The organism is Achromobacter sp. 18P8.1.1 (genome assembly GCF_057799415.1).
Genome location: NZ_JBYOKH010000007.1, coordinates 57,672 through 115,342 on the forward strand (window position 1 = coordinate 57,672; position 57,671 = coordinate 115,342).

General features: G+C 66.4%; 49 protein-coding genes (2 of these 49 cut by a window edge). 28 read left to right on the top strand and 21 right to left on the bottom strand.

Translation table 11 applies throughout. The features are described from left to right. The 3 genes in view from AC27VE_RS07260 to dkgB are tightly spaced (at most 12 nt apart) and all read right to left on the bottom strand, a layout consistent with a single transcriptional unit that may run on beyond the window. Positions 1-983, bottom strand: the 5' portion of a protein-coding gene (locus tag AC27VE_RS07260; RefSeq protein ID WP_488703436.1) for an alkene reductase. The gene continues 142 nt to the left of window position 1, outside the view; only the first 983 of its 1,125 coding nucleotides appear in the window; its start codon is at positions 981-983; the stop codon falls past the left edge of the window. Continuing rightward, positions 958-1,926, bottom strand: a complete 969-nt coding sequence (locus tag AC27VE_RS07265) for a TIGR03571 family LLM class oxidoreductase (protein ID WP_488703437.1) — start codon at positions 1,924-1,926, stop codon at positions 958-960. Before AC27VE_RS07265 ends, AC27VE_RS07260 begins: the two co-directional genes overlap by 26 nt. A gap of 12 nt (positions 1,927-1,938) precedes the next feature. Next, positions 1,939-2,742: a 2,5-didehydrogluconate reductase DkgB gene (gene dkgB / locus AC27VE_RS07270; RefSeq protein ID WP_488703438.1), complete on the bottom strand. Its 804-nt coding sequence runs from the start codon at positions 2,740-2,742 to the stop codon at positions 1,939-1,941. A gap of 123 nt (positions 2,743-2,865) precedes the next feature. On the opposite strand from dkgB, the gene AC27VE_RS07275 reads away from it, so the two are divergent. Together AC27VE_RS07275 and AC27VE_RS07280 are read left to right on the top strand one after the other, a co-directional pair. Continuing rightward, positions 2,866-3,780 (top strand): LysR substrate-binding domain-containing protein, encoded by a 915-nt coding sequence (locus AC27VE_RS07275; protein WP_035213910.1) that lies wholly within the window; start codon positions 2,866-2,868, stop codon positions 3,778-3,780. Positions 3,781-3,864: 84 nt separating this feature from the next. Further along, positions 3,865-4,758, top strand: a complete 894-nt coding sequence (locus AC27VE_RS07280; RefSeq protein ID WP_424625659.1) for a DUF4261 domain-containing protein — start codon at positions 3,865-3,867, stop codon at positions 4,756-4,758. Between the two features lie 30 nt (positions 4,759-4,788). Here AC27VE_RS07280 and AC27VE_RS07285 read toward each other — a convergent pair whose 3' ends face one another. Further along, positions 4,789-6,009 (bottom strand): MFS transporter, encoded by a 1,221-nt coding sequence (locus AC27VE_RS07285; protein ID WP_488703439.1) that lies wholly within the window; start codon positions 6,007-6,009, stop codon positions 4,789-4,791. A 97-nt stretch (positions 6,010-6,106) separates the two neighbouring features. Here AC27VE_RS07285 and AC27VE_RS07290 point away from each other — a divergent pair, with 97 nt between their 5' ends. Both AC27VE_RS07290 and AC27VE_RS07295 read left to right on the top strand, forming a co-directional pair. After that, positions 6,107-7,042, top strand: coding sequence for a LysR family transcriptional regulator (locus tag AC27VE_RS07290; protein WP_424625657.1), 936 nt, complete (start codon positions 6,107-6,109; stop codon positions 7,040-7,042). A gap of 21 nt (positions 7,043-7,063) precedes the next feature. Then, positions 7,064-7,738 carry a hypothetical protein gene (locus AC27VE_RS07295; protein WP_488703440.1) on the top strand — a complete coding sequence of 225 codons (675 nt, stop codon included), beginning with the start codon at positions 7,064-7,066 and terminating at the stop codon, positions 7,736-7,738. A 208-nt stretch (positions 7,739-7,946) separates the two neighbouring features. On the opposite strand, the gene lhpI is transcribed toward AC27VE_RS07295, so the two are convergent. Further along, positions 7,947-8,903 (bottom strand): bifunctional Delta(1)-pyrroline-2-carboxylate/Delta(1)-piperideine-2-carboxylate reductase, encoded by a 957-nt coding sequence (gene lhpI / locus AC27VE_RS07300; protein WP_488703441.1) that lies wholly within the window; start codon positions 8,901-8,903, stop codon positions 7,947-7,949. Between the two features lie 402 nt (positions 8,904-9,305). Between lhpI and AC27VE_RS07305 the strand changes: the two genes are divergently transcribed. The 5 genes from AC27VE_RS07305 (at position 9,306) to AC27VE_RS07325 (ending at position 16,069) form a co-directional block, all read left to right on the top strand. Then, a complete protein-coding gene (locus AC27VE_RS07305; RefSeq protein ID WP_006226754.1) occupies positions 9,306-10,244 on the top strand; it encodes an ABC transporter permease in 939 nt (312 codons plus the stop codon). Then, entirely contained in the window at positions 10,241-11,146 is a 906-nt protein-coding gene (locus AC27VE_RS07310; protein WP_488703442.1) for an ABC transporter permease, read from the top strand. Before AC27VE_RS07305 ends, AC27VE_RS07310 begins: the two co-directional genes overlap by 4 nt. Positions 11,147-11,192: 46 nt before the next feature. After that, the gene (locus AC27VE_RS07315) at positions 11,193-12,770 is read left to right on the top strand and encodes an ABC transporter substrate-binding protein (RefSeq protein WP_280027313.1); all 1,578 of its coding nucleotides are present in this window, start codon (positions 11,193-11,195) and stop codon (positions 12,768-12,770) included. Positions 12,771-12,841: 71 nt separating this feature from the next. Then, a complete protein-coding gene (locus AC27VE_RS07320; RefSeq protein WP_488703443.1) occupies positions 12,842-14,296 on the top strand; it encodes an amidohydrolase family protein in 1,455 nt (484 codons plus the stop codon). Positions 14,297-14,308: 12 nt separating this feature from the next. Continuing rightward, the gene (locus AC27VE_RS07325) at positions 14,309-16,069 is read left to right on the top strand and encodes an ABC transporter ATP-binding protein (protein ID WP_088589679.1); all 1,761 of its coding nucleotides are present in this window, start codon (positions 14,309-14,311) and stop codon (positions 16,067-16,069) included. 81 nt (positions 16,070-16,150) lie between these two features. Here AC27VE_RS07325 and AC27VE_RS07330 read toward each other — a convergent pair whose 3' ends face one another. Then, a complete protein-coding gene (locus AC27VE_RS07330) occupies positions 16,151-16,807 on the bottom strand; it encodes an aspartate/glutamate racemase family protein (RefSeq protein ID WP_488703444.1) in 657 nt (218 codons plus the stop codon). Between the two features lie 78 nt (positions 16,808-16,885). On the opposite strand from AC27VE_RS07330, the gene AC27VE_RS07335 reads away from it, so the two are divergent. Further along, positions 16,886-17,842, top strand: a complete 957-nt coding sequence (locus tag AC27VE_RS07335) for a LysR family transcriptional regulator (protein WP_006226760.1) — start codon at positions 16,886-16,888, stop codon at positions 17,840-17,842. On the opposite strand, the gene AC27VE_RS07340 is transcribed toward AC27VE_RS07335, so the two are convergent. From AC27VE_RS07340 to AC27VE_RS07350, 3 genes are all read right to left on the bottom strand, one after another. Then, a complete protein-coding gene (locus AC27VE_RS07340) occupies positions 17,839-18,771 on the bottom strand; it encodes an N-carbamoyl-D-amino-acid hydrolase (RefSeq protein ID WP_006226762.1) in 933 nt (310 codons plus the stop codon). The genes AC27VE_RS07335 and AC27VE_RS07340 overlap by 4 nt on opposite strands. Positions 18,772-18,855: 84 nt before the next feature. Further along, positions 18,856-20,325, bottom strand: coding sequence for a dihydropyrimidinase (gene hydA / locus AC27VE_RS07345; RefSeq protein ID WP_488703445.1), 1,470 nt, complete (start codon positions 20,323-20,325; stop codon positions 18,856-18,858). 289 nt (positions 20,326-20,614) lie between these two features. Beyond that, positions 20,615-21,040 (bottom strand): Lrp/AsnC family transcriptional regulator, encoded by a 426-nt coding sequence (locus AC27VE_RS07350; RefSeq protein ID WP_006226764.1) that lies wholly within the window; start codon positions 21,038-21,040, stop codon positions 20,615-20,617. Between the two features lie 124 nt (positions 21,041-21,164). On the opposite strand from AC27VE_RS07350, the gene ocd reads away from it, so the two are divergent. From ocd to AC27VE_RS07365, 3 genes are all read left to right on the top strand, one after another. Further along, a complete protein-coding gene (gene ocd / locus AC27VE_RS07355) occupies positions 21,165-22,217 on the top strand; it encodes an ornithine cyclodeaminase (RefSeq protein ID WP_088589675.1) in 1,053 nt (350 codons plus the stop codon). A 175-nt stretch (positions 22,218-22,392) separates the two neighbouring features. Next, positions 22,393-23,883, top strand: coding sequence for an EAL domain-containing protein (locus AC27VE_RS07360; RefSeq protein WP_488703446.1), 1,491 nt, complete (start codon positions 22,393-22,395; stop codon positions 23,881-23,883). A 36-nt stretch (positions 23,884-23,919) separates the two neighbouring features. Further along, entirely contained in the window at positions 23,920-25,800 is a 1,881-nt protein-coding gene (locus AC27VE_RS07365; RefSeq protein ID WP_488703447.1) for a hypothetical protein, read from the top strand. Positions 25,801-25,811: 11 nt separating this feature from the next. Here the strand turns inward: AC27VE_RS07365 and AC27VE_RS07370 are convergent, their stop codons facing one another. From AC27VE_RS07370 to AC27VE_RS07400, 7 genes are all read right to left on the bottom strand, one after another. Then, positions 25,812-26,024: a DUF1059 domain-containing protein gene (locus AC27VE_RS07370; RefSeq protein ID WP_006226768.1), complete on the bottom strand. Its 213-nt coding sequence runs from the start codon at positions 26,022-26,024 to the stop codon at positions 25,812-25,814. Positions 26,025-26,229: 205 nt separating this feature from the next. Beyond that, entirely contained in the window at positions 26,230-28,314 is a 2,085-nt protein-coding gene (locus tag AC27VE_RS07375) for a putative bifunctional diguanylate cyclase/phosphodiesterase (RefSeq protein WP_488703448.1), read from the bottom strand. A gap of 210 nt (positions 28,315-28,524) precedes the next feature. Next, positions 28,525-29,421, bottom strand: coding sequence for a LysR substrate-binding domain-containing protein (locus tag AC27VE_RS07380; RefSeq protein WP_315134764.1), 897 nt, complete (start codon positions 29,419-29,421; stop codon positions 28,525-28,527). Between the two features lie 73 nt (positions 29,422-29,494). Beyond that, complete coding sequence (locus tag AC27VE_RS07385) at positions 29,495-30,391, bottom strand: ABC transporter permease (RefSeq protein ID WP_427957399.1); 897 nt, start codon at positions 30,389-30,391, stop codon at positions 29,495-29,497. A gap of 2 nt (positions 30,392-30,393) precedes the next feature. Further along, the gene (locus AC27VE_RS07390) at positions 30,394-31,344 is read right to left on the bottom strand and encodes an ABC transporter permease (RefSeq protein WP_088589915.1); all 951 of its coding nucleotides are present in this window, start codon (positions 31,342-31,344) and stop codon (positions 30,394-30,396) included. Between the two features lie 17 nt (positions 31,345-31,361). Further along, positions 31,362-33,005: a peptide ABC transporter substrate-binding protein gene (locus AC27VE_RS07395; RefSeq protein WP_427957397.1), complete on the bottom strand. Its 1,644-nt coding sequence runs from the start codon at positions 33,003-33,005 to the stop codon at positions 31,362-31,364. 47 nt (positions 33,006-33,052) lie between these two features. After that, positions 33,053-34,180, bottom strand: a complete 1,128-nt coding sequence (locus AC27VE_RS07400; protein WP_488703449.1) for an NAD(P)/FAD-dependent oxidoreductase — start codon at positions 34,178-34,180, stop codon at positions 33,053-33,055. Between the two features lie 347 nt (positions 34,181-34,527). On the opposite strand from AC27VE_RS07400, the gene AC27VE_RS07405 reads away from it, so the two are divergent. The 5 genes from AC27VE_RS07405 to AC27VE_RS07425 are packed head-to-tail and all read left to right on the top strand — an operon-like array spanning position 34,528 to position 40,824. Continuing rightward, entirely contained in the window at positions 34,528-34,941 is a 414-nt protein-coding gene (locus AC27VE_RS07405) for a Rid family hydrolase (RefSeq protein WP_488703450.1), read from the top strand. Then, the gene (locus AC27VE_RS07410; protein ID WP_488703451.1) at positions 34,928-36,283 is read left to right on the top strand and encodes an NAD(P)/FAD-dependent oxidoreductase; all 1,356 of its coding nucleotides are present in this window, start codon (positions 34,928-34,930) and stop codon (positions 36,281-36,283) included. The genes AC27VE_RS07405 and AC27VE_RS07410 overlap by 14 nt, the downstream gene beginning before the upstream one ends. Positions 36,284-36,297: 14 nt before the next feature. After that, positions 36,298-37,827, top strand: coding sequence for an aldehyde dehydrogenase family protein (locus tag AC27VE_RS07415; protein ID WP_315134782.1), 1,530 nt, complete (start codon positions 36,298-36,300; stop codon positions 37,825-37,827). After that, on the top strand, positions 37,824-39,635 hold the full coding sequence (locus tag AC27VE_RS07420) for an ABC transporter ATP-binding protein (RefSeq protein WP_488703452.1): 1,812 nt from the start codon (positions 37,824-37,826) through the stop codon (positions 39,633-39,635). The genes AC27VE_RS07415 and AC27VE_RS07420 overlap by 4 nt, the downstream gene beginning before the upstream one ends. A 55-nt stretch (positions 39,636-39,690) precedes the next feature. Continuing rightward, positions 39,691-40,824, top strand: a complete 1,134-nt coding sequence (locus AC27VE_RS07425) for a serine hydrolase domain-containing protein (protein WP_158218676.1) — start codon at positions 39,691-39,693, stop codon at positions 40,822-40,824. Between the two features lie 13 nt (positions 40,825-40,837). Here AC27VE_RS07425 and AC27VE_RS07430 read toward each other — a convergent pair whose 3' ends face one another. After that, positions 40,838-41,947, bottom strand: coding sequence for a YcjF family protein (locus tag AC27VE_RS07430; protein ID WP_006226770.1), 1,110 nt, complete (start codon positions 41,945-41,947; stop codon positions 40,838-40,840). A gap of 153 nt (positions 41,948-42,100) precedes the next feature. Between AC27VE_RS07430 and AC27VE_RS07435 the strand changes: the two genes are divergently transcribed. The 4 genes from AC27VE_RS07435 to AC27VE_RS07450 all read left to right on the top strand — a co-directional run bounded on the left by AC27VE_RS07435 (position 42,101) and on the right by AC27VE_RS07450 (position 46,827). After that, positions 42,101-43,504, top strand: coding sequence for an amino acid permease (locus AC27VE_RS07435; protein ID WP_488703453.1), 1,404 nt, complete (start codon positions 42,101-42,103; stop codon positions 43,502-43,504). Positions 43,505-43,521: 17 nt separating this feature from the next. Continuing rightward, positions 43,522-44,355 carry a phytanoyl-CoA dioxygenase family protein gene (locus AC27VE_RS07440; protein ID WP_088589663.1) on the top strand — a complete coding sequence of 278 codons (834 nt, stop codon included), beginning with the start codon at positions 43,522-43,524 and terminating at the stop codon, positions 44,353-44,355. Between the two features lie 316 nt (positions 44,356-44,671). Beyond that, positions 44,672-45,685: a hypothetical protein gene (locus AC27VE_RS07445; protein ID WP_488703454.1), complete on the top strand. Its 1,014-nt coding sequence runs from the start codon at positions 44,672-44,674 to the stop codon at positions 45,683-45,685. After that, complete coding sequence (locus tag AC27VE_RS07450; RefSeq protein WP_488703455.1) at positions 45,682-46,827, top strand: glycosyltransferase family 4 protein; 1,146 nt, start codon at positions 45,682-45,684, stop codon at positions 46,825-46,827. The genes AC27VE_RS07445 and AC27VE_RS07450 overlap by 4 nt, the downstream gene beginning before the upstream one ends. A gap of 31 nt (positions 46,828-46,858) precedes the next feature. Here the strand turns inward: AC27VE_RS07450 and AC27VE_RS07455 are convergent, their stop codons facing one another. From AC27VE_RS07455 to AC27VE_RS07470, 4 genes are all read right to left on the bottom strand, one after another. Beyond that, positions 46,859-47,341 carry a DUF2165 family protein gene (locus tag AC27VE_RS07455; RefSeq protein ID WP_315134800.1) on the bottom strand — a complete coding sequence of 161 codons (483 nt, stop codon included), beginning with the start codon at positions 47,339-47,341 and terminating at the stop codon, positions 46,859-46,861. A gap of 98 nt (positions 47,342-47,439) precedes the next feature. Then, positions 47,440-49,377 carry a bifunctional metallophosphatase/5'-nucleotidase gene (locus AC27VE_RS07460; RefSeq protein WP_488703456.1) on the bottom strand — a complete coding sequence of 646 codons (1,938 nt, stop codon included), beginning with the start codon at positions 49,375-49,377 and terminating at the stop codon, positions 47,440-47,442. Between the two features lie 169 nt (positions 49,378-49,546). Beyond that, positions 49,547-50,656 (bottom strand): S-(hydroxymethyl)glutathione dehydrogenase/class III alcohol dehydrogenase, encoded by a 1,110-nt coding sequence (locus tag AC27VE_RS07465; protein ID WP_006226777.1) that lies wholly within the window; start codon positions 50,654-50,656, stop codon positions 49,547-49,549. Between the two features lie 28 nt (positions 50,657-50,684). After that, positions 50,685-50,975, bottom strand: a complete 291-nt coding sequence (locus AC27VE_RS07470; RefSeq protein WP_006226778.1) for a metal/formaldehyde-sensitive transcriptional repressor — start codon at positions 50,973-50,975, stop codon at positions 50,685-50,687. Positions 50,976-51,138: 163 nt separating this feature from the next. Between AC27VE_RS07470 and hutC the strand changes: the two genes are divergently transcribed. The 6 genes from hutC to AC27VE_RS07500 form a co-directional block, all read left to right on the top strand. Further along, positions 51,139-51,882 carry a histidine utilization transcriptional repressor HutC gene (hutC, locus tag AC27VE_RS07475; RefSeq protein WP_175216767.1) on the top strand — a complete coding sequence of 248 codons (744 nt, stop codon included), beginning with the start codon at positions 51,139-51,141 and terminating at the stop codon, positions 51,880-51,882. Then, positions 51,879-52,481 carry a HutD/Ves family protein gene (locus AC27VE_RS07480; protein ID WP_488703457.1) on the top strand — a complete coding sequence of 201 codons (603 nt, stop codon included), beginning with the start codon at positions 51,879-51,881 and terminating at the stop codon, positions 52,479-52,481. The genes hutC and AC27VE_RS07480 overlap by 4 nt, the downstream gene beginning before the upstream one ends. 212 nt (positions 52,482-52,693) lie before the next feature. Then, positions 52,694-54,373 carry a urocanate hydratase gene (gene hutU, locus AC27VE_RS07485; RefSeq protein WP_488703458.1) on the top strand — a complete coding sequence of 560 codons (1,680 nt, stop codon included), beginning with the start codon at positions 52,694-52,696 and terminating at the stop codon, positions 54,371-54,373. A 118-nt stretch (positions 54,374-54,491) separates the two neighbouring features. Beyond that, positions 54,492-55,904: a purine-cytosine permease family protein gene (locus tag AC27VE_RS07490; protein ID WP_488703459.1), complete on the top strand. Its 1,413-nt coding sequence runs from the start codon at positions 54,492-54,494 to the stop codon at positions 55,902-55,904. Between the two features lie 44 nt (positions 55,905-55,948). Beyond that, on the top strand, positions 55,949-57,478 hold the full coding sequence (gene hutH / locus AC27VE_RS07495) for a histidine ammonia-lyase (RefSeq protein WP_488703460.1): 1,530 nt from the start codon (positions 55,949-55,951) through the stop codon (positions 57,476-57,478). 121 nt (positions 57,479-57,599) lie between these two features. Further along, on the top strand, positions 57,600-57,671 hold the beginning of the coding sequence (locus tag AC27VE_RS07500) for an amino acid permease (RefSeq protein ID WP_454676021.1). It continues 1,359 nt past the right edge of the window; 72 of the gene's 1,431 nt are visible here — the first part of the coding sequence; the start codon lies at positions 57,600-57,602; its stop codon lies beyond the right edge, outside the window.

The following is a 57,671-nucleotide window of genomic DNA, read 5'->3' on the forward strand; positions in this document are numbered from 1 at the left end:
AACGGTCGGCCAAACGCGATCAGATCGGCCCAGCCGGCTTGCAGCGCATCGCGGGCACGCAGGGCGGTGTACTTGCCGGCGTAAATCAGCACGCCGGGGTAAGCGCGGCGCAGCGCCTGCTTGAAGGCCGCCGGCATGTCCGGCGCATCGTCCCAGTCGGCCTCGGCGATGTGGATGTAGCCCACGCCGATCTCGCCCAGGCGCTCTGCCGCGGCCGTATAGGTGGCCACCGGGTCCGCATCCACGCAGCCGTTCAGGGTGGTCAGCGGCGCCAGCCGGATGCCGACGCGGGACGGATCGCCCATGGCGTCGATCAGGGCGCGCGCCACCTCGTCCAGGAACCGGATGCGGTTCTCCAGCGAACCGCCGTACTCGTCGGTGCGCGCATTGGCATGCGAATCCAGGAACTGGTTGACCAGGTAGCCGTTGGCGGCATGCAGTTCCACGCCGTCGAAACCGGCAACGATGGCGTTGCGCGCGGCTTGGGCGTATTCCTCGACGATGGCGCGGATTTCGGCCTTGGACAGCGCGCGCGGCACGGAGGCCTGCACAAAGTTCGGGCTGCCATCGGCGTTCTCGACGAAGACGTTGACGCCGTCGGCCTGGATTGCGGACGAGGACACGGGCGCGCGGCCGCCCAGCAGGCTGGTGTGGCTCAGGCGCCCCACGTGCCACAGCTGGGCGAAGATGCGGCCGCCGGCGGCATGCACAGCGTCGGTCACGCAGCGCCAGCCGGCCACCTGCGCCGGGGTGCAAAGACCCGGCGTGCCCGCATAACCCTTGCCCATGGGCGAGATATAGGTGCCTTCGCTGACGATCAGCCCGGCGCCGGCGCGCTGGGCGTAGTAGTGCGCCATCAGCGCGTTGGCTTCGTCGCCCGGCTGGGTGGCGCGCGAGCGCGTCATGGGCGGCATCACGACGCGGTTGGGTAGCGTCAGGCCACCCAGCGTCAGCGGCTCAAACAAGGGATCGCGTGTCTTCATGGAGGCTCTCTTCGGGGGATTCGGTATGGAAATGGGGCAGGACTTCTTCTGCGATTTCGCGCAGCGTTTCGGCGAGCGGCCGGGTGTTGCGGCGCAGGTGCAGGCCAATGTGGTGCACGCCCGAGGCATGCAGCGCGCGTAGTTCTTCGATCAATGCGCGGCGGCCGGCCTGTGCGCCGAAACGGAACCGGCGCAGCGGCGCGTCGGCGTCCTCAACGAGGTCCAGATGGATGAAGCTGATGTAGGGCTTGTCGCCGGCCACGCGGCGCCAGGCCGCGGCTCGGTGCAGATGGTCGTCCGGCGCGCCGGGGTACGCCAGGCAGCCGTCCAGGTGGGCGCCGATCCAGTCCGGCGTCTGTTGCGCCAGCCCGGCCACCAGCAGCGGCAGCGGGGACGGCGGGCGGGGCAGCATGGCCAGGCCAGGCGGCAATTGTGCGCGCGCGTTGTCGCGCAGCAAGGCGATCTGCTCGCGGAACGCCGCGCCGCGCGACGCGAAGTCGCGGCCGAACAGCGGGTACTCCACCGGACGGTCGCCGCTGGCTACCCCCAGCAGCAGGCGGTTGCCGCTCAGGTGCTGGAGGGTGGAGGCTGACTTGAGCGTCAGCAACGGTTCGCGCAGCGGCAGCACCACGGCCGCCGTGCCCAGCAGGATGTCGCGCGTGATGCCTGCCAAATACCCCAGGTAGCTGAAGATTTCGAAGACCTGGGCGGCATCGCCGAAGTTGGGGTCGTACACGGGCACATCGCGCACCCACAGCGCGCGAAAGCCCAGATGGTCGGCCAGGCGCGCCAGATCTGCATGCTGCTGCAGATCCGGCTCGCCGGGCAGGCGGCCAGACTGCCGCCGGGACGCCTCGCCGGCGGGGGTCCAGTCATGGTCCAGCGGGGCTTCAAGGCCGATGCTGAAGCCGCCCGCCGTCAAGGTGTCCAATGCGGTCGTCATGGCGATTTCCTCTTAGTCCCAGGCGGCGGCCAGGCCTTCCGGGCTGACTTCGCGGCCGTTGCGTTCCAGCGCGGCGATCGCGGCCATGTCATCCGCCGTCAGCCGCAGTTGCTGGGCAAGCAGGTTGCTGGCCAGGTTCTCGCGTTTGGTCGACGACGGGATCACGGAATAGCCCAGTTGCAGCGCCCAGGCCAGCGCGACTTGCGCAGGCGTGGCGTCATGGCGTTCGGCGATCTGGCTGATCACGGGGTCTTTCAGCACCTTGCCGTAGGCCAGCGTCATGTAGGACGTGACGTGGATGCCCTGCTCTTTCAGGAAGGCGGTCAGCGCGGCGTTCTGCAGGTAAGGGCTGAGTTCGATCTGGTTGGTGGCGATCGCGTCGCGGCCCACGGCGGCGATGGCGGCGCGGGTTTCGGCGATGGGGAAATTGGAAATGCCGATCTGCCGGGTCAGGCCCTGGGCCTTGGCTTCAGCCAGCGCGGTCATGAATTCCGCAACGGTCACGCCATTGCCCGGTGCCGGCCAGTGAATCAGGGTCAGGTCGACGTAGTCGGTACGCAGCTTGGCCAGGCTGTCTTGCAGGCTGGGCACGAGCTTGCCCTGGGCATAGTTGGGCACCCAGATCTTGGTGGTGACGAACAGGTCTTCGCGGGCCACGCCGGACTCGGCGATGGCTTGGCCGACCTCGGCTTCGTTCTCGTAGATCTGCGCGGTGTCGATGGCGCGGTAGCCGATGTCCAGCGCGTTGCGCACCGAATCGATGACGACCTGGCCTTGCAGGCGGAACGTGCCGACGCCAAATGCGGGAATGCTCATGTGAAACTCCATGGTGGGTATGCGGGGCCGGACGATGTTGCCCGGGAATGCAGCTAGTGTGCCCGCGCGATACTTGCGGAAAAAGCCCTGTATTGGCGAAAGACTTTTGATATAAAGTCAATTATGAAAACCACACTCGACGAAATGCAGGTCTTTATCGCCGTGGTCGACAGCGGGTCCATCACCGCCGCCGCCGACGTGCTGGGGCAGACCATTTCCGCCACCAGCCGCACGATGAGCCGGCTGGAAGAGAAGCTGCAGACCACGCTGATGCGCCGCACGACGCGCCGGCTGGAGCTGACCGAAGAGGGCAAGACGTACCTGGAGCAGGTGCGGCGGATCGTGGCGTCGGTGGAGGAAACCGAAGAACTGATGAACGTGCGCCGCAACCAGCCCGCCGGGCTGCTGCGGGTGGACGCGGCGTCGCCTTTCATGCTGCATGTGATTGCGCCGCTGGTGCCCGGCTACCGCAAGCGCTATCCGCAAGTGGAGCTGGAGCTCAACAGCAACGAAGGCAACATCGACCTGCTGGAACGCCGCACGGACCTGGCCATCCGCATCGGGCGGCTGAAGGATTCGTCGCTGCATGCGGTGCCGCTGGGCGCAAGCCGGGTGCGCGTCCTGGCCAGCCCGGCGTATCTGGCCGCGCGCGGCACGCCCAAGCGCGTGGCGGACCTGGCTTCGCATACGCTGCTGGGTTTCTCGCAACTGGAATCGCTGAACGAATGGCCGTTGCTGGATATCGATGGCCAGCCTTTGCACGTGAAACCGGGCGTGCGCGCCTTCAGCGGCGAGACGCTGCGGCAGTTGGCGCTGAACGATGGCGGCGTGGTGTGCCTGTCGGATTTCATGACGCGTGGCGACCGCGCCAGCGGCGCGCTGCAGCAGGTGCTGGTCAAGCAGACGCAGGACGTCAGGCAGCCGATCAATGCGGTGTACTACCGCAATACGGCGATCTCGTCGCGCATCAAATCCTTCATCGACTACGTGGTGGAGACGATCGGCAAGGATGGCTTCCTGGAGCCGGCCGCGCGGTGAGAGATGTGTCCATTGGCGACAGTGGCGTAGCGGACCGAAGGGGCAACCGTATACTGCCCCCGTTTATTTTCCAGGTCCCGAACCATGAGCATCTTCTCCCGTTTCTTTGGCCGCAAGGAAGAAAGCGCTGACGCCCGCGCGCTGTCCGCCAACCCCGCCATCGAGAATCCCCTGAGCTTGCAGGTGCTGTTCGCCGCGCCGCTGGCAATCGCCGAAGACACGTTGACGGCGGCGCTGCGCGCCTATCACCCGTCGATGGGCCAGGCGCGCGCCGAGATCGCGCCCGACATGCCGGAGTTCCTGGGCCTGGTCGGTTGGGACAAGCATGTCGTGCGGATGGTGGGCTTTAACGCACCCTATCCCAACGACTCGCTGGAAGCCTGCGTGGCGCCCTCGCATTACCCGGGCACGGTGAAAGACGAGATCCGCGGCCACGCCAGCCACATCATCCTGTACTACGCCGGCTTTGAAGAAGACCCGCTGGAGCAATATGTGGCGCTGGCCGCCGTGGCGGGTGCGTTGACGGGCTTCGGGGCGATGGCGGTGCTGAACGAGCATGCACACACCTCGCTGCCCGCCGGCGTGTTCGACGCCGAATCGCTGGGCGAAGAAAGCCTTGACCTGTTGCGCACGCTGCCGCTGAACATGCTGTATTGCGGCTTCGTGAAATACGAGGTCGAAGGCGTGGACGGCGTGTGGATGCGCACGTACGGCGGCGACGCGTTCGGCCTGCCCGACTTCGCGGCATTGGCCCGCGGCCACCACGAAGGCGAGACCTACTCGAACATGTTCAACAACATCATGGGATACCTGCGCGAGAGCGGCGCCGAGCTGGGCGCCGGCCACACCATGCAGATCGGCGAAAACGCCTTCATGAAGCTGCGCGATCCGGCCAAGGAAGAGTATTACCTGGATGGCCCCGGGCAGGTGTTGGTGGCCGAGATCATCACGGCCGACGAGATCAACAAGCCGGAATAACGGCGAACGCTCCCCGGGCTGGCCTAGGCCCTACGCCGCGTAGTGGCTGGGGTGGCCGTTGCGGGTGACGCCGGGCCGCAACCGCAGGGCCAGCGCCACGGCCGCCGCGCTGGCTGCGACCAGCGTGACGCCGGTCCAGCCCCAGTGCGCCAGCGCCAGGCTGCCCAGCGCGCCGCCGGCGGCCATGCCGATGAACACGCCTGTCATCAGGATGGCGTTGAGCCGGCTGCGGGCAGCGGGGTCGATGCCGTAGACGATGCTCTGGTGCGCGATCAGCGAGGTCTGGATGCCCAGGTCGAAGCCGACGGCGCTGCCCGCGATCAACCACAGTGCGGCATGCGGCGACAGCAGCGGCAAAAACAGCATGGCGGCAAACGACACCATCGTCAGCCCCGCGCCCAGGCTGGCGACGGCCATCGGACCACGGGTGTCAGCGACGCGTCCCGCCAGCGGCGCGGCCAGGGCGCCGGCTGCACCGGCCAGGCCAAACGCGCCAGCCGCGCCCGCACCCAGATGGAAGGGCGCGCCGTGCAGCATCACCGCCAGGGTCGACCAGAATGCACTGAAGCCCAGGGACAGCAGGCCTTGCGCCATGGCGGCGCGCCGCAGCCCGGGATGCTGGCGCCACAAGGTCGCCAGCGATCCCAGCAGGGCGCGGTACGCCAGTTGCGTCGAGGGCACGAAACGCGGCAGTCCCCGCGAGAGCGCGACGCCCAGCGCCACGATGGTCACGGCAGCCGCCACGAACATCGCGCGCCAGCCGAACTGTTCGGCCACGAAACCGCTGACCACGCGCGACAGCAGGATGCCCAGCAGCAGGCCGGTCATGACCGTGCCGACGATCTTGCCACGGGCTTCAGCAGGCGCCAGATGGGCGGCCGCCGGCACGATGTCTTGCGCCAGCGTGGCCGACAGGCCCACCACGAAGCTGGCCGCCAGCAGCACGCCGATGGACGGCGACACGGCGGCCGACAGCAGGGCCAGGCTCAGCACGGCGGCCTTGATCAGGATGATGCGCTTTCTGTCGTGGCGGTCGCCCAGCGGCGCCAGCATCAGGATGCCGAAGGCATAGCCCAGCTGCGTCAGGGTGGGGATCCAGCCCAGCGTTTCGGCGCTGGCGTGGATGTCGGCGCCCAGCACGCCCAGCATGGGCTGGCTGTAATACAGGGACGCAACCGACAGGCCTGCGCCGACGGCAAGCAGCAGGATCAGGCCGCGCGACAGGGTGGTGGAGGAAGTTCGAGATGACATGATGGCTATCCGGTGGATCAGGTACGGGGCAGATTCTGGGCGCCGCACCGCGGTTTTGGTAGCCGATCCCGAGGTACATCCGTTATACGATAGGCGTATGAGCACCCCCGCCCTGAACGCCGCGGCCGGCACGGACCGCCTCCTTTTGATCGAAACGTTCGTACGCATCGTCGAGGCCGGCAGCTTGTCGGCCGCCGCCGCGCAGATGGGCGGCACGCAGCCCACCGTCAGCCGCCGCCTGCAATTGCTGGAACGCACGATGGGCGTGCGGCTGCTGCAGCGGTCCACCCACGCGATCCGGCTCACGGAAGACGGCCAGCGCTGCTATGAACGCGCGAAGGAACTGATCGCTACGTGGCAATCGTTCGAAAGCGAGGTGCGCGGCGCGGGCGACGAGCCCATCGGCACCTTGCGCGTGGTGGCGCCGCATGCGTTCGGGCAGGACCAGTTCGTCGAGCCGTTGGCGAAGTACCTGCAGCAGTATCCGAACATGCGGGTGGAATGGCTGCTGCATGACCGCATGCCCGACCTGATCGCCGAGAACGTCGATTGCGCGATCCGCGTGGGGCCGGTGACGGATCCCTCGGTGATCGCCGTGAAACTGGGCCACGTCCCGCGCATCGTGATTGCGTCACCTGACTTGCTGCAAGGCGCGCCGGTGCCGCAGCAGCCCGCCGAACTGGCGCGCCTGCCCTGGCTGGCGCTGCGGACCTTCTACCGAACTGAAGTGAGCCTGACGCATTGCGGTTCAGGCGAGTCCGAACGATTCGGCATCCAGCCCCGCCTGTCCACCGACGGTTTGCATGCGCTGCGCAAGGCCGCGGTGCTGGGGCTGGGCGTGGCGCTGGGGTCGGCCTGGGCGATGCAGGACGACCTGGCCGCGGGCCGGCTGGTGCATCTGGCGCCGCAGTGGCAGGCGGATCCGCTGCCGGTGTCCCTGGTCTATGCGCCGTCGCGTTTCCAGCCGGCGCGGCTGCGCCGATTCATCGAAATCATGCGCGAACACCTGCCGGCGGGATTGGCCGGCGGTTGACGCAACCCGGGAGCCCATCGCATGCGTAATCTGGATTTCAGTTCCTGGCAGGGCCTGCTGTCGACATTGCTGGGCTTGGCGCTGATCACGCTGATCGGCGTGGGCATCCGCTTGCTGGTGATGCAGACCATCCAGCAACGCCGCGCGCGCGAGAACCGACAGATCAACGAAAGGCTGCGCACCTTGATCGCGGCCTACAAGACGCTGGGCGGGTCTTTCACCGGCAACCTGGCGGTAGACCCCCGGCATCTGCGCGATGTGAAACGGCAGGCGGCGGGAGAGCCACAGACGGGGGGCGACGCCGAGCCCGACCGGCCCAGCGGCGAACGCGCGCGCCGCATGCGCGACGCAGCCGAAGCGGCGCTGTCCGACATCATCCTGCTGGGCACGGAAGAGCAGGTGCGGCTGGCGGCCAAGGCGGCAGCCGACCTGGTAGCGGGGCGCCCCGTGCACACGGCCGAGCTGGTGGTGTCGCTGCGCGATTTCATCCGCCAGGTCCTGGACCTGGATCCGGTATCCGCAACGCTTGAGATCCCCAAGCAGGGCCCCGCGCGGCCATCTTCGACCGCGCGCGGCAAAGGCGACGGCGGCGGCGGCGCGAAATCAGGCGGGGGCGGCGAAGGGGGTGGTCAGGGGGGTGGGGGCGGCATGATGATGGGCGTGAACCTGGATCAACACCCGGACCGCCAGCCCTGATTCCGGACGTGAGCCGCGTCCGCAGAGCCGGTCGTAGGATGGGTGGAGCGCGAGAGACTCAACGCAAAGACAAGACGCCAAGCGCGCGCAACCCATCAAGCAGCGGCGATACCATGATTGAAGCCCTTTAGAACGGCAGCGCTGCCTGATGGGTTGCGCGCGTTGCACGTCAGCGTTCCTGCGCCTGGACTGTCGCGCTTCACCCATCCTACGATGCTTCGGTACTGTCCGAATCGTGCACCGCTTCATAGACCAGCGTGGCCAGCGTCAGGTCTTCCAGCGCGCTGCCTACCGCCTTGAACACGGTGATCTCCTGCGCATTGCGGCGGCCCGGGCGTTGGCCCGTCGTCAGCTGGTGCAAATCACCCTGGATGGCTTCGCGCGTCAGCACGCCGGCCTCGAAGGCGGCCAGCAGGTCGCCGGACTTGGTGGGCGCTTCGTCGGTGTCCACATAGACCGTCGTGCCGTCGAAACAGGCGGCATCCGTCTCGCGCATTTCCGGCTTGAAGCTGCCGATCAGGTCCAGGTGGGTGCCGGGGCGTAGCCAGGCGCCGTGGATCAGGGGCACGGTGGACAAGGTGGCGCAGCTGATGATGTCCGCCTGGCGTGTGGCCGCTTCCAGGTCGGTCGTGGCTTGGGCGTCAAAGCCTTGTTCGCGCAAGCTTGCCGCCAGCGATTCGGCGCCCGCCGCCCGCACGTTCCACACCAGCACGCGCTGGATCGGGCGTACGGTGCGCATGGCCTGCGCGACCAGGCCGGCGATGCGGCCCGAGCCCACGATCAAGAGCGTGCTGGCGTCCTGGCGGGCCAGGTAGTCCGCACCCAGCGCCGCGGCGCCGGCGGTGCGGTAGACGGTGACGATGTCGCCGTCCACCTGGGCGATCGGCACGCCGGTCTTGGCGCTGTACAGGTTGTAGGTGGCGTGCAGACCGGGCAGGCCCAGGTGGGTGTTCTCGGGAAAGATGTTGATGATCTTCACGCCGAAATAGCCGCGGTCGCTCCAGGCCGGCATGATCAGCGAGGTGCCGTGGGCGTTGCCGGACTGGATGGCGTGGACGTGCCGCCCGGGCACCGTGGCGCCCTCGCGGAAGGCGTCGCGCAGGGCGGGGATGACGGCGTCGAAGGACAGGGCGTCCCGGGTCTGTTCCGTGTCGATGAAGCGCATGGGATCACTGCCTGAAAGGGGTCAATCAATCGTAGGGCCGCAGGCAGTCTAGCAGCGCACTCGCGGGGCCGTCCCGGGCGGCCGCTCCCCGGCTATCAATCTTTGCGCAGGCGTCATAACACCCCGTTATCGGATGCGCTTTCCGGTGGCGCCGGAAATTCCGGAAATCCATTAGAAATCAACCGCTTGCGGGGCTTCGGTCGCGCTTCGTCCAAATGGCTTCATAGTGGATTTCCCTGGGTCCACGCGGCACGGGCGCACTGGCATTCTTCGACCACCGTAAGCCCCCGGGCGCACCAAGAGAGGTTGTTTTATGCCGAGATCCGTTCCCCCTGCCCACGCACAGCCCGCACCGGGCAGCTGCGCCGGCAGGCCGAATCCCGCGACCGGAGCCCGCGTCGCATGATCCGGCAACTGCTCAACCGCCTCACCATTTCCTTGCCGGTCCTGTTGGGCGTGATCGTGGTGTGCTTTGTGCTGCTGCAAGTGGCCCCCGCCGATCCCGCTGCCGTCATCGCCGGTCCGACCGCCACCGCCGACGAGCTGGCACAGGTGCGCCAGGAGCTGGGCCTGGACAAGCCGCTGCTGGTGCAGCTGACCGGCTACATGTGGCGCCTGGCGCATCTGGACCTGGGCCGCTCGATGATCTCGAACGTGCCCGTGATCGACGAGATCGGCGGCACCATCGGGGCCACGGTCGAATTGATGCTGGCCAGCGTGATCTGGTCGATTCCGCTGGCGATCCTGCTGGGCACGCTGGCCGCCTACCGCCGCGGCAAGTTGATCGACCGCTTCGTCATGACCCTGTCCGTCGTCGGCGTGTCGCTACCCGTGTTCTGGGTGGGCCTGCTGCTGGTTCAGCACGTGGGCGGCGCCGGCATCCTGCCCTACATCGGCCGCAACGGCCCCTTGTGGACGCTGGCCGGGCTGGAGTCCATCGCCCTGCCCGCGCTGACGCTGGGGTCGGTGCTGATCGGGCCGGTGGCGCGCATCACGCGCACCGCGGTCATCGAAACGCTTAGCGGCGACTACGTGCGCACTGCACGCGCCAAGGGGGCGGGCGAACCCCGCGTGGTGCTGCGCCATGCGCTGCGCAACGCCCTGCTGCCGATCGTGACGCTGGTGGGCCTGCAAGTGGGCAACCTGCTGGGCGGCGCAGTGGTGACCGAACAGATCTATTCGTGGCCCGGCGTGGGCCGCATGGCGGTGGGCGCCATCTTCGCCGGCGACTTCCCGCTGGCCCAGGGCGCGATCCTGGTGACGGCGCTGGGCTTCATCTTCATCAACCTGATCGTGGATCTGCTCTACGGCTACCTGGATCCGCGGGGACAAAAATCATGAGCGCAGGCTCGACCTCCTCCATGGGCGCATTGCCGCCCCAGGCCATGGCCACGCCGCTGGCGCGCATCGCCGATCGGCTGCGCCGCGATCCCATCCTGCTGCTGTCGCTGCTGGCGGTGATCGCCATCGTGCTGACCGCGCTGTTCGCGCCCTGGCTGGCGCCGCACGACCCGTACGCCACCAACATGGCCATCGCACGCAAGCTGCCGGGCTGGATGTCGTCCGACGGCATCACCTATCTGCTGGGCACCGACGTGCAAGGCCGCGACATCCTGTCGCGCATCATCTACGGCATCCGCGCGACCCTGATGCTGAGCGTGCTGGCGGTGATCGGCGGCTCGGGCATCGGCGCCGTCCTGGGCATCCTGGCGGCGTATTACCGGCCGCTGGAAGGCGTGATCATGCGCGTCGTGGACGTGCTGCTGTCGTTTCCGGCCATCCTGTTCGGCCTGAGCCTGTCGGCGCTGCTGGGGCCCGGCACCTTGTCGATGGTGCTGGCGCTGGGCGTGTCGGCCATCCCGGGCATGGCGCGCATCGCGCGCGGTTCCGCCATGGTGGTGATGAAGCAGGAATACATGGAAGCCGGCCATGCCATGGGCTTCGGCAACTTCTACCTGATCACGCGCTACCTGCTGCCGAACTGCTCGTCCATGCTGATGATCTACGCGACCCTGCAGCTGGGCCACACGATCCTGCTGGGTTCGGTGCTGTCGTTCCTGGGCCTGGGCCCGCAGCCGCCGTTCGCCGAGCTGGGCAGCATGGCCGCCGACGGCCGCAAGTTCCTGCAGATCTTCCCGCACATTTCCACCATACCCACGATGACGATCTTCTTCATCGTGCTGGCCTTCAATCTGCTGGGCGACAGCCTGCGCGATGCGCTGGATCCCAAGCTGCGTTTCTGAATCGCGCCTGACCACCACAACACACCACAACGGGGAAACCACCACCATGACGCTCATCAAAGGCCTGGCCCTCGCGCCCCTGGCGCTGACCTGCCTGCTGGCCGCGCCCACGCACGCCGTCGCCCAATCCGACAAGACGGTGCTGATCCTGCGCGAGCTGGATACCGACAAGTACGATCCGCACCGCACCACCGCGCGCGGCGCGGCGGAAGTGCTGTTCATGGCCGCCGACACCATGGTGGGCCTGGACTACGACATGAAAACGCCGGTGCCGGCGCTGGCCAAGAGCTGGACGGTGTCGCCCGACGGCCTGACCTACACCTTCGCGCTGCGCGACAACGTCTCGTTCTGCAGCGGCAAGAAGATGACGGCCAAGGATGTGGTGGCCAGCTACGAGCGTTGGCTGAATCCGGAAACCAAGGGCCTGGAGCGCTGGCGCGCGGGGCCGGTGGACAGCATCACTGCGCCCGACGACGTCACCGTGGTCTACAAGCTGAAAAAGCCCTACAACGAGCTGCTGCAGCAGATGGCGCACTACATGCACTCGGTCATCAACATCGACCAGGTCAAGGAGCTGGGCCCGGACTACGGCGTGAAGGCCTTTGACGGCACGGGCCCGTACTGCTTCCAGAGCTGGTCGCCGCGCAATGAAGTGGTCTTGACCCGCCACGCCGGCTACAACTGGGGCCCGTCCATCTACAAGGACCCCACGCCCAAGGTCGACAAGATCGTCTGGAAGATCGTGCCCGAGGAAAGCACGCGCCTGACCGCGCTGCAAAGCGGCCAGGCGGACCTGTCGCGCTACCTGCCGCAATGGGCCATCAAGGACCTGAAGGGCGACAAGCGCCTGTTCGTCAGCCGCGCCGATCCTTTCTACTGGACGTTCTTCCTGGGCTTCAAGATCGACAAGCCCATGCTGACCGACGTGAACGTGCGTCGCGCCATCAACCTGGCCATCAACCGCAAGGCGTTGACCGAAGCCATCACCTTCGGCGAAGCGCAGCCCGCCACCAGCATGCTGGCCACAGCCACGCCCGCCGGCAGCAATGACGCCTTCCGCTACGACCCAGCCGCCGCCAACAAGCTGCTGGACGAAGCCGGCTGGAAGAAGCAATCCGACGGCTACCGCTACAAGGACGGCCAGAAGCTGTCGCTGCTGCACTACGGCATCACCGGCTACTGGAAAGACATCATGGAAGCCGTGCAGGGCGACATGAAGAAGGTCGGCGTCGACCTGCGCGTGCAGCTGTTCGATTCGACGTCCGCCTGGGGCAAGCTGGCCACGCAGGAATTCGATGAGTTCAGCATGAGCTTCGGCTACATGAGCACGGGCGAAGCGCTCAACAGCTACTTCCTGTCCAACAGCGTGCCCACGCCCAACCGCATGAACTGGAAGGACGCCGAAACCGACCAATGGCTGGCCGAAGGCAGCGAGGCGCTGGACGCCGCGGCGGGCGACGCCATCCTGTCCAAGGCCCTGACCAAGATTTCGGACGGCGCCGCGTGGATTCCGCTGTACCACGACTCGCTCTACCTGGTGGGCGGTCCGCGCATGAAGCCGTTCCGCGCGCACGGCATCTTCGGCGCGGCGGCCTACAAGGGCCTGGACATCGCCTTCAAGTAAGCCACGACAAGGTGGTGCGGCCCCTGCCGCGCCACCGTTACACCCCTTTCACGCCGTACAGAGAGCCTTCCGTGAGCGACACCAATCAAGCCCGCATCACCCATTTCAAGAACCTGTCCACGCTGGTGGCATGGGACGCCGAACTGGGTTCGCACGTCTACATCGAAAACGCCGACCTGGTGATGCGCGGCAACACCGTCATCCACGCAGGCACCGGTTATGCGGGGCCCGCCGACAGCGTCGTGCCGGGCAACGGCCTGATGGCGATGCCGGGGCTGGTCAACGTGCACACCCATCCGTCGTCAGAACCCGGCAATCGCGGCTTGCTGGAAGAGCTGGGCAGCGACAAGCTGGGCCAGAGCTCGCTGTACGAATACATGCCCGTCTTTCGCATGGGCATCGAAACCGCGCAGTACGCCAACCAGGTCGCCGTATCCGAGATGCTGTTGTCCGGCGTGACGACCTTCGTGGACATGTCCTTGCCGCGGCCGGGCTGGGCCGATGTGGTGGCCGGCACCGGCATCCGCGGCGTGCTGGGCCCCATGTTCCGTTCTGCCGCCTGGCGCACGACCGACGGCCATTCGGTGGAATACACCTGGGACGAAGCCGGCGCCGTCAAATCGTTCGAAGCCGCGCTGGACGTGGTGGACAGCGCCATCCACCATCCCAGCGGCCGCCTGAGCGCCATGCTGTGCCCGTCGCAGGTGGACACGTGCTCGCCCGAACTGCTGAAGGAAGCGCAGGCGGTTGCGCGCCGGCTGGGCATCCCGATGCAGATCCATGCCGCGCAAAGCGTGGTGGAATTCTCCGAGATGACGCGCCGCCACGGCCGCACGCCCATCGAATGGCTGGATGACCAAGGGCTGCTGGACCAGGACCTGATCATCGGCCACGGCATCTTCCTGAACGACCACCGCGCGCTGTATTGGCCGCATGCCGACGACTTCGGCCTGTTGCAGCGGTCGGGCTCGCACGTGGCGCACTGTCCCACGGTGTTCGTGCGTCGCGGCATCGCGCTGAGCTTCCTGGGCCGCTATTTGCGCGCCGGCATCAATGTGGGCATTGGCACAGACACCTTCCCGCACAACATGCTCGATGAGATGCGCCTGGCCTGCTACGTGGCCCGGTTGCAGGCCGGCCACTTCCGCGCCGCCTCCACCGAGGAAGTGTTCAACGCCGCCACGGTGAACGGCGCCAAGATGCTGGGCCGCGAAGACATCGGCCGCATCGCGGTCGGCGGCAAGGCCGACTTCTCGCTGGTCGACCTGTCGCATCCCTACATGCGCCCCGGCCGCGAGCCGCTGCGCAGCCTGATCTATTCGGCCGGCGATCGCGCCATCCGCGACGTATACGTGGACGGTGAACAGGTCGTCAGGAATGGACAACTGCTGACCATCGATATCGAACGCTGCATGCAGGAAGTCGAACGCGCCCAGGCGCAGACGATCGCGACGGTGTCGCAGCGCGACTACGCGGGCCGCAGCATCGACGCGATGTCGCCGCGCGTGTTCCCCAGCCGCGCGTAACGGAGAGCCTTGATGAACGAGACACTACTGGCGGTTGAAGGCCTGAGCGTGGAGTTCGGCGCCCGCGCCAAACCGTACCGCGCGGTGAAGTCGCTGGACTTCACCATTGGCCGCGGTGAAACGGTGGCGCTGGTGGGCGAATCGGGCTCGGGCAAATCGGTGACGGCGCTGTCCATCCTGCGCCTGATCGAACGTGCCGGCGGCCGCATCGCCACGGGTGCCGCCCGCTTCGTGCCGCGCGACGGCCGGGAAGTGGATCTCTTCAAGCTGCCCGAGTCAGATCTGCGCCGCATCCGCGGCAACGAGATCTCGATGATCTTCCAGGAGCCCATGACGTCGCTGAACCCGGTGATGACAGTGGGCGAGCAATTGGCCGAAGTCTATCTGCTGCACCAGGACATCTCGCGCGAGGAGGCCTGGACGAAGGCCGAGGCCATGCTGGTGGCCGTGAAGATGTCGGAACCCCACCGCCGCATGACGCAATACCCTGGCGATTTGTCCGGCGGCATGCGCCAGCGCGTGATGATCGCCATGGCCCTGGCGTGCCGCCCGCAACTGCTGATCGCCGATGAGCCCACGACCGCGCTGGACGTCACCGTCCAGGCCGAGATCATCGATCTGATCCGGGACCTGCAGCGCGAAGTCGGCATGGCCGTGCTGTTCATCACGCACGACATGGGCGTGGTGGCCGAGATTGCCGACCGCGTGGTGGTGATGCGCCATGGCGACAAGGTCGAAGAGAACGCCACCGTGGCGCTCTTTGACGCCCCGCAGCAACCCTACACGCGCGACCTGCTGGCGGCAGTGCCCAAACTGGGCGATGGTTCGCCCGACGAGGCCGTGGTGCAGGATCGGCCCAATGTGCTGGAAGTGACGGGCCTGGCCAAGCGTTTCCCCGTGAAGGCGGGCGCGTTCGGCAAGGTGGTGGCCAATGTGCATGCGGTCGAAGGCGTGTCCTTCACCCTGCGCGCCGGCGAAACGCTGGCGCTGGTGGGGGAATCCGGCTCGGGCAAGTCGACGACGGGCCGTCTCCTGATGAAACTCGTGCAGCCCACGGAGGGCGCGATCCGGCTGGTGGGCCAGGACGTCACGCACATGTCGCCCGACAAGATGCGCGACATGCGGCGGCACATCCAGATGATCTTCCAGGATCCGTACGCGTCACTGAACCCGCGCCTGCACGCGTGGGACCTGGTCAGCGAACCGCTCAAGGTTCACGGCGGGTTCACGCGCGAACAGCGCCGTGAACGCGCCGCGCAACTGCTCGAGCGCGTCAACCTGCCGCGCGAATTCCTGGACCGCTATGCGCACCAGTTCTCGGGCGGGCAGCGCCAGCGCCTGTGCATCGCGCGCGCGCTGTCGGTGAACCCCAAGATCATCGTGGCGGACGAGCCCGTGTCCGCGCTGGACGTGTCGGTGCAGGCGCGCGTGATCGAACTGATGAAGGAACTGCAGGCCGAGATGGGCTTGTCGTACCTCTTCATTTCGCACGACATGGCGGTGGTGGAGAAGGTCAGCCATCGCGTGGCCGTGATGGTGATGGGGCAGATCGTCGAGATCGGGCCCACGCAGGAAGTGCTGCATCGGCCGCGCCATCCGTACACGCAGCGCCTGTTGTCTGCGGTGCCGATCCCCGACCCGGCACGCCGTCATCAGCGCACCGTGCGCGCCGCGCGCGACATCCCCAGCCCCATCCGCAAGGTGGGCGACAACCCGCAGGTGCCGCAATTGGTGCAGGTTGGCGCGGGGCATTTCGTGCAACAGGCGGCATGATGGGTCACGCGCGTTGGGCGGCGGGGTTTTTGCCCGACGCCCTGCGCGCTGCACCCCTCCTACGGAAGATCCGTCCGTCTTCTACCGACTGAACAGCCGCCCCGCCGCCATCGCCACGGCGGCCTGCGTCGGTTCCACTACCGGCAGCCCGCAAGCGTCTTCCAGCCGGTCGCGCAGGTCGGCCATGCCGGCGCATCCCATGATCAGCACCTCGGCGCCGTGGGCGTCGCGCAAGGTCTTGCCGACGGTCGCCATGCGCGCAAACGCCAGGTCGGCGTCGGCCAGGTCGCTGACTTTCATATCCAGCGCCAGTTCCGCGCAAATGCGGTCGGCCACGCCCATCTGGCGGAAGTAGCGCAGGTGGCGCGGGACGGATGCGCCCGCGATGGCGATCACGCCAATGCGGGTCGCCATGCTCATGGCCGTCAGCACCGAGCACTCACCGATGCCCAGCACGGGCGCCGCCACCAGGTCGCGCAGGCCATGCAGCCCGGGGTCGCTGAAGCACGCCACGATGAAGGCGTCGGTCTCGGCCGCTTCCTGCAGGAACAGCTGCGCCATCGGCGCGATGCTGGCGTCGGCTTCGGCCTGGGTCTGGATGCCGGCCGGCCCGCCGGTGGAGGTGAGGCAGCGGAACGTCAGCGGCAGGCGCTCGAACGGCGCGACCGCGCGGGCGATGGCGTCCGTGACCTTGGTCAGCGAGTTCGGGTTTACGAGGGTGATGCGGGCGTTGGGCACGATTGAGTAGAATCCCTGCAAAAGAGGCGGACACGCGCAGTGCGCGCAGCGCCCAGGTCAAGAGGAAAGAAAAGCAGCATGTCGGAATTACCCGGGAAGGTCCGGTCTGGCCCGTTGAACCTGCGGCAGATCGAGGTGTTTCACGCCATCATGATCACGGGTTCGCTCAGCGCCGCCGGGCGGCTGCTGCATGTGACGCAGCCCGCCATCAGCCGGGTGCTGGCGTCCATAGAACTGCGCTTGGGCTATGCGCTGTTTGAACGGTTCAAGGGCCGCCTGCATCCCACCAAGGAAGCGCGCAAACTTTTCCAGGAAGTGGAATCCATTCAGGCGGGCGTCAACCGGCTGAACGATATGGCGGCTGGCCTGGCGGGCCATGGTGGCGGCCTGGTCAGCGTGGTGTCCAGTCCCAGCTTCGGCGAATGGCTGATCCCGGCGGCCACGGCGAAGTTCTGCGCCCGCAACCCCGGCGTGCGCATCCGCTACCGGCCGCTGGGCATGGATGCGCTGCTGCCGCAGTTGCTGCTGGGACACGCGGACATCGCGATTTCCACGTTCAAGCCCGAACACCCCAACCTGATCACCAGCGAGCTCGCGCAAGGCGAGATCGTTTGCGTGCTGCCCGCCGGCCACCGACTGGCGCGCGAGAGGGTCATCGAACCGGCGATGCTGGCCGGCGAGATGCTGGTGGGCTATGGGCGCGACACGCCGCTGGGCGAAACCCTGTTCAACTACCTGGAGCCTCTGGGGCAGGCGGTCGCCCCGGCCATCGAGGTGCGTTCGTCCCAGACGGCCTGCTCGTTCGTGCGCCAGGGCGTCGGTGTGGCCCTGGTGGACTCGTACGGCCTGACGGATGCGCTGATGCACGGCATCGTGGTGCGTCGTATCGAGCCAGCGATTTCGTTGTCGGTGCACGTGTCCCATTCCCGGATCGAACCTCCGCCATCCATCGCCAAGGCGTTCCTGACCCAGTTTTCCCAGATCGTGAAGAAAGAATTGCCTGCGATGACGCAGGCAATCATCAGCCGGGCTTAGACCACTTCCGGCACGGGCAGCGGTTCGCCGGCGCCGGTGCGTTCGGTGATCAGCTTGTAGTGGTGCGGGCTGCGGTGCTTGGCGAAGTTGAAGACGTGGTCGCGGAAGGTCTGGCCCATGCCCAGGTCGATCTTCGCGGTGATCACTTCGTCTTCTTCGCCGCTGGAACGCGCCACGATCTCGCCGGACGGCGCCACGATCATCGAGCTGCCGATCATGTGGTGGCCGTCTTCATGGCCGCACTTGGCGGCGGCGCCGACCCACACCGCGTTCTGGTAGGCGCTGGCTTGCAGCACGATCTCGTGCGTGGTCGTGCGCCAGTGCGCGGGCTCGTCCCAGTGGATGTTCAGGGACGGCGTGTTGTAGCCCAGCACGATCAGTTCGGCGCTTTGCAGCGACATCACGCGATACGTCTCGGGCCAGCGGCGGTCGTTGCACAGGCACATGCCGATCTTGACGTCGTTGGTGTCCCACACGCCGAAGCCCAGGTCGCCCACTTCGAAGAACTTCTTCTCCAGATGCTGGAACGGCGCGTCGACCTTGTGGTCCGAGTGGCCGGGCAGGTGGATCTTGCGGTATTTGCCGATGATCTTGGCGCTGCGGTCCACCAGGATGGCCGTGTTGAACTGGCGGCCTTCCGGCGTCAGTTCGGCGTATCCCAGGTAGAAGCCGATGCCCAGTTCGCGCGCCGTGTCGAACAGCGGCTGCACGTCGGCGTTCGGCATGGTCTTTTCGAAGTAGCGGTCGACGGCTTCCGCGTCTTCCATCCAGTAGCGCGGGAAGAACGTCGTCAGCGCCAGTTCCGGGAACACGACGAATTCCGCCTTGCGGGCGGCGGCCTCGCGCATCATCTCGACCAGGCGGCGCACGACTACCGCGCGGGTGTCGGCCAGGTTTACGGCGCCCATCTGGGCGACCGCCAGGCCCATTTTGCGGGAGGGGGTTGCGTTGCTCACGATATCAATCTCCAGGTGTTCTTATCGAACGGGGTTCAAGTGCAAGGCGCCGCGGGGTCACGGCTCGATCACGTTCGGGAAAATCTTGCGCAGCAAGGCGGCGCGCGGCGAGATCTCGCGCGTCTTCTGCAGCGGGGCGGGCAGGCCGCGGGCGATGAAACGGCCGCGGCCGCGAGCAGCTTGCAGCGTGCCCTCGTCGACGATGACCTCGCCGCGGCTCACTACCGTGGTGGGCCAACCCGTGACCTGGCGGCCTTCGTAGGGCGTGTAGCCGACGTTGTCGTGCAGCGTGGCGGCCGACAGCGTCACGACGCGTTCGGGGTCCCAGATGGCGATGTCGGCGTCCGCGCCCACGGAAATCGTGCCCTTCTTCGGGTACAGGCCGTACATGCGGGCGTGGTTGGTGGACGTCAGCGCCACGAATTGCTGCAGCGTCAGGCGGCCGCTGCGCACGCCTTCCGAGAACAGCAGCGGCATGCGCACTTCCAGGCCGGGCAGGCCATTGGCGATCTGCTTGAACGTGGTGGCGTCGCCCGCGGGCAGCTTGCCGGATTCGTCGTAGCGGTACGGTGCGTGGTCGGACGACAGCAGCGCCAGCGTGCCGCTGTCCAGGCTCTGCCACAGGGCCTGTTGCGACACCGGGTCGCGCGGCGGCGGGCTGCAGCAGAACTTGGCGCCTTCAACGCCGGGAATGTCGATGTCTTCGGCCGTGAGCAACAGGTAGTGCGGGCAGGTCTCGCCATAGACGGGCGCGCCCAGCGTCTGCGCGGCGTGGATGGCCTGTGCGCCGCCCTGCGTGGACACGTGCACGATCAGCACCGGCACCTCCAGCACGGACGCCAGGCTGATGGCGCGCTGCGTGGCTTCGTTTTCGGCGATGGGGTCGTGGCTGACGGCGTGGTATTTCGGCGCGGTGTGGCCGGCGGCCAGCAGATGGCGCGCGATCCAGCTGATCACGTCGTTGTTTTCGGCGTGCACCATGGGCAATGCGCCCTCGCGCGCGGCGATCGCAAACACGTCCAGCAGCTGCTTGTCGTCCAGCTTGAGCTTGTCGTAGGTCATGAAGACCTTGAACGACGTGATGCCGGCGCGGATCAGCTCGGGCAAGTCGTGGTTCAGCGTCTGCGGCGTGGGGTCCGAGATGATCAGGTGATAGCTGAAGTCGATGACCGATTTCGCCGCGGCGGAGGCAGCGTACTCGTCCGCCACCTGGCGCAGCGATTGCCCGCGGTGCTGCGCGGCGAACGGCACGATGGTGGTGTTGCCGCCATGGGCCGCAGATACGGACGCGCTGTACCAGTCGTCGGCGCACAGCACGCCCATGCTGGAGAGTTGTTCGACGTGGCAATGGCTGTCGATGCCGCCGGGCATCACCAGCCGGCCGGTCGCATCGATGGCGCGCTTGCCAGCGGGAAGCCGGGTCGAGATGGCGGCGATGACGCCGTCGACGATGCCGATGTCGCCAATGAAATCGGCATCCGCGGTGACGATGCGGCCGTTGTGCAGAGTCAGGTCGAAGTCGGTCATGGGGTGTCTGGACGCAAGGGTTGCTTGCCGCAAGGCGCCTGACGGCGGGCGCGGCTGAAGGTGCAAGCATGCATGCGCCGGCGGAAATCCGATACCGCGCGACGGCGCGCCGCGGCAGGCGGCGGTACGCACGGGAATTTCCGCTAAGACACTGATTGGATTGAGGATTCAGGGGGCGTCGGCATCGGCGCTGGGCCCCACGCATAACGCTGGATCATGGACGCTATGCAAACTTTTATATCGGGTTTCCCCGCGCTTTGCGGCGCGGGCGCCCCAGACGGCAAGCGCCTCAGAACGCTTTGAACGTCTTCAAGTGGATGCTGGTTTCGGTGGCCGAGATGCCCTTGAGCGTGCGCAGCCGGTCCAGCACTTCGGACAGCTGTTCGATGGTGGGCACGCGCAATTCGGCCAGCAGGTCCCAGCGGCCGTTGGTGTCGTGCAGGCCGGCCACGCTGGGTTCGCCCATCAGCAGGTTCACGATCTTGCGGGTTTCATGGCCTTCGACGGCGATGCTCATCCAGGCCACGATGTCTTCGGTTTCGACTTCGGGGCGCAGCCGCACGGTGTAGCCGACGATGATGCCCCGCTCTTCCAGCTTGCGGATGCGGTTGTCGATGGTGCCGCGCGAGACATCCAGCTTCTTCGCCAGCGTGGCGACAGACAAGCGGGCATTGGCGCGCAACAGGCCCAGCAAGCTCTGATCTAGCGTATCCATTGTGAAAAATGCTAATTGTGACTGTCGTAATGCCAGAATCTTAGCGTTTCGTGTTGAATGTTGTCACTATGAATTGGTTTGGCCGTCCGCCAGAATTTCTGTTCCATAACTCGGGGAGAAAATTTTGACGACACTGCTGACGACTTCGGACGTAGCCAATATCGTGGCCTTGGAAGGCCCGCGCAAGGTCTTTACCGACCTGCTGGACTATGTGCTGGCCGACTTTCTGCGATGGCAGGAATTCGACAAGTGCGCACGCGTAGCCAGCCATTCCGCCACCGGCGTCATCGAACTGATGCCCACCGCCGACAACGAGCTCTACAGCTTCAAGTTCGTGAACGGCCACCCCGACAACCCGCAGGCCGGCCTGTCTACCGTGATGGCTTTCGGCGCCCTGGCGCAAGTCAGCACGGGCGAACCGCTGCTGATCAGCGAACTGACCCTGACCACCGCCCTGCGCACCGCCGTGACCTCTGCCCTGGCCGCGCGCGCCCTGGCCCGGCCGGATTCGCGCACCATGGCGCTGATCGGCAACGGCGCCCAAGCCGAATTCCAGGCGCTGGCCTTCCACTACGTGCTGGGCATCGACACGCTGCACGTCTATGACGTGGACCCCGACGCCACCCGCAAGCTGGAAAGCAATTTGGCCACCGTGGCCCCGTCCTTGCGGATCGTGCGTTTCGAAAGCACGGCCCAGGCCGTCAAGGGCGTGGACATCGTCACCACGGTCACGGCCGACAAGGCCTACGCCACCATCCTGACCGCCGACATGGTCGAGCCGGGTATGCACATCAATGCGCTGGGCGGCGACTGTCCGGGCAAGACGGAATTGCATGCTGACGTGTTGCGCATGGGCCCGGTCTTCGTGGAATACGAGCCGCAGACGCGGATCGAAGGCGACCTGCAGCAGATGCCGGCCGATTTCGCCGTAACGGAACTGTGGCGCGTCCTGACGGGCCAGAACGGCGGCCGCCAAAGCGCCGCGGAAGTGACCATCTTCGACTCGGTCGGTTTCGCGCTGGAAGATTTCTCGGCCCTGCGTTGGTTGCGCGACAGCGCGGCCCGGCACGGCGTCGGCACCCGCATCGAAGTGGCGCCGCAATTGCAGGACCCCAAGAACCTGTTCAACGTGGTGCGCACGGCCCGTAGCGGCCAGTCCGCCCTGGTGCAGGGATAGGCTCGCGCGGTTTTCGCCAAAAAAAGACGCCCATTCTGAAGGATGGGCGTTTTTTCTTTTGGGCGGAAGGCAGGGTTGCGGTTACATTGCCTTACGCGCCGACCCCTCCTCGGCAGGCGCAGCCAGCCTCTTGCCCCCGATGTCACGTTTCCGAATTGCGGCTGTAGTCCTGTCGATGTCGACGCTGGGTCTCCTGGCGGGACTGGCGGCGGGTCGGCTGATCGAAGTCAACCAGGTCGACGACAGGCTTTCCCGGCACAACAGCCGCTTGCTGGCGCAAGCCGTGCGCGTGTCGCAGGAAAGCCAGCGTTTGATCCAGGCCGCCACGCACAGCACCGACCTGTGCTCGGAATCCGACGTCGCCACGTTGCGGGTGCTGTTGTTCAACGCCACGTTCCTGCGGGACATCGGCCGCCTGCGCGACGGCATGCTGGTGTGTTCCGCGGCCTGGGGCGTGCTGGCGTTTCCGCACCCCCTGCCGCCGGCCTCCTTCACGACGCGCCATGGCACCACCTTGTGGGTGGGGGCGGCCAACATCATCGATCGCCGGATTATCGGCGACATGGCGGCGCGCAACGACGTGGTGGTGTTCACCGCGCCGGGGGCCTTCGACGGGTTTCCCGAACCTGGTTCAGGCATCGATTCCCAACTGGTAACCCGCGATGGCGCGCACGTCTTCCGCCGTTTCGGCCGCACGGACGGCCTGGTGTTTTACGAGGGCGCCAGCCCTTCCGAGAACAATCTGCGGGCCGAACGCCTGGTGGCGGAATGCGCCCCGGCCACGGCGCCCGACATCTGCGCAGTGTCGCGCGTCAGCTCGCATGACTGGTTCACGCTGCCGGCGCTGATCCTGGCAGGCACGGGCGCGCTCGTGGGAGGCCTGCTGGCGGGCCTGTGCGTGCTGTGGCACCAGCAATCCAAGAGCGAGCGGGCCGCGTTGCGCAAAGCCATCCGCCGCGGCGGCGTGCAGGTCCGCTACCAGCCGCTGCGGGAGCTGTCCACGCGCCGCCTGGTCGGTGTCGAGGCCCTGGCGCGCTGGCGCGGGCGCGACGGGTCGGCGGTGCCGCCGGCGCTGTTCGTGCCGCTGGCCGAAGAGATGGGGCTGGGCCGCGAATTGTCCCGCGTGGTGACGCAGATCGCCCTGCACGATCTGGCGGGCCGGCTACGCGACGCCACCGGCTTCTACGTCAGCATCAACGTGTCGGCGGAAGATCTTCAGGACGATGCCTACCCCGACTTCCTGCTGCGCACGGTGAACGAGCAGGGCATTGCGCCGCCGCGCGTGGCGCTGGAGATCACCGAAGGCTCGCCGCTGTCGGACGGCCACGTGCGCGGCATCATCCGCACGTTGCGCACCCAGGGGTTCCGGATCCTGATCGACGATTTCGGCACGGGTAATTCCAACCTGAACTACCTGGCTGAAATGCAGGCCGACACCATCAAGCTGGACCGCCGCTTCACGCAGGCCATCGGCGCGGAACCGGCGGGCACGCTCATCATCGACCACGTCATCGATATCTCGCGCGCGCTGGGCGTGGGGCTGATCGTCGAAGGCATCGAAACCGAAGACCAGGCGCAATACCTGACGTCGCGCCAACCCGCGGCCGTGGGCCAGGGATGGCTGCTGGGGCGGGCGGTGCGGGCGGAAGACATCCCCCTGGCGTGACAGCGGGGTGCTAATCCGGCCCCGTATACTGGCGCAATGAAGCCACTGACCCGTACCTTGCTGGCTGTTTCGTTGCTGTCTGCCACGGCCGCCTTATGGCCCGCCACGGGCGTCGCGGCCACGCCCGCCGCCGCAGCCGAAGCCCCTGCCGAAACCTCCCCCGAAACCCCCTCGCCGTTTCTGCACCACATGCAGGAAGCGCACCGCCTGATGGCGGAAAAGGACTGGCCCGCCGCCGATGTCGCGGCAGGCCACGCACTGGAGGCCGCCCGGGCGAACGCGAACAGCTACGAAGAATTCGACGCGGTCGCCACCGTGGTCAGCCTGCTGCACCGGCAGCAGCGCTATGCCGAGGCGCGCCGCGCCGCCGAAGCGCAGATTGCCCTCTTCGACAAACGCGACGCCAGCCAGGATGCGATCTCGCAGTTGCTGGTCATGGCCATCCGCGAGGGCGCGGCAGCGGGCGAAGCCACCGATGTGGCGCGCTTGCAGGAAAGGGTCTATGCGCAAGGCAACGCCTACCCCGGGCAGTGGACGCGCGAGGCCGACGCGCACCGGCTGGACTATGCGCTGGCCGGCATGAGACTGCCCCTGACCGTAGGCCGCTGGGCGCTGGTCAGTTTCAAGCCGGCGGACCAGCGCGGCGAGCGCGCGCAACTGGACTACGTGCAGACGCTGGATGACGGGCGCGCGGTAACCGCCCGCGTGTGGATCGCCTATCGCGAAGACCTGCGCGCCAAGGACGCGCCAGCGCGGCGCGAGGCCCTGGCCAAACGGATGGAGACGCCGGACGGCGACCAGACGCCCGCGCCGGACGTGGAACCCGCGTTGCCGAATCTGCCATTCAAGGACGCGATCGCCGCCAAGCGCGCGCAGCAGGCAGAGTATCCGCGCGGCGTCGGCGTCGAAGCGCAGTGGATCGCGGTGCGTGGCGACTGGCAAGTGGAGGTGCGGGCGTCGTTCGCGAAGGACAAGCAGGCTGAGGCCGTCGCGCAGTTGCGCGCGTTGTTCGACGCCATGGCGTGGGATCGCGATGTGCGCCTGTTCCGCGACAAGCCCATGGCCGAACAAAGCCGCGAGATCGAGTCCTATTGGTCGATGGCGCGCGACTGGCCCCAAGCGGCCAAGCTTGCACAGGCCGCGCTGCCGGATGCGGCGTTCCCGCTGGAGATCGCCCGGTTGAACACCGTGACTGGCCGCGCGGCCTACGGGCGCGATGACCTGGCGACCGCGCGCCGCGATCTGGATGTGGCGTTGGCCGCCTGGGCGCACGCCGGCAAGGCGTATCACGACGAAACGCTGTACCAGACCGCGCTGGATGTCGCGGCCGACATCGCCTACCGCCAGGGCCGCACGCAGGACGCGGTGGCGTTGAGCCGGCAGTTCGTGGATTGGGTGGGCAGCCTCGGGCCGGCCTGGTCGATGCCGGCGGACGGCGCGGCGCTGCGTAATGCCGAATCCGGCATGTCGTTGCCGCTGCGCTTGGGCGATTTCCGCCTGGAGCCCATCGACCCGAATCGCTTCTACTACCGCAATCTGAAGACCGGCGAACAGCTGGGTCTGGCGGTGGACCAGAACGCCGCGCTGCCGGACGAAACGCTCGAGGCATCCATGCGGTCATTCATCGCAGACAAGCTGGGGCTGCGCGTTCTGGACCTGGAGACGGCGGCGTTTTCTCCCGTTGCGCAGGCGGGCATGAACGGCGAACCGCAAGGGCGCAAGTGGACATTCCGGGTCGAGGCCAAGCCGGACGACGGCCGCACGATCGACCTGGGTGGCCCGGCCGCCGCGCCGCCCGCCCAGATGGTGTTCTGGGTGGTGGACCGCGGCAACAGCCGGACCATCCTGCGCGCCCCGTTGCCGGCCAATGGGGCGGCTTCGGGCGCAGCGCAATTCGCGCAGACGCTGGCCTGGTAGCGGCTGCGTCCTCACGCCCGAGGCGGCGCCTCCGCCGGCGGCGAGCCGTCATGGAACATGCCCTTGAGCTGCGTGCGCAGCTCCGGCGAGTCCGTGTGCTTGTGCACCGTGGTGGCGTGCTGCACGGCGGCTTCCAGCAGTTCGTCGTCAGTGTCCGCCGCCAACGCCACCGAGCAATTCATCTCGCTCGGGTATTCGCGGCAATCGATGTATTTACGGGTCATGGCGTTCTCCCTGCGCCGCGCGCTTCGGGGGCGGCTGGCGTGATGGAACCTTCGACGCGCGGGGCGGAAGGCATCGGGTCCGGTGGCGCGTCGCAGCGCACCCGATGATGCAGAAAGTATAGGTCTGCGCGGGCAGGAACGGGGCCTGGAATGCGGGGTCGGCCCCTGTTTGAAAGCGTCTGTGGAAGGCGGCTATTGATGGTGGCTATTCGGCGCCGTCTGCAGGCGTCTCGTGCGACACCGGCCGCCCCAGCAGATAGCCTTGGAAGTGCGAGCACCCTTCTTCGGTCAGGCGGTCCAGCTGCGCCGCGGTCTCCACCCCTTCGGCGGTGGTGGGAATGTCCAGGCTGCGCCCGATGCCGTTGATGGCGCGGATGATGGCAAGCGCTTCCTTGCTGGATTCGACGTCTTGCGTGAATGACTTGTCGATCTTGATCTTGTCGAATTCGAACGAGCGCAGATAGCCCAGCGAGGAATAGCCGGTGCCGAAATCGTCCAGCGCCACTTTCACGCCCAGCGCTTTCAACTGGTTCAGCGTATTCAGGTTGGCGGCCGAGTTTGCCAGCAGCACCGATTCCGTGATCTCCAGCTCCAGCCGGCGCGCCGGCAGCCCCGACTTGGACAAGGCGGATTCCACCAGCGACACCAGCGCGCTGTTGGTGAACTGGCTGGCCGACAGGTTGACGGCTACGGTCTCGTGGTCGTCCCAGCGCTTGGCCTCCGCGCATGCTTCGTGCAAGGTGAAGGCGCCCAGTTCATGGATCAGCCCGGTCTCTTCGGCAATGGGGATGAAGTCGTTGGGCATGATCAGGCCCTTGACCGGATGCTGCCAGCGCATCAGGGCCTCGCGGCCCACCACGCGCACGTGGCTGACATCCATGATGGGCTGGTAGTGCAGTTGCAGCTGCTGCCCCATGATGGCCTGGCGCAGGTCCATCTCGACTTCATGGCGCTTGAGCGCCGCAGTCTCCATTTCCGGCTTGAAGAAGGCCAGGCAATTGCGGCCGTTGCGCTTGGCCTCGTACAGGGCCATGTCGGCGTAGCGCAGCAGATGGTCGGCCGAGCAGTCAGGCGTATCCGCCAGCGCGATGCCGATGCTGACGCTGATGGGCACGGTATGGCCGTCGATCTCGAAGGGTTGGCGCACGGTTTCGAGCAGGCGTTCCGCCATCCTGCGTACGTCTTCCTGTTGGCCGATATTGGGCAGCACGATGGCGAATTCATCGCCGCCCAGCCGGGCCAGCGTGTCCTGCTCGCGCAGGCTTTTGGGCAGGCGCTTGGCCAGCAGGCGCAGCAGTTCGTCGCCGTACGGGTGGCCCAGCGTGTCGTTCACGCTCTTGAAGTTATCCAGGTCCAGGCACAGCACCGCCGCCGTTCGGTCGGCGCTGCGGCTGTTCAGCGCCTTGAGCAACTGTTCGCGGAACAGCCGCCGGTTGGGCATGCCGGTCAGGGTGTCGTGATGCGCCATGTAGCGCACCTGCGCATGGGCAGCGTTTTCGTCCGTGACGTCATCCGAGATCAGCAGCACGTAGCGCGACCGCGGATCGTTGCTGTGGAAAACCAGGGTCTTGGTGCGCAAGGTGCGCGTGCCGCGCGCCGTGGCCAGTTCCTCTTCCGCTTCGCGCAGGGCGCCGTCCGAGCGCAGCGCCTCGTTGGTCAGGCGGTCGAAGAATTCGCAGACGGCCGCCGGCAGGCATTGCTGCGCGGTCTTGCCGATCATGGCGGCGCGGTCGGCGCCGAAGGTCGCTTCGGCCTGCCGGTTGGCCAGCAGGATGGTGCGCGACACGGCGTCCTGCACCAGCACGCAAGACGGGATGTGCGACACCACGGCGTCCAGGAAGCTCGATAGCGAGGTCAGTTCGGTGTTGTAGTGTTCGGCCAGTTCCTTGGCGCGCAGCACCTGCTGTTCGCGTTCGCGCCGCTCGGTGTTGTCGCGCGTGACTTTCGCGAAGCCGATCAGGGCGCCCTGGTCGTCATGGATCGCGTCGATCACCACGTGCGCCCAGAACAGCGTGCCGTCCTTGCGCACGCGCCATCCCTCGGCTTCGAAGCGACCCTGTTCGCGGGCGCGGGCCAGCCCCTGTTGCGGCAGCCCTGCTTCCTGGTCGCCGGGCGTGTAGAAGCACGAGAAGTGCCGGCCTACGATTTCTTCCTGCGAGTAGCCCTTGGCGCGCTGCGCGCCGGCATTCCAGTTGGCGACCGTGCCATCCGGATGAAGCATATAAATGGCATAGTCGACGACACCCTGCACAAGGTGCCGGTACATGACGTCGGAGTTGTCGATGATCATTGGATGTGGCGGGCAGGCGTGTCCGTCGCATGCTTGTAAGCGCGCGAGGGCGGTCCCGCGAAAAGACTGGGGATATACGGCTTTACGTCGGATGGACCGCAATATTTAACGCGTTAGCGCAAAAAACGCGAATCTTGCGAATGTTGTCGCAGAAACTCATTTCGTTGCACTGCGGAGCCCGCCGCCGCCCCGATTTGCACCGCCTTCAGGCTAGGCGTAGGACGCGATGATCGCCTTGGATTCCACCAGTTCGCTGACGATCCAGTCTTCCACCAGCTTGACCTGCCGGCGGTGGCGCAGAGCAGGACGGCGCACCAGGTAATACGACACGCCGGTAGGCACTGCCCGGCGCAGCGGGACGACGACCCGGCCATCCTGGATGGCCTGATCGGCCAGCACGACGTCCGCGATGGCCACGCCCAGGCCGGCCTCGGCGGCGCTCAAGGCCATGTCCAGCGCGTCGAAATCCAGGCCGCCCCGGGTGAAGAGTTCGATGCCGGTCTTCTCTGACCACGTGATCCAGTCCTGATGGTCCGGCAAGGGGTGCAGCAGCGTGGACTCGCGCAGGCCGCGTTCGGGGTCGGCTGCATCGATATGGCCCGGTGCGCACACCGGGACGATCCACTCGGCGTAGAGCTCGGTGGCGTCTTCGTGCGAAAAATTGCCCAGCGCGTAGCGGATGCCCAGGTCGGAGTCGGTCTCGTCGGCCGTCATGTCGTTGAGCCGCGTGCGGACCACGACCTTGATCATGGGATATTGCTCATGGAAGCGCCGCAGCCGGGGGAAAAGCCAACGCAGCGCGAAGGTGGGAATCACCCGCAGCGTGACGATGTCCTGGTCGGTGTGCGTGGGGTCGAGAGCATTGGCGATATGGTCGAACGCTTCCTTGACGGTCGTGGCCAGCTTGCGCCCGGCCTCGGTGATCTCCAGGCCGCTGTGGGTGCGCAGGAACAGCGTCTGCCCCAGTTGCTCCTCCAGGATGCGGACCTGGCGGCTGACCGCGCTTTCGCTGACGTTCAGGATCTGCGCGGCCTTCTTGACGCTGGTGTGGGCCGCTACGACTTCAAAGCAGCGTAGCGCGTTCAGCGAGGGCAGGCGTCGTTGCATCCCGTTCTCCAGGGCGTTGGGGTTAGGCTCGGCTCGGATCAAGGGGCACCGGCGGGCGCGCCGGCGGGATCATTCACTGGCTGCGCGGCTCGAGTATATTGCGCAGCCCTTCGCCGATGAAATTCACGCTGGTCACGGTCAGCGCAATGGCGACGCCGGGCACGATGGCCAGCCACGGCGCAGACGTCAGGTAGATCTGCGCGTTGTTCAGCATATTGCCCAGGCTGGCCACCGGCGGCTGGATGCCGTAGCCCAGGTAGCTGACATAGGATTCAAGCAGGATGGCGCGGGCCACGTTCAGCGTGGCGACGATGATGATGGGCCCCATGGCGTTGGGCAGCAGTTCGACGACCATGATGCGCAGCCCGGAGGCGCCGGCCGTCCGCGCCGCTGCGACATATTCGGTGTTGCGCAGCGACCGGTACTGGCCTTCGACCAGGCGCGCGACTTCCATCCAGCAGGTGGCCGAGATCAGGATGGTGGTCGACACGATGCCCGGCTTGACCAGCATGGCCAGGGCCAGGATCAGGAAGATGGTCGGGAACGCCAGCATGGCGTCGACGAAGCGCATCAGCAGGGCGCCCACGAAGCCGCGCCGGTAGCCGGCGATCATGCCCACGATGGTGCCGATCACTACCGATATCAGCATCGCTGCGAAACCGATCGTCAGCGATATCCGCCCGCCGGCCATCAGACGGGCCAGCACGTCGCGGCCCAGTTCGTCCGTGCCCAGCAGGTGGCCGCCGGTCAGCGGGGGCGCAAAACGGTTCAGTACGTCGATATAGCTGGCGTCCAGGCGCAAGACCAGCGGCCCCGCAAAGCACAGAAGCACCATCAGCGCGATGGTCACGACACCGGCGGTCGCCAGCTTGTTGCGGGTCAGGCGGCGCCAGCCGGCACGCAGCGGGCCGGGCGGACAGTACGGACCGGCGGCCGTGGACGGATCGGAGATTCCAGGGGCTTTCATCATGCTCAGTCCATCCGAATACGAGGATCGGCGATGGCGTACAGCACATCGGCCAACAGCGAGCCCAGCATCACCATGATGGCGGACAGCATCAGAATGCCCATGACTACGGGGTAGTCGCGGTACTCCAGCGAATCGAAGAACAAGCGGCCCATGCCGGGCCAGCTGAAGACCGTCTCGGTGATCAGCGCGCCGCCCAGCAAGGTCGGGAACTGCAGGCCCACGAGGGTGATCATGGGCAGCAGCGCATTGCGCAGCGCATGCGACAGGATGATGGCGCGTCCGCCCGCGCCCTTGGCGCGCGCGGTGCGGATGTAGTCCTGCTCCAGGGTCTCGATCATGGACGACCGCATGAAGCGCGCCCACACCGCGGTCTCGACCAGCGCCAGCACCATGACCGGCGCGATCATGTGATGCGCCAGGTCCAGGAACGAGCCGTCGCCGAATGTCTGCTGGTTGCCCGCGGGCAGCCAGCCCAGCTTGATGGAGAACAGGTAGATCGCCATCAGCCCGAACCAGAAGGTCGGGATGGACAGCGCGATCATCGCGCCCACCGATGACAGCGCGTCCATCAGCGAATGCCGGCGGACCGCGCCCCAGATGCCGATCATGCCGCCCAGCAGCGCGGCGATGACGGTGGACACGGCCATCAGCGACAAGGTCGCCCCGATATGCGAACCGATGGTGGCCAGCACGCCGATGCCGTCACGGTAGGATGCGCCCCAGTCGCCGCGCACCATGCGCAGCAGCCAGTCTCCGTATTGGATAAGGAACGGGCGGTCCAGGCCCATGCTGCGGGTCAGGCGGTCGATATCCTCTTGCGCCATGTTCGACGATTGCGCCAGCTGGGACAGCGGGCCGCCCGGCGACAGGTAGAGGATGCCGAATCCGATCAGGGAAACCAGCAACAGCAGCACCAGGGACTGGCCGCCGCGCTTGAGCAGATACTGGGTCATCAGGAGGCTCCGGCCCGTCAGCTTGCCCAATACCAACTGCGCATGTTCCAGCAGTTGGACGAGCTGTTGATGTTGTTTTCGTAGCCGACGAGCTTTTCCTTCACGGCTTCGATGATGACGGTCTGGGACACGGGCAATAGCACCAGGTCGGTTCGGACGATTTCCTGGATCCGATGATAGATGCGCTTGCGCTCATCCAGGTTGAATTCCCGGGTGCCCTGCACCAGAAGCTGATCCATTTCGGGGTTCTGGTACTGGTAGGTATTCAGGCCGCTGCCGCCCTTGGCGGGAATCGACGCGCTGGAAAAGCGCGCGGTCACGTCGGGGTCGCTGCCCTGGAGGAAGTTGGAGGCCACCATCACCGACTGGTATTGCGACTTCTGCCAGAAATTGCCCCAGATGACGGCCGCCGGCATGTTCTCGATGGTCATCTCCACCCCAATCTGCCGCCAGTCCTGCATCAACAGCTGCTGGGACTGCTCGCGCGCTTGCGCGCCCGCCGTCGTGGAATTGGAGAACGCCAGGCGCTGGCCGTTCTTCACGCGTATGCCGTCGCTGCCCGGCACCCAACCCGCCGCGTCCAGCAGGGCGCGCGCGGCCTGCGGGTCATACCGGTGCGCCGGCAGCGCATCGTTGTACGCCCAATGGCCTTTGGGGACATAAGACTCGGTCGGTAGCGGACGGCCCTGATAGATGGCCTTGATGCGGGCTTCCTTGTTCATGCCCAGATACAACGCTTCGCGCACGGACTTGTCTGCGAAGGGGGCGAAACCCAGGTTCAGCGCCACGTGTTCGATGAAGGGGGTGGGCACCGGCATGATGCGCGCACCGCGCAGCTTGGCGGCTTCCTGCTCGAAACTGGGCTGGATGCCCGACAGCCCCAGGTAATCGATCTGACCGCTGCGGAACTGCGTGTACAGCATGGTCTGGTCGGGGATGTACTTGAAGATGACGCGCAGCAGATAGGGGCCCTGGCCGTGGTAGGCCGGGTTGCGTTCCAGCTGGATGTGGTCGCCGGCGCGGCGGGCGCCCCAGCGGAAGGGGCCGGTCCCGACCGGGGCCTGGTTGTAGGGCGCGGTGTTGGGGTCGGCGGCCGTGGCAAGCAGGTGCTCGGGGACCATGAAGGTCTGGGACAGCACCGACATGTAGGGCGTGAAGCTGCTTTCCATGCGCCAGTGGATCTCGTCGTCCGCCACCACGGTGATATCGCGCACCAGCGCATGGCCCACGCGGTTACGGGCCCGGAACGCCGGGTTGTTGATCAGTTCCAGCGTGTACTTGACGTCGCGCGCCGTGAACGGCTTGCCGTCGTGCCACGTGGCGTTCGTCTTCAGCTTCACCTTCCAGGTCAGGCCGTCCGCCGACAGCCCGCCATTGGCGACCGACGGCACCTCGCGCGCCAGGTCCGCTACGGTATTGCCCTGCGCGTCGATGAACCACAGGGTGCTGAACAGTTGCCACCAGACGCCCTGGTCGACTTCGCTGCCCGGCATCAGCGGGTTGAATACCGTGGGTTCCTGCGAAATGCCGGCGATCACCTGGCCGCGCGGGGCGGCAGGCGGCGTCGGCGCCGGTTGCGCCCACGCTGGCGCGACCAGCAGCGTGCCGGCGGTGGCCGACAGTTTCAGGAAATCCCGTTTGGAGAGCTTATGGTGGATCATGGCGTCCGTTTCCCCGTTATGGTTTGCTTGCTTGTTCGTTGCGGCAATCAGGCGGATCTGAGCGTGGCGCGGTCCGGCGACAAGGCCTCGGGCGTCAAGCCCTGCGCGCGCAACGCATCGGGCAGCGCCTTGCGCTGGGCCAATGCCGCCACGGCCTGCCCCATCGCGGGCGAGGTCAGCACGCCGCAACCGCCCAGTGCCGCGTACCAGATGAAATCGGGGCTGTCGCTGCGCGCGCCGCAGACCGGATTGCGGTCACGCACGTAGCTGCGCACGCCGGCCCAGACACTAATGGGCCGCGGAACACGCAACGTCGTTTCCTGTTCGATGTTGTAGATGCCCTGGGCCACGTCCAGCTCGTCCGGATAGACCTCGCCGGGCGCAACCGGCTGCGCATCGGCGGGCGAACCCATGAAGCAACCATGTTCCGGTTTCACGTACCACTGGTAATCCGCATTGCACACATGCGGCCAGCGGGCGCCTTCGGCGCCTGGCAGCAGCGGGAAGGTGAAGGCGGTGCGCTTGTACGGCGTGATGCCGATGGGCGCCACGCCCGCCATGTGGGCGACGGCGTCGGCCCAGCCGCCCGAGGCGTTGACCATCACGCTGGCGGTGTAGTCCTCGTCCTGGGTGCGGATGCGCCATTTGCCTTCCTGCCGTTCGATGGCCAGCACTGGCGTATTCGTCGCCAGCACCGCGCCGTTTCGCTTGGCGCCCTTGAGGTAGGCCTGAAGCAAGGTGTTGACGTCGATGTCCTGGGCGTCGGTCTCGTGGACGCCCAGGTCGAATTTGTCGGCCAGCAGCGCGGGGAACAGGGCCATGGCCTGTTCGCGATCCACCCATTCGGCGGCGCCGCCCGCTTGCCCGATGCGTTCGTGCAGCTTGTCCAGCACGGCCTTCTGGCTATGGCGGCCGAGCGTCAGGCTGCCGCGCTGCTCGATCAGGGGCAGTTCGGCGAAACCCGCCGGCGGCGCCTGGAAGAACGCCCGGCTGGCCGCAGCCATGGCGCGCATCTGGTCGGCGGAAATGCCGACGGTGAACTGGCCCGCCGTGCGGCCCGAGCTATGGAATCCGAAATGCGGTTCTTGTTCGATCAGCGCCACTTTTCCGGCCTGGGAAAGAAAGTAGGCGGCCGCCGCGCCTGAAATTCCGCCGCCGACGATTGCAATATCCACGTGCATCCTGTGTTCCCCTGTCATCTGGAAGGCCGCCGGTTCTGTGACGCGGCGCCGGGCTGTTCCCGGAATGACCCGATTGAATCCCAACGCGTTCGGCAGTGTCGAGTCGAATAAATGGAATCGAAACCGCAATAATCTGCACCGGGTCGGAGTTCGCCTTGGCGCCGGCAAAAGCGCTACGGGAAAACCATGATCGGCCGCGAGGCATTCCTTGTGACGCACCCGACCTCTCGCCATCGGTCGTTCTATTAATTGCATCCAGCCCTCGATTTTTTGACATCGACGGGGCCGCGCCTTTTGCGCGATCCTGCTTGCCAATGAAGCACTCCTGGATGAAAACCGACATGAACGACAACACGCGCCAACGCGGCGGCCGGCAAGCCATCTACTCGGGTAGCGAGTATGAACGCACTTACAGCTATGCGCGCGCCGTCGCGCTGAATGGCCACGTCCGCCTGTCCGGGACGACGGGCTACGACTATGTCGCCGACGTGCTGGCCGACGGCGCCCGCGCGCAGACCGAGCAGATCTTCCGCAACGCCCAGTCGGCGTTCCAGCAGGCGGGCGCGTCGCTGCGCGATGTGGTTCGGGTGCGCATCTATATCGCCCGGCCCGAAGACTACGACGCCGTCATGGATGTGTACGCGGAAGCGTTCCGCGGGGTGGATCCCGCGTGCACGACCGTGCAGGCGGGCTTGTTCGATCCCGCCATTCGGGTCGAGATCGATATGGACGCCATCGTCGATGCCGCCGCTTAACCTGTTGCGCCATGCGCCGGCGGACGCGGTGTCGCGCCTGCTGGACAGGACCGAGCCGCTGCCCGCGAGCGCCGACGTCGTCATCATCGGCGGCGGCATCATGGGCTGCAGCGCCGCCTGGTATCTGTCCCGCGCCAACTTGAAAGTGGTGCTGCTGGAAAAAAACCGGATCGCCTCGCAGCAGTCGGGACGCAATTGGGGGTTCGTGCGCTCGCTGTACCGCGATCCCGCTGAGCTTGCCTTGGCTGCCCAGGCCCTGTCGCTGTGGCCCGGACTGCGGGCAGAGCTGGGCCACGAGACAGGCTGGCGGCGCAGCGGTTGCCTGTTCCTGTGTGCGGACGAGGCCGAGCGCCGGTCCTACCAGGCATGGCTGGCCGAGGCAGGCGGCCGCGTCCGCGACACGCGGATGCTGAGCGCCGACGAGGTGGCGGCCAGGTTTCCGCTGGTGTCGCCGCGCACGGAAGGCGGCATCATCGCTGAATCGGACGGGCAGGCCGAACCCACGCTGGCGACCTTGGCGTTCGCCCGTGCGGCCGTCGGCGCCGGCGCGGTGCTGCTGGAGGATTGCGGCGTCAGCGCGCTGGACGTCGCGGGCGGCAGCATTCGCGGCGTGCAGACCGAGCACGGCCCGGTACGCGCGCCCATCGTCATCTGCGCGGCCGGCGCGCAAACCTTCCGCCTGTTGCAGGGCCTGGATGTGCAATTGCCGCAAAAGGTCGTGCGCAGCACGGTATCGCTGACCGCGCCCCTGCCTCCCATGGGCCTGCCTTGTTTTGTCGGCTACGGACTGGGCCTGCGCCAGCGTCCCGATGGTTCCTGCATCATCGCCACCGATGCCGGTACGGACATCGATCTGACGCTGGATTCCCTGCGCGCGTCGCGGTATTTCGTGCGCGAAGTGGTCCGCAACCGCAAGGGTTTTTCGTTCCGCCTGGGCAAACCCTTCATCAATGACCTGCATACCCGGCTGTCGGTGCCGAAGTCGGATTGGGCGATCAAGCCCCGCGATCCGGACATTGCGCCTAACACGCATCGCGTGCGCGACAACCGCAAGCGATTCGCGGACCTGTTCGCGGGCATGCCGCCCGTCGAGATCGTGAAGTCCTGGGCAGGAAACATCGATGTGATGCCGGACGCCTTGCCGGTGATCGATGCGGCCTGGCCCGCTCGCGGCCTGATCATCGCCACGGGCTTCTCCGGGCACGGCTTTGGGCTGGGCCCCGCCGTGGGAAGCACGCTTGCCGCCCTGGCCCGCGGCGCCGAACCCAAGACCGACCTGGCGCCGTTCTCGGCCGACCGTTACCTGCGGGGGGCGTACTCGCGCCCCTACGCGGCCATCTGATACCCGGAGCAATGATGTCCGATACCGCCCTGCCCAACCCCAGCCATGCAGAACTGCTGCGCGTCGCCGCCGGCTTGCGACTACCCGACCGCGCTTTCATCGACGGCGACTGGTCGGCGTCCGACAACGGGGCCCTGATCGAGACCAGCAACCCCGCCACCGGCGCCGTGCTGAGCACGTTGGCGCATTGCGGCCAGAAGGACGTGGACCGCGCGGTCGCGGCCGCCCGATGGTCGTTCCGCAGCGGCGCCTGGTCGCGCTGCGCGCCCGAAAAGCGCAAGGAAGCGCTGCTGAAGCTGGCGGCGCTGATCCGGCGCGACGGGGTCAGGCTGGCGGTCATGGAGAGCCTGGAAAGCGGCAAGCCCATCCGCGATTGCCTGCGCGAGATCACGCAGGAAGTCCCGGCCATCTTCCAGTGGTACGGCGAACTGGTCGACAAGAGCTACGGCCACGTAGCGCCGACCGGCCAGGAAGACTGCGCGATGGTCGTGCGCGAACCCATCGGCGTCGTGGCGGCCGTGCTGCCCTGGAACTTCCCCCTGCTGATGGCCACGTGGAAGCTGGCGCCGGCGCTGGCCAGCGGTTGCTCCGTCATCGTCAAACCGGCCGAAGAGACCTCGCTGACCGCGTTGTCGCTGGCCGCGCTGGCGATCGAAGCCGGGATACCGGCGGGCGTGCTGAACGTGCTGACCGGGCCGGGCGAGACGACGGGGCGGCTGATCGGCCAGCATCCCGACATCGATTCCGTGTCGTTCACCGGGTCCACGGACGTGGGCCGGCTGTTCCTGCAATACGCGGGGTCCAGCAACCTGAAGACCGTCGGCCTGGAGATGGGCGGAAAAAGTCCCTTCATCGTGCTCGATGACGCGGACCTGACCGAAGATCTGATCGACAATGCCGTGATGGCCGCGTTCTGGAACGGCGGCCAGAACTGCTCGGCCAACATGCGCCAACTGGTGGCGCGGTCGCGGCAGGACGCCTACGTGGAGAAGATCATTGCCCGCACCAAGCAGATCGTGATCGGCGATCCCCTGAATCCGGCAACCGATATGGGGCCGCTGATTTCCGCGGGCCAGCGCAACCGCGTGCTGTCCTATGTGGCCAAGGGCGTCGAGGAAGGCGCGCGCCGCGTGCTGGACGCCGGCGGCGCACCGGTCGGCCGGGGCCATTACCTTGGCCCCACGGTCTTCGCTGACCTGCGTCCCGAGATGACCATCGCGCGCGAAGAGATCTTCGGACCGGTGCTGGGCGTATTGCCCGTGGACAGCATGGACCAGGCGCTGCAGATCGCCAATGGCACCGACTACGGCCTGCATGCCACCGTCTACACCCGCGATCTGGATCGCGCCATGTACTTCGCGCGCCGCCTGGAGTGCGGCACGGTCGCGGTCAACGGGTTCACGGAAGGCGACATCAAGACCCCTTTCGGCGGCTACCGCCGTTCGGGTTCGCTCGCCCGCGACAAGGGCTTGGAGGCCATGGCGCAATACCAGCAGATCAAGACCATCTGGCTGCGCCTGTCCGCGATGGGGCTGAACGCGTGAACGCGCCCGTGCTTCGCGTCGCCGGCCTGCACACCCGCTTCCGGGTGCCGGACGGCTGGAAGACGGTCGTCAACGGGCTGGACTTCGAGGTCGCGCCGCGCGAGACGCTGGCCGTCGTGGGGGAGTCCGGGTCGGGCAAAAGCGTCACGGCCATGTCCATCATGCGCCTGCTCAACCCGCGCGACACGCAGCTGTCGGGCAGCGTGCTGCTGGACGGCCGTGACCTGTTGGCCCTGCCCGAAAGCGAGATGCGCAAGATCCGCGGCGCGGATATCGCCATGATCTTCCAGGAGCCGATGACCAGCCTGAACCCGGTGCGCACGATCGGATTCCAGGTAGCCGAATCGCTGATGCTGCACCGCGGCCTGGACTGGGCCGCGGCCCAGGCCGAGGCGCTGCGTCTGCTGGAGAAGGTGCGCATCCCGGCGGCAGCGACGCGCTTGAAGGATTATCCGTTTCACCTGTCGGGAGGCATGCGCCAGCGCGTCATGATCGCCATGGCGCTGGCGTGCCGGCCCCGGCTGCTGATCGCCGATGAGCCGACCACGGCGCTGGACGTCACCATCCAGGCGCAGATCCTGGCGTTGATCCGCGAGCTGCAGCAGGAAGACGGCATGTCGGTGCTGTTCATCACGCATGACATGGGCGTGGTGGCGGAAGTCGCCGACCGGATGGTGGTGATGTGCGGCGGAGAGCAGATCGAATGGGGCGAGACTGCCCGCATTTTCGAGGCGCCCGCTGAACCCTATACGCGGGCCCTGCTGGCCGCGGTGCCGCGCCTGGGCGCCATGAAGACCGTGGCGCGGCCGCTGCCGTTCCCGGCCATCGACCGGCAAACCGGCGCCAGGGCACCGGCGGCCGAAGCCGCCGACACCGTCCGTGCGGACGCCCCGCCTGCGCTGGAAGTGCAGGGGCTGACGATGCGCTACCGCATGGGGTCGGGTTTCCTGGCGCGGGATCGCGGGATGGTGCATGCGGTAGAGAACGTGTCGTTCAGCGTGCAGCCCGGCGAAACCCTCGCGCTGGTTGGCGAGTCTGGCTGCGGCAAGTCCACGATCGGCCGCAGCATCATGAACCTGCTGACGCCAACGTCAGGCCATGTGCGGGTCAACGGGCAGGATATCCATGCCGCCAGCGGCCGGGACCGCGGTGCCATGGCGCGCCATGTGCAGATGGTGTTCCAGGACCCGTTCTCCAGCCTGAACCCGCGCAAGACCGTCGCGGCGGCCGTGGCCAGCCCCTTGATCGTGAACAAGGTCTGCAAGGGCGAGGCCCTGCGCGCCCGCGTGGCCGAATTGCTGGCCTGCGTGGGGCTGGACAGCGCCGCGGGCAACCGGTATCCGCAGGAGTTCTCTGGCGGGCAGCGCCAGCGCATCTGCATTGCGCGCAGCCTGGCGCTGGGCCCGTCGCTGCTGGTGGCCGACGAAGCCGTGTCCGCGCTAGACGTATCCATCAAGGCGCAGGTCATCAACCTGATGCTGAAGCTGCAGCAGGACATGGGGCTGGCGTATCTGTTCATCTCGCACGACATGGCCGTGGTGGAACGCGTCAGCCATCGCGTGGCGGTGATGTACATGGGCGAAATCGTCGAGATCGGCTCGCGTGCCGCCGTGCTCTACGACCCCCGGCACCCCTATACCCGGCGCCTGCTGGAGGCCGTCCCGGTGGCTGACCCGGGCGCGCCGCGGGCGCCGCGCAACCTTGCCCAGGACGAGATCCGGCACACGCTGCGCCCGCCCGGCTATACGCCGCCCCAACGGCGCTACCAAGAGGTCGCGCCAGGACATTTTGTGATGCGGGACGACTGACGCCGCACAGCGTACGCGTGTCTCCCACCCTATGAATTCGAAACCGGAACCTGCCATGCCCATGACTCCCGCCTTGAAATCGCACCTGATGCGGTTCTACGACGGCACCCTGCTTCCCGACGAACTGACGCTGGCGCTGTCGAGCGACCCCGGCTGGTTCGCCTCAGACACGGTGGCGCGCGGCCAGCGCGTACGCGACCTGCCGCTGCGACCCGGCGGGCTGCCGGGCTTGCGCATCCAGGACCAGGGACGCGTCTTCGACCTGTACGACTATTTGGCGGCCAATGGCGTGGCCGGCCTGATGGTGATGAAGGACGGGCAGGTCGCGTTCGAAACCTACCAGCGCGGCATCTCGCCTGAAACCCGGTGGAACTCGTGTTCGCTCGCCAAGTCGGTGGCGGCCACGCTGGTGGGCGTGGCGCTGAAGGAAGGCCTGATCGATTCGCTGGACGATCCGGTCACCAAATACGCGGACCTGGGCGGCGTCTATCGCGAGGTTTCGTTGCGCCAGATGTTGCGCATGTGTTCGGGCGTGCAGTGGAATGAAGACTACGGCGATCCGGCTTCCGAGCGCCGCCAGTTGCTGGATATCCAGACCCGCTGGCAGCCGGGTGGCATCCGCGACTTCATGAAGCAGTTGCCGGCGCGGCAGCCGGCAGGCCAGGCCTGGGCGTACAACACGGGTGAATCCTATCTGCTGAGCGCGGTGATGGAAGGAGCAACCGGCCAGCGCCTGGCCGATTACCTGCATTCGCGGCTGTGGTCGCGCATCGGCATGGAATCCGACGCGACCTGGTGGGCGGAATGTCCCGGGGGCATGACGATTTCGGGCAGCGGCATGAACGCCACGATGCGCGACTACGCGCGCTTCGGGCAATTCGTGCTGGAAGGCGGGCAGCTGGACGGTGAACGCCTGCTGCCGGATGACTGGGTGGCGCAGGCTGGGGCTCCGTACCGCATCGGCGACACCGAGATTCCGTACGGCTACATGTGGTGGGTGCCGGAACTGAAGGATCCCGCCCTGGCGGGCGCCTTCCAGGCCGAAGGCATCTACGGCCAGTTCATCCACATCAATCCGGCGCATAAGCTCGTCGCGGTGGTGCTGAGCGCGCGCGGTAAGCCCAGCTACAAGAAACGTGTCGAGATCAACGACGACGCCTTCTTCGCCGCACTGGCCAGGGCGTTCTGACCGCAGGGTCGCCTTACAGCTTCACGCGCTGCTTGAGCGCCTGCGCGATCATCCCGATATCGATGTCCTTGCCGGGGTTCTTCTGGCAGAAGTCGTACAGCACCGCCACGTAGGCGTTGCCCAGCAGCTTGGTGATGGCGCCTGCGGTGGTGGCGGCGATGGTGCCGCCCACCGCGCTGCCTGCGCCGGGGATGAATTTCAGCATGCCCGACACCAGCGAGCGGCCGATCAGCGTGGCCGCCGATGCGCCCAGCGTGGACGTGACGAGCGTCGTGATCGCGGTGGTGTCCAGCTCCATGCCGAAGGTAATGCCGATCTTGGCGATCATTCCCACCTGGATGGGCACCAGCGCGAACGCGTCCGAGAAAGGGATGGGGGCGGCGGCGGCTGATGCGGCCAGGCCCGCTGCAATGTTCACCTCTATCTCAGCCCGCTTTTTTTTTACTTCCAGGGCCTTCTTGTTGCGGGTGGACAAGGCATTGGCGTAGGCGCGCTGCTGGCCTTCGGGGATGAGTTCGGCGGTGACCCCGATCAGCGCATCCAGCCCCATCGGCGGCAGTTCGGCATCCAGCTCTTCGATCCATTCCGGCAGCGCGCGCACCGCGACGACGTCCTTGGCGCGCGGCAGCAGCTTGCGCGCCTCGTCCACGAAGGGACTGTTCTTGCGGGCCTTGGTCAGCACCGCGATGACGGGAATGCCGGCATTGGCCAGCATGTCGCACAGCTCGATCTCGGCGTCTTCCACCCGATGGCTGCTGTCCTGGATGCAGAGCCAGGCCACGTGCAGGTGCTTGTCCTGGTCGTCGGACGCGGCGCGTTCCTGGATCAGGTCGGTCAGTTGCTGGCGCGAACGCGCGTAGTCGCCGACCTCCAGGCCGCGTGTGTCGATGATGGTGAGCGGATGGCCGGGCTTGGTGTAGGCCTGGGTGGACTGGGTGACGGGTTTGCCCGCGCCGGTCTTGGCCAGTTCGCCGCGGAACACCGCATTGATCAGCGTGCTTTTGCCCACGCCCGTCTTGCCGGCGATCAGGATGTTCACGCGGCCGGCGCCACGGGTCGCGGTGCTGATGGCATCGGCGATGGCGTCCTGCAGGGCGGGAGAGTCGGGGCGAAAGGGGTTCATCAGTGGGATGCGCGAGCCTGGGAGGTTACGGGGCAACGATATCAGATGCGTCCGATTTGCGCGTGCTTATCGAATTTCGGGCGCGGCCTGGGAGAAGATTCCTGTGCACATCGATGCCAAGGTTGTCCAAAACACGATAAAGCGGGGGGGCATATGAACCAGGAGACTTCGCCATTGCGGCGCGGTTTGAACGAGCGGCATATTCGTTTCATGGCGCTGGGGTCGGCGATCGGCACCGGGCTGTTCTACGGGTCGGCGGGTGCGATCCAGCGCGCGGGCCCTTCGGTGCTGCTGGCCTATCTGATCGGCGGCGTCGCCATCTTCCTGACGATGCGCGCGTTAGGCGAGATGGCCGTCAGGACGCCGGTTTCGGGGTCGTTCGGGCACTACGCCACGCGCTATCTGGGCCCCTACCTGGGTTTCCTGACCGGCTGGAGCTACGCGTTCTCGATGCTGATGGTGTGCCTGGCCGACGTCACCGTGTTCGGCCTGTACATGAGCTTCTGGTTCCCGGACACCCCGCGCTGGATCTGGGTGCTGTCGATCGTGTGCTTCATCGGCGCGATCAACCTGTGTTCGGTCAAGGTGTTCGGCGAACTGGAGTTCTGGCTGTCGCTGCTGAAGGTCGTGGCCATCGTCGCCATGATTGCGGCGGGGCTGGGCGTGCTGCTGGCGGGCATTCAGACGGGCGGCGCCACGGCGGCGGACACCTCCGGCTTCTCCAACCTGTGGCGGCATGGCGGCTTCTTCCCGAACGGCGTGCAGGGCATGATCGCGTCGTTTTCGGTGGTGATGTTCGCCTTCGGCGGTATCGAAGTCATCGGCATGACAGCCGGCGAGGCCCGCGATCCCCAACGCATGATCCCCCGGGCCATCAACTCGGTTCCGCTGCGCATCTTGTTGTTCTATGTGCTGACCTTGACGGTGCTGATGGCCATTTTCCCGTGGCCCGGCATCACTGGCGACAGCAGCCCCTTCGTGCAGATTTTCAGCGGGCTGGGAATGGCGTCCGCGGCGTCGGTGTTGAACCTGGTTGTGATATCGGCCGTGATATCGGCCATCAACAGCGATATCTTCTCCACGGGGCGCATGCTGTACGGCATGGCCGCCAACGGTCAGGCGCCCATGGTGTTCTCGCGCTTGTCGCGCTTCGGCGTGCCGTGGATGACGGTGGTGATGATGGGCGTGGCGTTGCTGGGCGGGGTGGTACTGAACTATCTGCTGCCCGACAAGCTGTTCATGGCCTTCGCATCGATGGTCACGTTTTCGGTCGTGTGGGTGTGGTTGATGATCCTGCTGTCGCAGGTGGCCATGCGGCGCAGCCTGAGCGGGCCCGAAGCCGCCGCGCTGCATTTCCCGGTGCCGTTCTGGCCTTACGGGCAGGCCTTTGCCATCGTCTTCATGCTCTTCATATTCATCGTGCTGGGTGTGTTTCCCGAAACCCGCCTGGCGCTCTTTGTCGGCCTGGGCTGGTTGGCCCTGCTGAGCGCGGCGTACTGGTTGTGGGGGCGGCCTGGCCGTTCCCGCGGCCAACCGCCGTCATTCCAGCGTTCGTGATTTTCCAGGAGGAACCCATGTTGTCGAACCGTCATGAATTCGAGCTTCCCGCCTCGATGATCGAGGCCTTTCAGGAAGATGGCGCCGTCTGCGTGCGCCAGTTGTTCACGCCTGACGAAGTCGCGCTGTTGACGCGCGGCATCGAATCGAATCTTGCTGCGCCCAGCCCGCGGGCCAAGGTTGCCAGCACGGCAGACGACCCCGGCTGGTTCTTCGAGGATTTCTGCAACTGGACCGAGAACGAAGACTACCGCCGATTCATCTTCGACAGCAGTGTCGGGTCGGTCGCCGCGCAGTTGATGGGCTGCCCAAGCGCACGCCTGTACCACGACCACCTGCTGGTCAAGGAGCCCAACACGCGCCAGCCGACGCCGTGGCATCAGGACCAGCCCTACTACAACGTGGAAGGCCAGCAGAACTGCAGCATGTGGATGCCGGTGGATCCCGTGGCACGCGAGTCCACGCTGGAGTTCGTGGCCGGATCGCATCGGGGGCCGTGGCTGATGCCGCGCACGTTCCTGGACAGCCAGGCAAGGTGGTTTCCCGAAGGTAGCCTGGCGGATCTGCCGGACATCGAATCAGACCGCTCGGCCTGGAACATCCTGGGTTGGGAGCTGCAACCGGGCGACGCGGTGTTCTTTCATATGCTGACCCTGCACGCCGCGGGCGGCGTAGGCGGCAACCGGCGTCGGCGGGCGTTTTCGCTGCGCTTCCTGGGTGAAGACATGCGGCACGCGCCGCGCCCGTGGCGGACGTCGCCGGAGTTTCCGGGCCTGGCCGACGCCTTGCCGGCCGGCGCGCCCTTGGCGCATCCATTGTTTCCGGAGCTTTGGCCCCGCCGCGTTGCCTGATTCACTTTCAATATCCTGTCGCTTTAGCGCAAAAGGTAATGGAACGTACGAGCGCGGCTTGCGCTGCGCTCGTACCCGAGGTGCCTGGTAACCGGTGCTTCTGCACGGTAATGGTGCAGATTCCGGGGCGTCGATCCGCTTTATTCCGGAATGTGGGATGCCGCCTGTTTGCGGGGGGTAAACAGGCAAAAAAGGGGCGGGAACAGCTCCCCCCATTGCTGTTACATCTCAAATGTTTCGAACGCGCTTTTGGCGAAAACGCATGAGTAGAATCAGCCGCTCGTAAGGTTTCGCCGCGCTTTCAGCGGCACTGTTCATGCCCCGTTTTGCCCTTGTTCCCCGCTTGCTTTGTTCGCGTCCCTTGACCAAGGGCTTCCGATATCTTTACCGCTATACGCGCGCCGGGGCCTATCGGCACAACGAGACGCTGTGGCCCTTGGTGAAGGTTCGGCGCGAGGGCAGCGAACGGCTGGTGGCATGCGATCTGTTTGGCGTGAAAGGTCCCGGCACGGTGCCGATGGACGACCTGCCGCGCGACATCGCCGGTGACGCGCACCTGATCCTGAGCGGGCCGTCGGTCGCGCAGATCGACTACGCGCAATGCCGGCTTGGCGCCGTCATGGGCGTCAACGGTTCCATCGCGCTGCGCCGCCAGCATCCCACCCTGCGCTTTGACTACTACGCGATGCTGGATGCCGGATTCGTCAAACGCCGGCGTGACCTGGTGGCCGAGGTGCTGTCGCAGGACCTGCTGCTGTTCGTGACGCCCGAGGTGTACCGCTGGATCGCGTTCCTGTTCGCCGCGGACGACATCCGCTGCCGCATTGTTCTGTTTGAAGAAGTGCATCAGCGTGCGCTGCAGGCGCGCGCCACGCCTGAAGCGCTTGAAGCGCAGTTGGCGAATGACCCGGAACTGGTGTTGTTCGACGCGCGCAATCCACAGCACGCGCACGGCTTCAGCCTGAATCCCGCCCGCGGACTGTTCGGCGGCGGAACCGTCGCCTATACCGGCTTGCAGTTGCTGGCCTGGATGGGCGCCCGCACCCTGTATCTGCACGGACTGGATCTGACGGCCAGCGCCGGGCCGCGTTTCTACGAAAGCGCGGGCGCCCAGCTTGCCACCGCGCTGGACCGCCAATTCGCGGGCCACATCGAACCCGCGTTCCGCCAGGCCAGCCGGCTGCTGAGCGCGCGCGGCGTCAAGGTCTACAACCTGTCTGCCGGCAGCCGCCTGGGCGACGACGTGTTCGAAAAATGCCATTGGAGCTGTTTGCTCAATCAAGGGGAATCCCCGCCTTCCCCGCATCCGCTCTCGGGCCCGACATCATGAAGATCCTCTACACCAACTTTCACCAAGGCGACGGCGGCGGGCATACCACCTACGTCATGTCGCTGGCGCGCATGCTGCGCCAGCGCGCCCAGATCACCGTTGCGGCGCCGCGCAGCAGCCGCCTGCTGGCCGAGGCCGACGCCTTGCCCGGCGTGCAGTCGATCGACCTGGAATTCAAGGGGCGGCCGTTCCAGCAACTGAGCGCGTTGCGCCGCTTGCGCGCGCTGCTGCGCAAGGAACATTTCGACGTCATTCATGTGAACGGGTCGGCGGACCATCGCCTTTGCATGCTGGCCACGATGGGCATGGGCGCCAAGCGCCCGTTCATCGTCTATACCCAGCACACTGACCGCACCGCCAACAGCCTGGGCGTGCGCATGCGTGCCAAGTGGGGCACCAACCGCGTTATCTGCGTCTGCGGCCACACCTTCCGCCGCATGAAGGATTCCGTCTTCCGCAACGAAGACTTGCGGGTGGTGCACAACGGTGTCGACACCGCGCAGTTCCGGCCGGCCAGTGCCCAGGATGCGGCGCAGGCGCGCGCCGCCCTGCTGCCTGCCGCCATGCGGGGGCGGCTCGTGATCGGCAGCAATGCCGGCACGGCCAGCTACAAGAACTGGCTGGATATGGTGACGGCCGTGTCGCTGCTACCCGACTATCTGCGCGATCAGGTCGTAATCATGATCGCCGGCAAGGAGCCCGACGACGAGCAGCGCCAGCGCGTGACCGATCTGGGCATGGCCGACCAGGTGGTGTTCACCGGCTTGCTGGAAGACGTCGGCCCTTTCCTGGCCGCGCTGGACGTGGGTTTCGTGCTGTCGTCGCGATTGGAGACGATCTCGTTTGCCTGCCGCGAAATGATGGCGTCCGGCAAGCCGGTCATCGTCAGCAAGATTGGGGGCCTGACCGAGAACGTCACGGATGGCCGCAACGGCTGGGTGGTGCCCCCGGGGTCCGTCAGCAGCGTGGTCAAGGTCGTCAGCGAGATCCTGAAGAACCGCGACCTGGTGGCGCAGATGGGCACCGACGCGCGCAACACGGCGCAGCGGGAATTTTCCCTGGCGCAGTTCGTTGGCCGCACGGAAGAGGTCTACCTGGAACGCCGCCTGGGTACGGGCGGCCACCTGCGGCTGACGTCGTAGCGCGGTCGGCATCGCTGGCCCCGCCGGGTGATCACGCCACCAGATTGAAGGCCAGGAACATCAGGCACGACCACAGCAGCAAGGCGATGTGCGTCAGTTGCAACGTGTCCTGGCGTATCCAATACCCGAACCACAGGCCGCTCAAGTGCATGGCCAGCAGACAGGCGGACAGGGCGGCCAGCGCGCCGTTCAGCCAGGGCCTGGCCGCGGCCAGGTCGCCCTGGATCAGCAGCGCGTAGCACCCTGCCCACGCCAAGGCGGCGCCCGCCGCCTGAAGCAGCAGCACGACGGCCAGGGCTGCGCGGTGCAGGCCTGGCGAACGCTGGGCACGGCTGAGCAAGGGGGTGGGGATGCGGGGATCCTGCGTCAGCGGCAGCATCGCCATGGTGGCGCCGACCGCAGCGGCGGCTCCGGCGAAATCCCGCCGGTTGTTCAGCGCGGCAAGCGTCAGCCACAAGGCCAGCCCGAGGGCCTGGACGGACAGGAACAGCCAGACGGCAGTAGATGGACTCAAAAGATGGCCCTCATATTATGCAAGAAGAGTCTTGCATAATATGAGGGCCATCTGGTTCGTGCAATAAAGACCCTGCCGCCAGGTCAGGGCCGGTGCGCTTACTCGCTATACGTCTTGGTGCTGTACAGGCTGACGGGCAGCAGGTTCAGCACCGGCAGGCCGGACACGGGGTCCTTGGCCTGCTTGTCGATATAGCTTTGCAGCACGTCGGCGTCCAGCACACCGATGTCCTGGCGGCGCGCGGCGGGCACGTTGGCCAGCGTCTTGTAGCCGTCGCCGCCGGTGGCGTTGAAGCTCAACACGAACAGCTTGTACGTGCGCGCAGCGTCCAGCGGCAGCCAGTTGCCGCTGGCGGCGTCACGCACTTCGATGTTCGTCACGCGGCTGCCCTGGGCTTGCGCGGCGTTCACGTCCCAGCGCAGGCCACCCGCGTACGGGTACGGGCCCGTCGAGCCGCCGGGGCCGTAGACGGCCTGCATGCCGTCTTCCAGCATGCTCTTGACCTCGGCGCCCGTGACCTCCAGGCGCCAGAGCATGTTGCCGAACGGAACCACTTCGATCACATTGGCCGCCGTCACGTTGCCCAGCAGGGGCATGCGCACGCCGCCGCCGCTTTGCAGCGAGATGTCCGCGCCGCCGTAGTTGGCGTTGGCCACGTCCAGATAGGCCTGCGCCACCAGCTGCTGGATGTCGCCACCGCGCAGGCTGACGCTGCCCAGCGTGTTGCACGCCGCGCTCGAACGGCTGTAGTCGCGCGAACCCGGGCCGCCCGGCACGCGGCGCGAGCAGAGTTCCTGCGGCACCGAGGCGACCAGGCTGGCGCTGAAGGCGTCGACCTTTGCCTTGAACGGCTGCAGCACGCTTGTGGCTTGCGCGTCCGGTTGCTGGATGCGCAGGAAGCCGCTGGCAGCCACATCGGCCAGGATGGCGGTCTTGTCCGCGGGGGCGGGCGCGGCGCCGGCCACCGTGAGCGCGTCGCCCATCAGCACGTGCGGCGTCCCGGCGCAAGCCGTCACGTCGCCATTGGCATCGAAGCTGACCTTCAGTTCGCCGACCACTTGCGAGTATTCCCAGGCTTGGACCAGGCAGACGCGCTTGCCGTCCTTGTTCTGCAACACGGTCGGGTAGGCGCCCGCGGGCGAACCCACGCCGTAGGCCGTCATCGTGTCCGGGCCCAGCAAGGTGTGCGAATCACCGCCCACCACCACGTCGACGCCGCTCAAGTTAGGGATGATCTGCTTGTCGTAGTCGTAGCCGATATGGCTCATCACCACGATCTTGTTCACGCCCTGCGCGCGCAGCGCATCGATCTGCGACTGCGCCGCCGCCGTCTCGTCAGAGAACAGCGTGCCGGCGTCCGGGCTGGACGATTGCTGCGTCTTGTTGGCGATCGTCAGGCCGACGATGCCGATGGGCTGGCCGTCGCGTTGCAGCACGATGGACGGCTTGACGAGGCCGGGCGCGCGCGACGGGTTCAGCGCCGAGGCGGCGGCGAACGTGACGTTGGCGCTCAGCAGCGGGGTCTGGCACGCACCGGCATGCAGCAGGTCGATAAAGCGCTTCAGGCCGCTGTCGCCCTTGTCGAACTCGTGGTTGCCGAGCGTCATCGCGTCAAAGCAGACCGTGTTCATCATGGCCGCATCGGCCTCGCCGGCTTCACCGGCGCGGTTGAAGTACAGCGTGCCGGTGTTGGCGTCGCCTGCGTGCAGTTTCAGCACGTTGGCCGACTGCGCCGACAGCGCGTTGAAGGCGCCGGTCACGCGCGGAAAGCCGCCCACTTCAACGTTCACCGCCACCGGCGTGCCGGCGGCGTTCTTGAGTTTCAGGTCCTTCTTCCTGCTGTCCAGATTGGAGTGATGATCGTTGATGTGCAGGATCGTCAGCTCCATCGGCCGGCTGGCCGCCGGCTGCTCCGGCGCGGGCTGTTCCGGCGCCGGGACGGACGTATCGTTGTCGTCGTCATCGCTGCCGCCGCAACCGGCCAGCAACAAGGCGCTCAGCATCACGGCGCCCGCATTCCTCTTCCACGTAATCATTCGTGATCCCTCATTTATGAAGGGCGAATGGTTGCGGCCGAAGATGACGTGAAGATGAATGACAAGGCTGTCATCAACGCGCGTGGCGCTGTCTTGCCGATGTCATGAAAACAGGCAGGCCCGGCGCTTGACGCGCCGGGCCTGCGAGTGACTGCCGGGGGGGAAAGGCTTAGAAGTGGATCACGGTGCGGATCGACTTGCCTTCATGCATCAGGTCGAAGGCTTCGTTGATGCGTTCCAGCGGCAGCGTGTGCGTCACGAACGGATCCAGGTCGATCTTGCCGCTCATGGCGTCTTCCACCATGCCCGGCAATTGCGTGCGGCCCTTGACGCCGCCGAAGGCCGAACCGCGCCAGACGCGGCCGGTGACCAGCTGGAACGGGCGGGTGCTGATCTCCTGGCCGGCGCCGGCCACGCCGATGATGATGCTTTCGCCCCAGCCCTTGTGGCAGCATTCCAGCGCGGCGCGCATCACGTGCACATTGCCGATGCACTCAAACGAGAAGTCCACGCCGCCGTCGGTCAGTTCGACGATGACGTCCTGGATCGGCTTGTCGTGGTCCTTGGGGTTGATGCAGTCGGTGGCGCCCATGGCGCTGGCCAGCACGAACTTGTTCGGGTTGGTGTCCACGGCGATGATGCGGCCAGCCTTGGCCTGCACTGCGCCCTGGATCACGGCCAGGCCGATGCCGCCCAGGCCGAACACGGCGACGGTGTCGCCTTCCTTGACCTTGGCGGTGTTGTGCACGGCGCCCAGGCCGGTCGTCACGCCGCAGCCCAGCAGGCAGACCTTTTCGTGGGGGGCGGCCGGGTTGATCTTGGCCAGCGAGATCTCGTTGACCACGGAGTATTCGCTGAACGTCGAGCAGCCCATGTAGTGGTACAGCGGCTTGCCTTCGTAGCTGAAGCGCGACGTGCCGTCGGGCATGACGCCCTTGCCCTGGGTGGCGCGCACCTTCTGGCAGAGGTTGGTCTTGCCGGACAGGCAGAACTTGCACTCGCGGCATTCGGCCGTGTAGAGCGGGATGACGTGGTCGCCCGGCTTGAGCGACGTGACGCCCTCGCCGACTTCCACCACGATGCCTGCGCCTTCGTGGCCCAGCACGGCCGGGAACAGGCCTTCGGGGTCGTCGCCGCTGAGGGTGAAGGCGTCGGTGTGGCAGACGCCGGTGTGCGTGATCTGCACCAGCACCTCGCCGCGCTGCGGCGGCGCGACGTCGATTTCAACGATTTCCAGCGGCTTGCCGGGTCCGAATGCGACTGCTGCGCGTGATTTCATAGCTTTACTCCACGAATGTCGGCTGGGGTTATTTCAGATAGGAACGGACGATGCGCATCAGCTGGTCGACTTCGGCCTCGGCGTCGATCGCGGCGTTTTGCGGCCCGCCCTGGGCGGATTGCAGAAAGGTTTCCCGAAGATGGCTTTCCAGCACTTCGGCCATCAGGCCGGTGGCGGCGCCGCGCAAGGCGGCCAGCTGTTGCAACAGCGCGCCGCACTCCGTGCCAACGTTCACCGCGCGTTCCAATGCTAACGCCTGCCCCTGGATGCGGCGCAGGCGGGTAACGACACGCTTTTTCTCTTCCGGCGAGTGCGGCACGGCAGGCTCCGAGAACGATACAGGGGGGGAGTATAGATGAGGCGGCGGCCCGCCGTCCAGCGCGGGGGCAGAGCACTGCTGCGGTTCGCAAGACATCTGTACCTGTCTATACTTGATCCCGAACGATTTGCGAATTCTTTCGGCGCCCAACAGGATTTCCCCCGTGGCCTCTTCCCCTCCCAGATTGCCCGTCCAGGCCAATGCCCTGCCCGCCCCGCTGTACGCGCAGGTCAAGCAGATGATCGCGCAGCAGATCCGCAGCGGCGCGTGGCCCGCGCACTACCGGGTGCCCTCGGAAAGCGAGCTGGTCGATGAACTTGGGTTCAGCCGCATGACCATCAACCGCGCGCTGCGCGAGCTGACTTCCGAAGGCTTGCTGGTACGCATGCAGGGCGTGGGCACCTTCGTGGCGCAGCCCAAGGCGCGCTCGGCGCTCTTTGCCGTCAATAACATCGCCGACGAGATCGCGGCGCGCAACCACCGCCATCACAGCCGCGTGGTGCGCCTGGCCGAAGAGCCGGCCGGCGCCGAGCAGGCGCAGGCATTGGAGATCCGCGCGGGCCAACCCGTCTATCACTCGGTCATCGTGCATTACGAAGACGACGTCCCCATCCAGTTGGAAGACCGCTATGTGAATGTGGGCCTGGCGCCCGACTACCTGAAGCAGGATTTCACGCAAAGCACGCCGTACGAATACCTGACGCGCGTGGCCCCGCTGAGCGAAGGCGAACACGTGGTCGAGGCCATCCTGGCCAAGCCCCGCGAGTGCCAGCTGCTGCAGATCGAGCGCGAGGAACCCTGTCTGCTGATCAGCCGCCGCACCTGGTCCGGCGATCGCGCCGTCACGCTCGCCCGTCTGATCCACCCGGGTTCGCGTCACCGTCTGGAAGGCAAGTTCACGACATGAAGCAAGCCGAAGTCCATCTCTACCGCGCCGCCGACTATCCGCGCATGCCGTGGCGCAACGGCGCCGGCACCACGCAGGAAGTCGCCTGCAATCCCGGCGGCAGCGCCGCCGCCTTCGACTGGCGGCTATCCATCGCCGACGTGGCGCAGGACGGCGGCTTTTCAGCCTTCACTGGCTTGCAGCGCATCATCACCGTGCTGGAAGGCCGGGGGATCCAGCTGACCGTGGATGGCCGCGAACAGGCGCCGCTGGCGCCGCGCCAGGCCTATGCGTTTTCGGGCGACGCGCACGTGCAGTGCCGCTTGCTGGACGGCCCGATCCGGGACTTCAACCTGATCTACGCGCCGGCACGCTGCCACGCCCGGCTGCAATGGGTGACGGGCGCCGGCCCGTGGACCTTCCATAGCGCCGCGCGCAGCGTGCTGGTGCTGAACGCCGGCGCGGCGCTCACGGTAGGCATCGATGCTGCGGTGCACACGCTGCCGTCGCGCTACGACTGCCTGCACGTCGAGGGGCAGGAAGGTCTGGCCGAATATCGGCTGGAAGGCGCGGCCCCGCTGGACGCCTGCGTGATCGAGCTGTCGCCGCGAAGGGCCTGAACGCCCTGATCTATCTGAGGCCGCCTTGAGCGGCCCTTTTTTTCGCCATCCGTCCGCAGCCAGGCGCCTGCTATTTTCGTTTCATCGCTAGGGAAATCCCTGACCCAAATTCTGGTCTACCTATCTTGTATATACAAGCATAGGCATCCTATGATGCAGGCAACCGGCGCGCATTCGATACGCGCGCAGCTGAACCGATCAAGGAGAGTCTCTTGGACCAATCGAACCGATACCGCGATGTCGTCATCCGTGCCCCGCGCGGCAACAAACTGACGGCCAAGAGCTGGCTGACCGAAGCCCCCTTGCGCATGCTGATGAACAACCTCGACCCGGACGTGGCCGAGAACCCCAAGGAACTGGTGGTCTACGGCGGCATCGGCCGCGCCGCCCGCAATTGGGACTGCTATGACAAGATCGTCGAATCGCTCACCAACCTGAACGACGACGAGACCCTGCTGGTGCAATCGGGCAAGCCGGTCGGCGTGTTCAAGACCCATGCCAACGCCCCGCGCGTGTTGATCGCCAACTCGAACCTGGTACCGCACTGGGCCACGTGGGAACACTTCAACGAACTGGACGCCAAGGGTCTTGCCATGTACGGCCAGATGACCGCCGGCAGCTGGATCTACATCGGCAGCCAGGGCATCGTGCAAGGCACGTATGAAACCTTCGTCGAAGCCGGCCGCCAGCACTACGGCGGTAACCTCACGGGCCGCTGGGTGTTGACCGCGGGCCTGGGCGGCATGGGCGGCGCGCAGCCGCTGGCCGCCACGCTGGCAGGCGCTTCGTCGCTGAACATCGAATGCCAGCAGGCCAGCATCGATTTCCGCTTGCGCACCCGCTACGTGGACGAGCAGGCCGACAACCTGGACGACGCGCTGGCGCGCATCGCCAAGTACACGAAGGAAGGTCGCGCCGTTTCCATCGCGCTGTGCGGCAATGCCGCCGACATCCTGCCCGAATTGGTGCGCCGCGGCGTGCGCCCGGACATGGTCACCGACCAGACCAGCGCGCATGACCCCCTGAACGGCTACTTGCCGTCGGGCTGGACCTGGCAGGACTACCGCGAACGCGCCAAGCGTGAACCGGCTGCCGTCATCAAGGCCGCCAAGCAATCGATGGCCGTGCACGTGCAAGCCATGCTGGCGTTCCAGCGCCAGGGCATCCCCACCTTCGACTACGGCAACAACATCCGCCAGATGGCCAAGGAAGAAGGCGTGGCGGACGCGTTCGACTTTCCCGGCTTCGTGCCCGCCTACATCCGGCCGCTGTTCTGCCGCGGCGTGGGCCCGTTCCGCTGGGCCGCGCTGTCGGGCGACCCGCAAGACATCTACAAGACCGATGCCAAGGTCAAGGAACTGATCCCGGACGACGCGCACCTGCACCACTGGTTGAGCATGGCGCGCGAACGCATCAGCTTCCAGGGCTTGCCGGCGCGCATCTGCTGGGTGGGCCTGGGCCAGCGTGCCAAGCTGGGCCTGGCGTTCAATGAAATGGTCCGTTCCGGCGAACTGTCGGCGCCCATCGTCATCGGCCGCGACCATCTGGATTCCGGGTCCGTCGCCAGCCCCAACCGTGAAACCGAATCCATGCGCGACGGTTCGGACGCCGTGTCCGACTGGCCGTTGCTGAACGCGTTGCTGAACACTGCCAGCGGCGCGACGTGGGTATCGCTGCACCACGGCGGCGGCGTGGGCATGGGCTTCTCGCAGCATTCCGGCATGGTCATCGTGTGCGACGGCACCGACGAAGCCGCCGAGCGCATTGCCCGCGTGCTGGCCAACGACCCCGGCACGGGCGTCATGCGCCATGCGGATGCCGGCTACGAGATCGCGATCGAATGCGCGAAGGAACAGGGCCTGAACCTGCCGATGGTGACCGGCAAGCGTTAGGTCGGCAACCCGGCATGCGGGCAGGGCTGTTCTCGCTGCCCGCATGTCGCCAATCAATACTTTCACGCGGGAATCGCGGCGGCATGACGCCGGTTCCCGCCACCTTCGAGGCAATGCGATGGCTCAGGACAGTGAAGCAGTATCGGCGCCGCTGATCGAGCGGCGTTCGATCGACTACATCCCCGAATCCGAACGGCATGGCAAGCTGTACAGCCAGTTCACGCTGTGGATGGGCGCCAACCTGCAGATCACCGCCATCGTCACCGGCGCCTTGGCCGTTGTGCTGGGCGGCGACGTGTTCTGGTCGCTGATTGGATTGTTCGTGGGCCAGGTCCTGGGCGGCGGGGTGATGGCGCTGCATGCAGCGCAGGGCCCCAAGCTGGGCCTGCCGCAAATGATCTCCAGCCGGGTGCAGTTCGGCGTCTACGGCGCGGCAATTCCCATCGTGCTGGTGTGCCTGATGTACCTGGGCTTCACGGCCACCGGCACCGTGCTGTCGGGCCAGGCGCTGGGCCAGCTGTTCGGCGTCAGCGACACCACGGGCATCCTGATCTTCGCGGCGGTGATCATCGCCGCCACCCTGTTCGGCTACCGCGTGATCCACATCATCGGACGGGTCGCCACAATCCTGGGCATCATCGCGTTCGTGTATCTGTTCAGCCGCGTGATGGCGGTGGGCGACGTGGGCCAGCTGTTGCAGATCCGGCATTTCAGCTGGAGCTCGTTCCTGCTGGCGGTGTCGCTGGCGGCGTCGTGGCAGATCGCCTATGGCCCCTACGTGGCGGACTACTCGCGCTATCTGCCCAGCGCCACGTCTTCCACGAAGACGTTCCTGGCAGTGGGGCTGGGGTCGGTGGTGGGCGCACAAATCGCGATGGTCCTGGGGGTGCTGGCCGCCGCCATGGCCGCCGGCCAGTTCGCGGGGCGCGAAGTCGCCTACATCGTGGGCCTGGGCGGCACCGGCACGATGGCGGCGCTGCTGTACTTCAGCATCGCCTTCGGCAAGATCACGATCTCCACGTTGAATTCCTACGGCAGCTTCATGTGCATCGCCACGATCGCCAGCGGCTTCCGGGGCCAGGTGCAGATCACGCACCGGCAGCGGGCGGTGGCCGTGGTGCTGATCGTGGCGGCGGCGACGGCCGTGGCGTTGATCGGCCAGCATTCTTTCCTGAACGCGTTCAAGTCGTTCATCCTTTTCCTGCTGGCGTTTTTCGTGCCCTGGAGCGCGGTGAACCTGGTGGACTACTACTTCGTGAACCGCGGGCAGTATGACGTGGCGGCGCTGTCGGATCCGAATGGGCGCTACGGTCGCTGGAACATGCCCGGCATCCTCGTCTACGCCTTCGGCGTGCTGGTGCAGATGCCCTTCATCTCGACCAAGCTCTATACGGGACCGATGGTCGAACGGCTGGGCGGCGTGGATATCTCGTGGATCATCGGCCTGATCGTCCCCAGCATCCTTTACTACCTGTTCGCGCGCTGCGGTACGCGGCCCGCCCTCCACGATCCGGTGCGAAAGCCGGCGTGACAACGAATTTGCATGACGCCGGCAACCGGCACAGGAGACCCAGAATGGATTTGCATTTGAAACCCGGCCAGTTGACCTTGTCGGATCTGCGGCGCGTCTACCAGCAGCCGGTCCGCGTGACGCTGGACCCTGCCTCCGGCGGCGCCATCGATGCCAGCGTGGCCACGGTCGAGCGCATCATCGCGGAAGGCCGCACGGTCTATGGCATCAACACGGGTTTCGGTTTGCTGGCGTCCACCAAGATTGCCCGCGAAGACCTCGAGGCGCTGCAAAGCTCTCTGGTGCGTTCGCATGCCGCCGGCGTAGGCGCGGCACTGGACGACGCCATGGTCCGCCTGATCATGGTGCTGAAGATCAACAGCCTGGCGCGCGGTTACTCCGGCATCCGCCGCCACGTCATCGACAGCCTGATCGCGCTGGTGAACGCCGGCGTCTATCCGCACATCCCGCTAAAGGGCTCGGTGGGCGCCTCCGGCGACCTGGCGCCGCTGGCCCATATGTCGATGGTGCTGCTGGGCGAAAGCCGCGCCCGCCACCAGGGCGAATGGCTGCCCGCGAAAGAGGCGCTGGCCCGCGCGGGCCTGGCACCGCTGACCCTGGCCGCCAAGGAAGGCCTGGCGCTCTTGAACGGGACGCAAGTGTCCACCGCCTACGCCTTGCGCGGCCTGTTCGAAGCCGAAGACATGATGGCCGCCGGTCTCGTGTGCGGCAGCCTCAGCGTGGAAGCGATGCTGGGCTCGCGCGTGCCGTTCGACGCCCGCATCCACGCCGCGCGCGGCCAGATCGGGCAGATCGACGTGGCCGCGGTGTACCGCAAGCTGCTGGGCAACGACAGCGAGGTCGGCCACTCGCACGCGGATTGCGAGAAGGTGCAGGACCCCTATTCCCTGCGCTGCCAGCCCCAGGTGATGGGCGCCTGCCTGACGCAGATCCGCCATGCCGCAGAAGTGCTGCAGATCGAATCCAACGCCGTATCGGACAACCCGCTGGTGTTCGTGGACCAGGGCGACGTGATCTCAGGCGGCAACTTCCATGCCGAGCCCGTGGCGATGGTGGCGGACAACCTGGCGCTGGCGCTGGCCGAGATCGGCGCGCTGTCGGAACGCCGCATCGCGCTGATGATGGACAAGCACATGTCGCAGCTGCCGCCGTTCCTCGTCGCCAAGGGCGGCGTGAACTCCGGCTTCATGATCGCTCAGGTGACGGCGGCGGCGCTGGCCAGCGACAACAAGGCGCTGGCACATCCCGCCAGCGTCGACAGCATGCCCACCTCGGCCAACCAGGAAGACCACGTGTCCATGGCGCCCAACGCCGGCAAGCGGCTCTGGGCCATGGCGGAGAACGTGCGCGACATCCTGGCCATCGAATGGCTGGGCGCATGCCAGGGCCTGGACTTCCGGGAAGGACTGAAGACCTCGCCCCAGCTTGAGCAGGCGCGCCGCGCCTTGCGCGAACAGGTGCCGCATTACGAAGAAGACCGCTTCTTCGCGCCGGACATCGCCGCCGCCAGCGGTCTGATCGCCGCGCAGGTCCTGAACGGCCTGATGCCGGCAGGCCTTTTGCCCAGCCTTTAAGTTCGAATCATGCGGCCCCTTTCCGGGGCCGCGATGAATCCACGCCTTGTGACGACGCCCGCAGATGGCGCGCGCCGGGCGGTTGACGGTGCTCGCGGATAACAAGCGTACGGAGACAGCAATGCAGGCACAAAGACAGGCACAACCCGAGGTAAAGACGCAGGACCTTAAACGCGGGCTCAATGCCCGGCAC

Excerpts from the sequence above, each read along its gene's own strand:
- AC27VE_RS07265 (WP_488703437.1), bottom strand. The coding sequence starts at position 1,926 with ATGACGACCGCATTGGACACCTTGACGGCGGGCGGCTTCAGCATCGGC.
- dkgB (WP_488703438.1), bottom strand. The coding sequence starts at position 2,742 with ATGAGCATTCCCGCATTTGGCGTCGGCACGTTCCGCCTGCAAGGCCAG.
- AC27VE_RS07275 (WP_035213910.1), top strand. The coding sequence starts at position 2,866 with ATGAAAACCACACTCGACGAAATGCAGGTCTTTATCGCCGTGGTCGAC.
- AC27VE_RS07280 (WP_424625659.1), top strand. The coding sequence starts at position 3,865 with ATGAGCATCTTCTCCCGTTTCTTTGGCCGCAAGGAAGAAAGCGCTGAC.
- AC27VE_RS07285 (WP_488703439.1), bottom strand. The coding sequence starts at position 6,009 with ATGTCATCTCGAACTTCCTCCACCACCCTGTCGCGCGGCCTGATCCTG.
- AC27VE_RS07290 (WP_424625657.1), top strand. The coding sequence starts at position 6,107 with ATGAGCACCCCCGCCCTGAACGCCGCGGCCGGCACGGACCGCCTCCTT.
- AC27VE_RS07295 (WP_488703440.1), top strand. The coding sequence starts at position 7,064 with ATGCGTAATCTGGATTTCAGTTCCTGGCAGGGCCTGCTGTCGACATTG.
- lhpI (WP_488703441.1), bottom strand. The coding sequence starts at position 8,903 with ATGCGCTTCATCGACACGGAACAGACCCGGGACGCCCTGTCCTTCGAC.
- AC27VE_RS07305 (WP_006226754.1), top strand. The coding sequence starts at position 9,306 with ATGATCCGGCAACTGCTCAACCGCCTCACCATTTCCTTGCCGGTCCTG.
- AC27VE_RS07310 (WP_488703442.1), top strand. The coding sequence starts at position 10,241 with ATGAGCGCAGGCTCGACCTCCTCCATGGGCGCATTGCCGCCCCAGGCC.
- AC27VE_RS07315 (WP_280027313.1), top strand. The coding sequence starts at position 11,193 with ATGACGCTCATCAAAGGCCTGGCCCTCGCGCCCCTGGCGCTGACCTGC.
- AC27VE_RS07325 (WP_088589679.1), top strand. The coding sequence starts at position 14,309 with ATGAACGAGACACTACTGGCGGTTGAAGGCCTGAGCGTGGAGTTCGGC.
- AC27VE_RS07335 (WP_006226760.1), top strand. The coding sequence starts at position 16,886 with ATGTCGGAATTACCCGGGAAGGTCCGGTCTGGCCCGTTGAACCTGCGG.
- AC27VE_RS07340 (WP_006226762.1), bottom strand. The coding sequence starts at position 18,771 with ATGGGCCTGGCGGTCGCCCAGATGGGCGCCGTAAACCTGGCCGACACC.
- hydA (WP_488703445.1), bottom strand. The coding sequence starts at position 20,325 with ATGACCGACTTCGACCTGACTCTGCACAACGGCCGCATCGTCACCGCG.
- AC27VE_RS07350 (WP_006226764.1), bottom strand. The coding sequence starts at position 21,040 with ATGGATACGCTAGATCAGAGCTTGCTGGGCCTGTTGCGCGCCAATGCC.
- AC27VE_RS07360 (WP_488703446.1), top strand. The coding sequence starts at position 22,393 with ATGTCGACGCTGGGTCTCCTGGCGGGACTGGCGGCGGGTCGGCTGATC.
- AC27VE_RS07365 (WP_488703447.1), top strand. The coding sequence starts at position 23,920 with ATGAAGCCACTGACCCGTACCTTGCTGGCTGTTTCGTTGCTGTCTGCC.
- AC27VE_RS07370 (WP_006226768.1), bottom strand. The coding sequence starts at position 26,024 with ATGACCCGTAAATACATCGATTGCCGCGAATACCCGAGCGAGATGAAT.
- AC27VE_RS07375 (WP_488703448.1), bottom strand. The coding sequence starts at position 28,314 with ATGATCATCGACAACTCCGACGTCATGTACCGGCACCTTGTGCAGGGT.
- AC27VE_RS07380 (WP_315134764.1), bottom strand. The coding sequence starts at position 29,421 with ATGCAACGACGCCTGCCCTCGCTGAACGCGCTACGCTGCTTTGAAGTC.
- AC27VE_RS07385 (WP_427957399.1), bottom strand. The coding sequence starts at position 30,391 with ATGATGAAAGCCCCTGGAATCTCCGATCCGTCCACGGCCGCCGGTCCG.
- AC27VE_RS07390 (WP_088589915.1), bottom strand. The coding sequence starts at position 31,344 with ATGACCCAGTATCTGCTCAAGCGCGGCGGCCAGTCCCTGGTGCTGCTG.
- AC27VE_RS07395 (WP_427957397.1), bottom strand. The coding sequence starts at position 33,005 with ATGATCCACCATAAGCTCTCCAAACGGGATTTCCTGAAACTGTCGGCC.
- AC27VE_RS07405 (WP_488703450.1), top strand. The coding sequence starts at position 34,528 with ATGAACGACAACACGCGCCAACGCGGCGGCCGGCAAGCCATCTACTCG.
- AC27VE_RS07410 (WP_488703451.1), top strand. The coding sequence starts at position 34,928 with ATGCCGCCGCTTAACCTGTTGCGCCATGCGCCGGCGGACGCGGTGTCG.
- AC27VE_RS07415 (WP_315134782.1), top strand. The coding sequence starts at position 36,298 with ATGTCCGATACCGCCCTGCCCAACCCCAGCCATGCAGAACTGCTGCGC.
- AC27VE_RS07425 (WP_158218676.1), top strand. The coding sequence starts at position 39,691 with ATGCCCATGACTCCCGCCTTGAAATCGCACCTGATGCGGTTCTACGAC.
- AC27VE_RS07430 (WP_006226770.1), bottom strand. The coding sequence starts at position 41,947 with ATGAACCCCTTTCGCCCCGACTCTCCCGCCCTGCAGGACGCCATCGCC.
- AC27VE_RS07435 (WP_488703453.1), top strand. The coding sequence starts at position 42,101 with ATGAACCAGGAGACTTCGCCATTGCGGCGCGGTTTGAACGAGCGGCAT.
- AC27VE_RS07440 (WP_088589663.1), top strand. The coding sequence starts at position 43,522 with ATGTTGTCGAACCGTCATGAATTCGAGCTTCCCGCCTCGATGATCGAG.
- AC27VE_RS07445 (WP_488703454.1), top strand. The coding sequence starts at position 44,672 with ATGCCCCGTTTTGCCCTTGTTCCCCGCTTGCTTTGTTCGCGTCCCTTG.
- AC27VE_RS07450 (WP_488703455.1), top strand. The coding sequence starts at position 45,682 with ATGAAGATCCTCTACACCAACTTTCACCAAGGCGACGGCGGCGGGCAT.
- AC27VE_RS07460 (WP_488703456.1), bottom strand. The coding sequence starts at position 49,377 with ATGATTACGTGGAAGAGGAATGCGGGCGCCGTGATGCTGAGCGCCTTG.
- AC27VE_RS07465 (WP_006226777.1), bottom strand. The coding sequence starts at position 50,656 with ATGAAATCACGCGCAGCAGTCGCATTCGGACCCGGCAAGCCGCTGGAA.
- AC27VE_RS07480 (WP_488703457.1), top strand. The coding sequence starts at position 51,879 with ATGAAGCAAGCCGAAGTCCATCTCTACCGCGCCGCCGACTATCCGCGC.
- AC27VE_RS07490 (WP_488703459.1), top strand. The coding sequence starts at position 54,492 with ATGGCTCAGGACAGTGAAGCAGTATCGGCGCCGCTGATCGAGCGGCGT.
- hutH (WP_488703460.1), top strand. The coding sequence starts at position 55,949 with ATGGATTTGCATTTGAAACCCGGCCAGTTGACCTTGTCGGATCTGCGG.